Source organism: Streptomyces beigongshangae (assembly GCF_019710745.1).
GTDB classification, from domain to species: Bacteria; Actinomycetota; Actinomycetes; order Streptomycetales; family Streptomycetaceae; genus Streptomyces; species Streptomyces beigongshangae.
In genome coordinates, this window is the sequence record NZ_JAHKJW010000025.1 from 57,672 (window position 1) to 115,342 (window position 57,671).

Annotated in this window: 46 protein-coding genes and 6 pseudogenes (1 of these 52 only partly in view); 32 read left to right on the forward strand and 20 right to left on the reverse strand. The window is 69.9% G+C overall.

Features of this window, described 5'->3' with window-relative positions; translation table 11 throughout:
* Positions 1 to 136: the 3' end of a hypothetical protein gene (locus KM933_RS40310; protein ID WP_221354320.1), read on the forward strand. It extends 725 nt beyond the left edge of the window; the window shows 136 of its 861 coding nt (coding positions 726–861); the start codon falls outside the window, past its left edge; it ends in the stop codon at positions 134 to 136.
* 235 nt (positions 137 to 371) lie between these two features.
* The gene (locus KM933_RS20735; protein WP_221354321.1) at positions 372 to 1,004 is read left to right on the forward strand and encodes a DUF6368 family protein; all 633 of its coding nucleotides are present in this window, start codon (positions 372 to 374) and stop codon (positions 1,002 to 1,004) included.
* Positions 1,005 to 1,064: 60 nt separating this feature from the next.
* Here KM933_RS20735 and KM933_RS20740 read toward each other — a convergent pair.
* A pseudogene (locus tag KM933_RS20740) lies at positions 1,065 to 1,451 on the reverse strand (transposase); the annotation flags it as partial.
* 211 nt (positions 1,452 to 1,662) lie between these two features.
* Here KM933_RS20740 and uppS point away from each other — a divergent pair.
* Entirely contained in the window at positions 1,663 to 2,526 is an 864-nt protein-coding gene (gene uppS / locus KM933_RS20745; RefSeq protein WP_221354323.1) for a polyprenyl diphosphate synthase, read from the forward strand.
* Positions 2,523 to 3,986 carry an oxygenase MpaB family protein gene (locus KM933_RS20750; protein WP_221354325.1) on the forward strand — a complete coding sequence of 488 codons (1,464 nt, stop codon included), beginning with the start codon at positions 2,523 to 2,525 and terminating at the stop codon, positions 3,984 to 3,986. Before uppS ends, KM933_RS20750 begins: the two co-directional genes overlap by 4 nt.
* A gap of 50 nt (positions 3,987 to 4,036) precedes the next feature.
* Here KM933_RS20750 and KM933_RS20755 read toward each other — a convergent pair whose 3' ends face one another.
* From KM933_RS20755 to KM933_RS20770, 4 genes are all read right to left on the reverse strand, one after another.
* The gene (locus KM933_RS20755) at positions 4,037 to 4,192 is read right to left on the reverse strand and encodes a hypothetical protein (RefSeq protein WP_221354327.1); all 156 of its coding nucleotides are present in this window, start codon (positions 4,190 to 4,192) and stop codon (positions 4,037 to 4,039) included.
* Positions 4,193 to 4,424: 232 nt separating this feature from the next.
* On the reverse strand, positions 4,425 to 5,480 hold the full coding sequence (locus KM933_RS20760; protein ID WP_308013479.1) for a TetR/AcrR family transcriptional regulator: 1,056 nt from the start codon (positions 5,478 to 5,480) through the stop codon (positions 4,425 to 4,427).
* Positions 5,481 to 5,672: 192 nt separating this feature from the next.
* Positions 5,673 to 7,535 (reverse strand): FAD-binding protein, encoded by a 1,863-nt coding sequence (locus tag KM933_RS20765; protein ID WP_221354329.1) that lies wholly within the window; start codon positions 7,533 to 7,535, stop codon positions 5,673 to 5,675.
* A 152-nt stretch (positions 7,536 to 7,687) separates the two neighbouring features.
* On the reverse strand, positions 7,688 to 9,598 hold the full coding sequence (locus KM933_RS20770) for an AfsR/SARP family transcriptional regulator (protein WP_260333896.1): 1,911 nt from the start codon (positions 9,596 to 9,598) through the stop codon (positions 7,688 to 7,690).
* 225 nt (positions 9,599 to 9,823) lie between these two features.
* Here KM933_RS20770 and KM933_RS20775 point away from each other — a divergent pair.
* A protein-coding gene (locus KM933_RS20775) for an IS5 family transposase (protein ID WP_430727345.1) occupies positions 9,824 to 10,677 on the forward strand; the annotation gives its coding sequence in 2 pieces (ribosomal slippage) (positions 9,824 to 9,929 and positions 9,929 to 10,677; 855 coding nt in all).
* Between the two features lie 148 nt (positions 10,678 to 10,825).
* On the opposite strand, the gene KM933_RS20780 is transcribed toward KM933_RS20775, so the two are convergent.
* Positions 10,826 to 11,566 carry a class I SAM-dependent DNA methyltransferase gene (locus KM933_RS20780; protein WP_221354334.1) on the reverse strand — a complete coding sequence of 247 codons (741 nt, stop codon included), beginning with the start codon at positions 11,564 to 11,566 and terminating at the stop codon, positions 10,826 to 10,828.
* Positions 11,567 to 11,795: 229 nt separating this feature from the next.
* Between KM933_RS20780 and KM933_RS20785 the strand changes: the two genes are divergently transcribed.
* Together KM933_RS20785 and KM933_RS20790 are read left to right on the forward strand one after the other, a co-directional pair.
* On the forward strand, positions 11,796 to 11,999 hold the full coding sequence (locus tag KM933_RS20785) for a NucA/NucB deoxyribonuclease domain-containing protein (RefSeq protein WP_221354336.1): 204 nt from the start codon (positions 11,796 to 11,798) through the stop codon (positions 11,997 to 11,999).
* A 130-nt stretch (positions 12,000 to 12,129) separates the two neighbouring features.
* Positions 12,130 to 12,633 carry a hypothetical protein gene (locus KM933_RS20790; protein WP_221354427.1) on the forward strand — a complete coding sequence of 168 codons (504 nt, stop codon included), beginning with the start codon at positions 12,130 to 12,132 and terminating at the stop codon, positions 12,631 to 12,633.
* Between the two features lie 467 nt (positions 12,634 to 13,100).
* On the opposite strand, the gene KM933_RS20795 is transcribed toward KM933_RS20790, so the two are convergent.
* The gene (locus KM933_RS20795; protein ID WP_221354338.1) at positions 13,101 to 14,249 is read right to left on the reverse strand and encodes a PP2C family protein-serine/threonine phosphatase; all 1,149 of its coding nucleotides are present in this window, start codon (positions 14,247 to 14,249) and stop codon (positions 13,101 to 13,103) included.
* A 527-nt stretch (positions 14,250 to 14,776) separates the two neighbouring features.
* Entirely contained in the window at positions 14,777 to 15,211 is a 435-nt protein-coding gene (locus KM933_RS39495) for an MFS transporter (RefSeq protein WP_260333877.1), read from the reverse strand.
* On the opposite strand from KM933_RS39495, the pseudogene KM933_RS39500 reads away from it, so the two are divergent.
* Positions 15,195 to 15,506, forward strand: a pseudogene (locus KM933_RS39500) (substrate-binding domain-containing protein); the annotation flags it as partial. The gene KM933_RS39495 and the pseudogene KM933_RS39500 overlap by 17 nt on opposite strands.
* A 12-nt stretch (positions 15,507 to 15,518) precedes the next feature.
* Here KM933_RS39500 and KM933_RS20805 read toward each other — a convergent pair.
* The gene (locus KM933_RS20805; RefSeq protein WP_221354340.1) at positions 15,519 to 16,433 is read right to left on the reverse strand and encodes a LysR family transcriptional regulator; all 915 of its coding nucleotides are present in this window, start codon (positions 16,431 to 16,433) and stop codon (positions 15,519 to 15,521) included.
* 134 nt (positions 16,434 to 16,567) lie between these two features.
* On the opposite strand from KM933_RS20805, the gene KM933_RS20810 reads away from it, so the two are divergent.
* The 7 genes and pseudogenes from KM933_RS20810 (at position 16,568) to KM933_RS20840 (ending at position 24,427) form a co-directional block, all read left to right on the forward strand.
* Positions 16,568 to 17,563: a fumarylacetoacetate hydrolase family protein gene (locus tag KM933_RS20810; RefSeq protein ID WP_221354342.1), complete on the forward strand. Its 996-nt coding sequence runs from the start codon at positions 16,568 to 16,570 to the stop codon at positions 17,561 to 17,563.
* A complete protein-coding gene (locus KM933_RS20815) occupies positions 17,560 to 18,522 on the forward strand; it encodes a cyclase family protein (protein ID WP_221354344.1) in 963 nt (320 codons plus the stop codon). The genes KM933_RS20810 and KM933_RS20815 overlap by 4 nt, the downstream gene beginning before the upstream one ends.
* A gap of 24 nt (positions 18,523 to 18,546) precedes the next feature.
* Positions 18,547 to 19,677 carry an FAD-dependent oxidoreductase gene (locus KM933_RS20820; RefSeq protein ID WP_221354346.1) on the forward strand — a complete coding sequence of 377 codons (1,131 nt, stop codon included), beginning with the start codon at positions 18,547 to 18,549 and terminating at the stop codon, positions 19,675 to 19,677.
* Entirely contained in the window at positions 19,674 to 20,744 is a 1,071-nt protein-coding gene (locus tag KM933_RS20825; RefSeq protein ID WP_221354348.1) for an amidohydrolase family protein, read from the forward strand. Before KM933_RS20820 ends, KM933_RS20825 begins: the two co-directional genes overlap by 4 nt.
* Complete coding sequence (locus tag KM933_RS20830; RefSeq protein WP_221354350.1) at positions 20,741 to 21,679, forward strand: VOC family protein; 939 nt, start codon at positions 20,741 to 20,743, stop codon at positions 21,677 to 21,679. Before KM933_RS20825 ends, KM933_RS20830 begins: the two co-directional genes overlap by 4 nt.
* 1,028 nt (positions 21,680 to 22,707) lie before the next feature.
* Positions 22,708 to 23,679 carry a fumarylacetoacetate hydrolase family protein gene (locus KM933_RS20835; RefSeq protein WP_221354352.1) on the forward strand — a complete coding sequence of 324 codons (972 nt, stop codon included), beginning with the start codon at positions 22,708 to 22,710 and terminating at the stop codon, positions 23,677 to 23,679.
* Positions 23,676 to 24,427: pseudogene (locus KM933_RS20840) on the forward strand (SDR family NAD(P)-dependent oxidoreductase). Before KM933_RS20835 ends, KM933_RS20840 begins: the two are co-directional and overlap by 4 nt.
* Before the next feature lie 1,009 nt (positions 24,428 to 25,436).
* On the opposite strand, the gene KM933_RS20845 reads toward KM933_RS20840, so the two are convergent.
* Positions 25,437 to 26,690: a poly(ethylene terephthalate) hydrolase family protein gene (locus KM933_RS20845; RefSeq protein ID WP_221354354.1), complete on the reverse strand. Its 1,254-nt coding sequence runs from the start codon at positions 26,688 to 26,690 to the stop codon at positions 25,437 to 25,439.
* Positions 26,691 to 27,073: 383 nt separating this feature from the next.
* Between KM933_RS20845 and KM933_RS20850 the strand changes: the two are divergent.
* A pseudogene (locus tag KM933_RS20850) lies at positions 27,074 to 27,724 on the forward strand (IS630 family transposase); the annotation flags it as partial.
* Between the two features lie 175 nt (positions 27,725 to 27,899).
* On the opposite strand, the gene KM933_RS20855 reads toward KM933_RS20850, so the two are convergent.
* Entirely contained in the window at positions 27,900 to 28,220 is a 321-nt protein-coding gene (locus tag KM933_RS20855) for a hypothetical protein (RefSeq protein WP_221354358.1), read from the reverse strand.
* A 93-nt stretch (positions 28,221 to 28,313) separates the two neighbouring features.
* On the opposite strand from KM933_RS20855, the gene KM933_RS20860 reads away from it, so the two are divergent.
* Positions 28,314 to 28,499, forward strand: a complete 186-nt coding sequence (locus KM933_RS20860; protein WP_308013481.1) for an ester cyclase — start codon at positions 28,314 to 28,316, stop codon at positions 28,497 to 28,499.
* Positions 28,500 to 28,905: 406 nt separating this feature from the next.
* A complete protein-coding gene (locus KM933_RS20865) occupies positions 28,906 to 29,181 on the forward strand; it encodes a hypothetical protein (protein WP_221354360.1) in 276 nt (91 codons plus the stop codon).
* A 50-nt stretch (positions 29,182 to 29,231) separates the two neighbouring features.
* Here KM933_RS20865 and KM933_RS20870 read toward each other — a convergent pair whose 3' ends face one another.
* Together KM933_RS20870 and KM933_RS20875 are read right to left on the reverse strand one after the other, a co-directional pair.
* A complete protein-coding gene (locus KM933_RS20870; protein ID WP_221354362.1) occupies positions 29,232 to 29,852 on the reverse strand; it encodes an NAD(P)H-dependent oxidoreductase in 621 nt (206 codons plus the stop codon).
* Positions 29,853 to 29,970: 118 nt separating this feature from the next.
* The gene (locus tag KM933_RS20875) at positions 29,971 to 30,810 is read right to left on the reverse strand and encodes an NmrA family NAD(P)-binding protein (RefSeq protein ID WP_221354364.1); all 840 of its coding nucleotides are present in this window, start codon (positions 30,808 to 30,810) and stop codon (positions 29,971 to 29,973) included.
* An 81-nt stretch (positions 30,811 to 30,891) separates the two neighbouring features.
* Between KM933_RS20875 and KM933_RS20880 the strand changes: the two genes are divergently transcribed.
* The 4 genes and pseudogenes from KM933_RS20880 to KM933_RS20895 form a co-directional block, all read left to right on the forward strand.
* Positions 30,892 to 31,836 (forward strand): AraC family transcriptional regulator, encoded by a 945-nt coding sequence (locus KM933_RS20880; RefSeq protein ID WP_221354366.1) that lies wholly within the window; start codon positions 30,892 to 30,894, stop codon positions 31,834 to 31,836.
* A gap of 747 nt (positions 31,837 to 32,583) precedes the next feature.
* Positions 32,584 to 34,023 carry a family 43 glycosylhydrolase gene (locus KM933_RS20885; protein ID WP_221354368.1) on the forward strand — a complete coding sequence of 480 codons (1,440 nt, stop codon included), beginning with the start codon at positions 32,584 to 32,586 and terminating at the stop codon, positions 34,021 to 34,023.
* Between the two features lie 242 nt (positions 34,024 to 34,265).
* The gene (locus tag KM933_RS20890) at positions 34,266 to 34,661 is read left to right on the forward strand and encodes a hypothetical protein (RefSeq protein ID WP_221354370.1); all 396 of its coding nucleotides are present in this window, start codon (positions 34,266 to 34,268) and stop codon (positions 34,659 to 34,661) included.
* Between the two features lie 173 nt (positions 34,662 to 34,834).
* Positions 34,835 to 35,260, forward strand: a pseudogene (locus KM933_RS20895) (ricin-type beta-trefoil lectin domain protein); the annotation flags it as partial.
* Here KM933_RS20895 and KM933_RS39505 read toward each other — a convergent pair.
* The 4 genes and pseudogenes from KM933_RS39505 to KM933_RS20910 all read right to left on the reverse strand — a co-directional run.
* Positions 35,257 to 35,448: pseudogene (locus KM933_RS39505) on the reverse strand (IS630 family transposase); the annotation flags it as partial. The pseudogenes KM933_RS20895 and KM933_RS39505 sit on opposite strands and share 4 nt — an antisense overlap.
* Before the next feature lie 245 nt (positions 35,449 to 35,693).
* Positions 35,694 to 36,440: an SDR family oxidoreductase gene (locus KM933_RS20900; protein ID WP_221354419.1), complete on the reverse strand. Its 747-nt coding sequence runs from the start codon at positions 36,438 to 36,440 to the stop codon at positions 35,694 to 35,696.
* A gap of 78 nt (positions 36,441 to 36,518) precedes the next feature.
* A complete protein-coding gene (locus KM933_RS20905) occupies positions 36,519 to 37,589 on the reverse strand; it encodes an aldo/keto reductase (RefSeq protein ID WP_221354372.1) in 1,071 nt (356 codons plus the stop codon).
* Positions 37,590 to 37,658: 69 nt separating this feature from the next.
* On the reverse strand, positions 37,659 to 38,384 hold the full coding sequence (locus KM933_RS20910) for an SDR family oxidoreductase (protein ID WP_221354374.1): 726 nt from the start codon (positions 38,382 to 38,384) through the stop codon (positions 37,659 to 37,661).
* A 138-nt stretch (positions 38,385 to 38,522) separates the two neighbouring features.
* Between KM933_RS20910 and KM933_RS20915 the strand changes: the two genes are divergently transcribed.
* Positions 38,523 to 39,110 (forward strand): TetR/AcrR family transcriptional regulator, encoded by a 588-nt coding sequence (locus KM933_RS20915; protein ID WP_221354376.1) that lies wholly within the window; start codon positions 38,523 to 38,525, stop codon positions 39,108 to 39,110.
* Positions 39,111 to 39,172: 62 nt separating this feature from the next.
* On the opposite strand, the gene KM933_RS20920 is transcribed toward KM933_RS20915, so the two are convergent.
* The gene (locus tag KM933_RS20920) at positions 39,173 to 39,661 is read right to left on the reverse strand and encodes a type I-E CRISPR-associated protein Cse1/CasA (RefSeq protein ID WP_308013482.1); all 489 of its coding nucleotides are present in this window, start codon (positions 39,659 to 39,661) and stop codon (positions 39,173 to 39,175) included.
* Between the two features lie 324 nt (positions 39,662 to 39,985).
* On the opposite strand from KM933_RS20920, the gene KM933_RS20925 reads away from it, so the two are divergent.
* Together KM933_RS20925 and KM933_RS20930 are read left to right on the forward strand one after the other, a co-directional pair.
* Entirely contained in the window at positions 39,986 to 42,154 is a 2,169-nt protein-coding gene (locus KM933_RS20925; RefSeq protein WP_221354378.1) for a hypothetical protein, read from the forward strand.
* A gap of 5 nt (positions 42,155 to 42,159) precedes the next feature.
* On the forward strand, positions 42,160 to 43,782 hold the full coding sequence (locus KM933_RS20930) for a type 1 periplasmic-binding domain-containing protein (RefSeq protein ID WP_221354380.1): 1,623 nt from the start codon (positions 42,160 to 42,162) through the stop codon (positions 43,780 to 43,782).
* Between the two features lie 474 nt (positions 43,783 to 44,256).
* Here the strand turns inward: KM933_RS20930 and KM933_RS20935 are convergent, their stop codons facing one another.
* Positions 44,257 to 47,190, reverse strand: a complete 2,934-nt coding sequence (locus tag KM933_RS20935) for a GH32 C-terminal domain-containing protein (protein ID WP_221354382.1) — start codon at positions 47,188 to 47,190, stop codon at positions 44,257 to 44,259.
* Between the two features lie 269 nt (positions 47,191 to 47,459).
* On the opposite strand from KM933_RS20935, the gene KM933_RS20940 reads away from it, so the two are divergent.
* From KM933_RS20940 to asnB, 6 genes are all read left to right on the forward strand, one after another.
* The gene (locus KM933_RS20940; protein WP_260333881.1) at positions 47,460 to 48,494 is read left to right on the forward strand and encodes a LacI family DNA-binding transcriptional regulator; all 1,035 of its coding nucleotides are present in this window, start codon (positions 47,460 to 47,462) and stop codon (positions 48,492 to 48,494) included.
* Between the two features lie 146 nt (positions 48,495 to 48,640).
* Positions 48,641 to 49,945 carry an extracellular solute-binding protein gene (locus KM933_RS20945; RefSeq protein WP_221354384.1) on the forward strand — a complete coding sequence of 435 codons (1,305 nt, stop codon included), beginning with the start codon at positions 48,641 to 48,643 and terminating at the stop codon, positions 49,943 to 49,945.
* Between the two features lie 65 nt (positions 49,946 to 50,010).
* A complete protein-coding gene (locus KM933_RS20950) occupies positions 50,011 to 50,946 on the forward strand; it encodes a carbohydrate ABC transporter permease (protein WP_221354386.1) in 936 nt (311 codons plus the stop codon).
* A gap of 1 nt (position 50,947) precedes the next feature.
* Positions 50,948 to 51,820 carry a carbohydrate ABC transporter permease gene (locus KM933_RS20955; RefSeq protein ID WP_221354388.1) on the forward strand — a complete coding sequence of 291 codons (873 nt, stop codon included), beginning with the start codon at positions 50,948 to 50,950 and terminating at the stop codon, positions 51,818 to 51,820.
* A 76-nt stretch (positions 51,821 to 51,896) separates the two neighbouring features.
* A complete protein-coding gene (locus KM933_RS20960; protein WP_221354390.1) occupies positions 51,897 to 53,363 on the forward strand; it encodes a glycoside hydrolase family 32 protein in 1,467 nt (488 codons plus the stop codon).
* A gap of 402 nt (positions 53,364 to 53,765) precedes the next feature.
* Complete coding sequence (asnB, locus tag KM933_RS20965) at positions 53,766 to 55,604, forward strand: asparagine synthase (glutamine-hydrolyzing) (RefSeq protein WP_221354392.1); 1,839 nt, start codon at positions 53,766 to 53,768, stop codon at positions 55,602 to 55,604.
* 31 nt (positions 55,605 to 55,635) lie between these two features.
* Here asnB and KM933_RS20970 read toward each other — a convergent pair whose 3' ends face one another.
* Positions 55,636 to 56,343: a methyltransferase gene (locus tag KM933_RS20970; RefSeq protein WP_308013484.1), complete on the reverse strand. Its 708-nt coding sequence runs from the start codon at positions 56,341 to 56,343 to the stop codon at positions 55,636 to 55,638.
* 465 nt (positions 56,344 to 56,808) lie between these two features.
* Between KM933_RS20970 and KM933_RS20975 the strand changes: the two genes are divergently transcribed.
* Positions 56,809 to 57,519, forward strand: coding sequence for a tectonin domain-containing protein (locus KM933_RS20975; RefSeq protein ID WP_221354394.1), 711 nt, complete (start codon positions 56,809 to 56,811; stop codon positions 57,517 to 57,519).
* Positions 57,520 to 57,671: the final 152 nt, after the last annotated feature.

A 57,671-nucleotide genomic window follows, 5' to 3' on the forward strand; every position in this document is an offset into this window, starting at 1 on the left:
GCGTACGGCGCCGGAGCCTCACGACGATGACGACCGCCAGGAGAACCGTCACGTTGACCGACAGAACCACGAGCCCTCTCCTTCGCACGCACCCCCCTGCCTTGAACCCAGGAGTGGCGAGCGGGGGCAGCAGTGACAGCCCAGATGCGCGGGGATGGCGACAAAGAGCATGTAAACGACCTGAACGGCCAGCTTGCGCCTCTGCGCGTTCCGGGCTGGCGCAGGGGTGACGGCCATTGTTTGGTCACGGTGAGCACCAGTGCTCCGACCGCATGGGTTCGCCGGGTTGGCGGCGTCGGTGCTCGGACCGGCCGGACTCGGTGTGGGAACAATGCGAGCGGTCGCGGAGCCGGTCAAACTAGGCTCCCAGCATGTCTGGTCCGACGTTGGTGATCGAGTTGGCGGAGCCGCTCTCCCCGGCTGCGCTGCGGGGGTTCCGCGCCTTGATGGTGGGGCTCTCCTCCCACTTCGATGAGAGGCGGCCCGGGTTCTTCGACGTCAACGTGCCCGCAGAGCGACTGGGCGTCGAGGACAGGCGAGAGAAGGGCTGGCGAAAGCCGTTCCCGCTGCCGCTCCTCGGCAACACCTCCGCGGACGAGGAGCTCACAGCCCTGGTGGGATTCAATCCGCAGCGCGAGGACTGGCGTCGGCCCTTCCTGGTCTACTTGATGGGGCCGGGCGTCGGCGACGAGAGCACCTTCGAGGCTGAGCACGCGGACGAGCCCGAGGTGGAGGCCATCCTCGGCTTCAGACCGACCCATGCCGTCAATGTCAGCGCCGGCTGCAATCGCGAGACCGACCACGTGACCACAGCCCTGCTGACCGCCGCTGTCATGGACGTCATCGGGGGCGTGGCCAATGTCGAGCTGCTGGACGGACAGGCGTCGGTCGTCGCTGGCCTTCCGGGGGTGTTGGGGATCGCGGGCGACGACTGGATGGCACTGGGATCGGCGGAGTTCCTGCGAGCCTGGGTTGGGCACCCCACCTTCCGGCTGGCCAAGTAGCCCAGACAGATTCGCTGCGGAGGTGGTGCTGTGACCTGGAACGTTCGCCAGGTCACCTGATCATGCGGCGAGAGCGGGTCGGCCGCCCCAGCGGATGTCTTTCTCGCTGCGGATGCGGGCGTGTTCCTTGCGTTCGGCGACCAGGACGTGATGGTGGCGGGCGTTGGCGTTGCGCCGGCGCAGGTCGGCGTGCAGGGCCCGGGTCTGCACGGTGTGGTTGGGGTGGTTCGAGTTGGCGGTGGTGAACTGTGGCAGCGGTCCGAAGTGCGCTTCGATCGGGTTCGCCCACGAGGCGTAGGTCGGGGTGAAACACAGCTCGACCTTGTGCTTCTTCGCCCAGCGGCGGATGTCGGTGCCCTTGTGGACGGACAGGTTGTCCATGATCACGTAGATCGGTGCGCCGTCCGGGCGTGCGGCGCGGATCGACTTCAGCGCGGCCAGCGTGTTATGCGATCACAGCACCAGGTGTTCGATCGCGGCTACCGCAGGAACGCCACCAGATGCCGGCTCGAGGAAATAGGACACACGAACCAAGGGTGGTGGCCACCCGCTTGGCCGGTCAGGACCCATTCACCCTGTCAAACTCCCGTGGGAGAAGGCTCCGTTGGGACGTGGGCGAGGGAGGCAGCGAGACAGGGTGAGTGTAACCGAGCACGGTATGGCTGATCGTGCCGCTGCGGACGGGACGGGTCCGGGTGCGGCGGACCATGGCGTCCCGCGCGTCCGCGTGGTGGCGGAGGACCGGCCGGGCGGGCGACAGTACGGCGACAGCCCCGGCGACCGACGGCAGCGCGACGGGGCGGCGCGTGTGGTGCCGCGGCACGTGGCTTGCGTGATGGACGGCAACGGCCGTTGGGCGCAGCGGCGTTCGCTTCCTCGTACGGCGGGTCATCGGGCTGCTGAGAGCACCGTCATCGACGTCATCGAGGCGGCCCGGGCCGCCGGTGTTGGGTGGCTGAGCCTGTACGCGTTCTCCACCGAGAACTGGAACCGTCCTGGCGTCGAGGTCGACTATCTGATGCGGCTGGTGCGCCGGGTCGTGCGCAAGCACGCGCCGCTGCTGCTGGCCCGTGGCATCCGCTGCCGTTTCCTGGGGGTCGCCGACCCGCGTATCCCCCGTGTGCTGGCCCAGGATTTCGAGGATCTGGCGACGCTGACCGCCGACAACCGGGGGATGACGCTGACCGTTGCCTTCGACCACGGGGGGCGCCGGGACATCGTGGAGGCCGCAAGGTCGCTGATCCGCAACGGGACACCCGCGGACGAGGTGACCGAACGGCTCTTCGCGGACCACCTGCCGTTCCCCGACACCCCCGACGTGGACTTGGTCATCCGCACCTCCGGCGAGCAGCGCATCTCCAATTTCATGCTCTGGCAGGTCGCCTACGCCGAGTGGGTCTTCCCCGAGGTGCTCTGGCCGGACTTCCGGGCGCCCGACTTCCTCGCCTGCCTGCACAGTTACCGGCGCCGCGACCGCCGCTTCGGCGGCGTGCCGCCCCTGACCGACGGAGACCCATCATGACCACCGGAACCACGGGAACGGCCGACGAAGCGCCCCTGTTCGGGCCACAGTCGCAGTTCAACAGCTTCTTCGACGACCCGCGCTGGGCGCTTGCCATAATCCGCGCCACCGTGCTGGAGGCCGCGCACCCGCAGATCGGCGGCGCCCTCGTCGACAACTCCACCTTCGTCGCTCACCCCTGGCGCCGGCTGCGCAACACGTTCCTGAGCATGCGGCGCATGTTCGGCAACGACCCGGTGGTACGCGAGAGGGAGGCCGCCCGGCTCAACCGGCTGCACGCCCGCATGAGCGGCACCGACTCCCGCGGCCGCGCCTACGACGCCATGGACCGCGCGACCCGCGCCTGGGTGGTCGCCACCCTCTTCGAGAGCGCCGTCACCATGTGCCGGCTCAGCGGCCAGCCCCTCGACCAGGACACCATGGAGCGGATGTACGCCGAGTACCGCACCTTCCTCGCCGCACTCGACGGCGACGCCACAGAACTTCCCGAAGACCTGAATGACTTCTGGCCGTACTTCGACCGGGTCGTCGAGAACGAGCTGGAGAACACCGAGGCAGCCCGCGTCATCCTCTACCGGCTCTTCGACCACCTGCCCGCCCCCGCCCTGCTGGACGGCGCACCGACGCTGTGGGCGGCCGGCCGCGCCGTCGCCGGCCCGCTCCTGGGCACGATCACCGTCGCCTCGCTCCCCGAACCGTACCGGCGCCGGGCCGGCCTGCCCGAGATGCCCGGCGCCGCGACCCTGATGCAGGGCGCCTACCTCGCCGCCGGACTCGCCCGCTTCCTTCCCCAGGGCTGGATCAACGCCGAAAGCATCATCGAAGCCCTCTCACTCTCGCCCGACAGCGACCACCCCCGCGCCCGGACCGTCGCCGCCCTGACCGCCCGTATGAAGCGGGCATCGGCCTTGCTCCGCCTCCTCACACCGCTGGGCGGCGACGCTGATCCTGACCCGGCGGCTTCAACAGGCACGGGAGAGGGCCGGCGCTCGGCGGAGGAGTTCTTCCGCAAAGTGCTGGACCAGACCGGCGACGGGTACCTCGACTGGCCCGACCTCGCCGCCATGGCCCGCGAACTCTCCACCCGCCTCGACCTTGACGAACCCGAGGAGAGCCGGCTCTACGACGCCTTCGCCGCCTGGTGGCGCGAGCTCCAGGCCGCCCTCGACACCGACGGCGACGGCCGCGTCAGCGCCGAGGAGTACGCCGCCGCCGTCCCCTCCCTCGCCGGACCCGCGCTCATCCGCGTCGCAGAGGTCCTCTTCGACGCCACCGACAAGGACAACAGCGGGAGCATCGAGGCCGACGAACACCGGGCCCTCTTCCGCACCGCCTTCCACCGCGACCTCACCACCACCGACGGCACCTACGGCCGGAGCGCCTTCGTAGGCGACTTCCTCTCCTTCATGTCCGGCCGCCGCACGAGCACGCAGTACGACCCGCTCCTGGCCGACGCTTAGACCGTCTTGGGAGGCAGAAGCTGACTGCGTCGAGGAGGTCAAGAACACCATCAGAGAACACCGTGAGGATGTGACGGATCGGCGCCGGCGACAGCGGGGGCCGCTTCGTCCAGGACTGCCGGAGGGAAGAAGAGGTCCTCGAGCGCGTCCGCAGCGAGGAGGAAAGCCGTCATCACGACCGGTAGAAGCAGGGCGAGCAGGATCACAGAACCTCCCGGCAGGTCGGTCTGTGGGCTTCGCGGCCCGGCGTTCAGGAGGACCTGAATGGCGCAATGCGCACGGCGGCAGACGACGGCGTCCACCACGCCATGCTCGGCATCGCCCGCCCGCACAACCTCACCCTCACCTTCACCCTCACCGGATAACAGGCAAACAAGCAGGTCAGTCCGCATGGCACCGCCCATTTAGGGGGCACCGTCTAGACACCGCTGGCGGCCCTCAGGTCACCTCGTGTGGAGCTGTGGTCTCTTGGGTGAGTCGGGAGACCAGTTCGAGCCAGCCGCTTTCCAGCCGCTGCAGCGGTAGGTCGCAATGGTCGCTCAGATGTCGGAGAAGAGCGGGCTCCAGATAGCCCAGCAGCGCGTGGCTGAACAGTTCCGCGTCTGCTTCCGGTGCAGCCAGGCTGAGCAGGACGCTGACCCGCTCGTGGTACGAGCGGCGGGGTGCGCGCCGGTAGCGCTGGTCGGGGGAGGGCTCGGCGGCTATCTGGAGTTCCATCTCCTGGGCATAGCGCCGTATGGCGGCCACCCCGAACGCGCGAAGCTGCTCGATGGCCCTGTCACGGCCGTCTGCTTGGTCCAAGCCGCTGAGGTGAGCGGCCTGGAAGGTATCCTCGGAGTGCTGCAGCAGGGCTTGCAACAGACCTGTGCGGTCACCGAACCGCCGAAAGACGGTGCCTTTGCCGACACCTGCCGCGGTGGCCACCGCTTCCATGGTGAGGTGCTTCAGCCCGTGCTCCCGCGCTATCCGTGCCGCGGCGTTGAGCAGGCGGGTGTGATTGCGTGCCGCGTCCACGCGCAGCCGTCTGCTGTCCTCGCGAAGATGCGGCGGCCGGGGCGCGGGCGGTGTTTCACTCTGGTGGTTGCCTGCCGGGCTCGGACAGGGGCATGCTCTCGGCGGAGGAGCAGCTTGTCGGTGCGGTGCCGCCTGTGCGACCGTCTCGACGAGGTCCAGCGCCAGGCCGGCAGTGTGCAGCGCGGCGGCGTCGGGCTTCTCGACCAGCGGCAGCAGGTCGGCCAGAAGGGTGATGAAGCGTCCGCCGTTTTCGTGGACGGCCGTCATCGAGCCCTCCCGTATCACGGCCCGGATGCTGACCGCGCTGAGCGACCCGGTCCCGGCGGCCGACTGCGCGAGAAGCTCGGCCAGGCGATGCTCGAGGCCGGTCGGCTGCCACACACCGTGGCGGAAGTCCCGCATGAGGGCCTTGAGTCGTTCCTGGACGCTGTTGGGGTGTGAGTGCTGAGGAGAGTGTGGCTCGTCGGGGGTGGTGGACACTCGGAACGCTCCCAGATGGATCGTGGAGTGCGGGCGTTGAGGGCTTGGGTGCAGCCGGCCCGCCAGTGGCGGTTTCGTGAGTCAGGTGGGTGCGGCCCGCGTCTGCGGCGGTGTCGGTGGGGCCCGGCAGCACCGGGGTGGCGCCCTGCGGATGGAGGACGTCACCCCGGTGGGACCCGTCTCGCCCTGAGATCAGCCGCCGGGAAGCAGGACGGTCTCGTCGCCCTCGAACCAGGCGTTGTCGATCGTCAGCCGGCTGATGCGCCATGCGCTTCCGTCGCGCGTCAGGTCCGCGTCGTAGCGGTTCATCATCAGCGCGTGCCGGGTCCGGTCCGGCTTGGGGCCTTCCTGTGGCAGGTAGTGCTGAGCCATCGCATAGCAGTACACGTGGGCGGTGTCACCGTCGACGGTGGCGCGGATGTTGCTGATCACGTGGCTGGTGTCGAGCGGGCCGACCGCCGGGATGAGCGCTCCCACGACCGTGTCGCGCGGCTTGAGCGCGGGGAAGTCGAGACCGATCCTGCTCGTGGCCGGTGTCAGGTCGACCATGGCGTCCTCGGTCAGTGACGAAGCGAGCAGATCGGCGTCGCCGTGGTCGAGCCCGGCCGTGTAGCGGTGCAGCGCATCGGCGATCGCGGCCTGGTCGATCAAGAGCTGCAGCTTGTCGTCGGACATCAGGTCTTCCTCAGGGGGAATGTTGTGGTTCAGCCGGAAGAGGTTGTCCGGGTCGAAACGCCTCTTGATGCTGCGGAGCCGGTGGTAGTCGGCTTCGTCGTAAGCCGCGCTCACGTCGCAGACGCCGGTGTCCTGGGCGGCCATGAAGTTCAGGTAGCGCCCGCCGGTGGACCAGGGGCGCATCCGCTGCAGAAGCTCGTCGGCGTAGGCGTTCATCGCGGTGAAGGCATCGGGTGCCCCGACACCCACGATCCAGAGGGCGAACCGGGCGTCCCGGTGTCCGACGGCGTTGTCCGCGGTCCGGGTCAGGGCGCCGCCGAGGTGACGCAGCTCGACGAAGTGCACCGGGCAGTCGGCCGTCGGGCCCGCAGCGGTCAGGATCTCCTCGACGGCTTCGGCGGTCAGTGAGCGCAGCATCACGGTACGTTCCATGAACGGCGCCGGATCTGCCGGATCGTTGTGGATCTGGGCGAAGGACGCGTAGGGCATCGGGCCCAGAGTGTCCGCGAGGACAGGTGCGGCCGCCCGCAGCGGTGCAACCAGCCCGATGGCCTCGGCTGCCGGGCCGAGGTAGGAAATGCGGACATGCACGGCGAAGCGGTCGGCGAGGAAGGCGGGCACGCCGGGCAGGGCCGGCAGGCGCAGCAGGGCGATCGATGAGCTCAACTCGTCCGGGGCCTCGGCCGTGACCTGGGCATAGGCGTGCAGGACGGCTGCTGCGTCGGCACCGTCGAAGAAGAGGCCGCCCGCCCACAACTGTTTCACCGGGAAGAGCGCGAACTCCATGGCGGTGACGACACCGAAGTTGCTCTTGCCGCCGCGCAGCGCCCAGAACAAGCCGGGTTCCGACGCGGCGTCGACATGGCGCAACTCGCCGTCGGCTGTCACCACCTCCAGAGAGGTGACGTGGTCGGCTGCCCATCCGTGAGCGCGGCCCATGGTGGGGCTCAAACCTCCGCCGAGGGTATAGCCGATGACTCCGACGAGCGGTGAGGAGCCGTTGAGCGGGGCGAGCCCGAACGGGGTCGCCGCGTCGATCACTTGCTGCCAGCGGGCTCCCGCCGTCACGCGGGCTGTGCGGGCTGCGGGGTCGATGCTCACCTGCGCCATGCGGTGAGTGGTGATGAGGACCGCGTCGTCGGCCGGGATCGTCGCCTGGTGGCCGGTGGCCATGACGGCGACCGGCAGACGCCGCTGCGCAGCGAAGCGAACGGCGGCTTGCACGTCGGTGCTGTTCGCGGCTCCGACAACGACGCAAGGGTGGTGGGTCACGGCAAGGTTGAAGGGCGCGCACTCATCGGCGAACCCTTCGTCGTCCGGTCCGAGTACGGGCCCGGTGATCTGCGCTGCCAAACCGGCGCGCGTGAGTGAATCGAGCATGTGTGCATTGCATCGAGCGCTTGTCGACGTGGCGTCGATGGCGCGTCGACGAGGCGTTTCGCCCGCGGGACGCAGGTGGTCTTCCGCACGTTCTCACCGCGGGTGACGCGGGGACTGTGCGGGTGTGTCGTCTCGCGCGGCCGCTGCAGGGGTCAGGGCAGCGAGAGCGACACCATTTCCGCAAGAGCGTCCGGAGGATCAGTGATCTGGGCCAGTACCGCGCGCAGGTCCTTTTCGCCGACCGTGTTCTTGCCGGTCAGGAAGTGGCGCAGCAGCCGGTGCAGCGCTTGCTGGCAGTGCTCGTGTCCCAGTCCATTGAGCGCCTGGCGCCGCGCGAACGCCTTGACGAGCCCGAGAAAGTAGTAGTCGCCGTTCTCGCCGATCTCCACCACATGAGCGTCGACGAGGGCTTCCATGACGGCAGTGGCTTCGTTGACGGGCAGGTCGAGCACTGCCGCGGCCATGGCGGCGTCCAGTCGACCGCAGTCGGGAACGGCGGCGAGGTGGAAGGCGTTGCGGTGGAGGGTGTCCATGCGCGCCTGGGCTTCACGGAACGGTCTGTCGACGATCTTGCAGTCTTCATGCATGACGACCGGCTGGCGCAGATCGTCTTCGAGCTGGGCCAGGATCTGGTCGATCGTCCACGACGGCCGGGCATCCAACCGGGCGGCCGCCACATGCACCGAGAGCGGCTGGTAGGAGCACGCCTGCACCAGTCGGCTGGCCGCTTCCCGCTCCGCGAACACCCGCCGGGCCCCGGAGATGGCGGCGAGCAATTGCAACGCGTCCTGGGACTGCAGGACGCCGAGACGCAGCCAGGGGATGCCGGGCAGGTCGATGATGCGGCGCGGACTGGTCATGATGACGGCGCAGCCCGGGGAGGCCGGCAGCAGGGGACGCACCTGCTCACCGCTGGTTGCCGCGTCCAGGACGATCAGTAGGCGGCGGCCGGACACCGTCGTACGCCACAACGCGGCACGTTCGTCCAGCGATGCCGGCAGCCGGGACACCCCGACCGCACGCAAGAACTGGCCGAGCACCTCCAGCGGGCCGACCGGATCCTTGAAGTTGCCGAGGTCGGCGAAGAGTTGCCCGTCGGGAAACAGATGGCGCTGGGTGTGTGCGACGTGGACGGCGAGCGTCGTCTTGCCCATCCCGCCCAGGCCGGTGATGCCGACGACCGGAGCGTGCGCAGCATCACGCAGTGGCAAGGACAGCTCCGCGATCTCTGCGCGGCGCCCGGTGAACACTGCCAGGTCCGCCGGGAGCTGAGCCGGAACCGGCGCGGGCGCGAGGGGCGAGTACAGATCACGGCCCGCAGGGGCGGGCGGATCCTCGACCTCGCGCAGGATACGGCTGTGGAGAGAGCGAAGTGCGGGCCCGGGGTCCACACCCAGCTCTTCACGCAGAAGCTGCCGTGTGCGCTGGAAGGCGGCCAGAGCCTCGGCTCTGCGGCCGGCGCGGAACAACGACAGCATGAGCTGTTCGTGCAGCCGCTCCCGCAGCGGGTGCTCCATCACCGCTGCCCGAATCTCGGACGTCAGATCAGACTGCCCGCCGACCTCCAACTCAAGATCGAAAACCTCCTCCAGGGCAGCCAGCCTCAGCTCCTCCAGCCGATCACGCTCAAGCTCGAAAAATGGGCCCCGGACACCCGACAGGGCCGGTCCCTGCCATGTGTCGAGGGCCTGACGCAGGAGATCGGCAGCACTCGCCGCGGCGCCGGCGCGGCGTGCCTGGTGAGCCTGCGCGGCTAGCTCCCGAAATCTCCTCAGGTCAAGGGTCCCGTCACGAACCGTGAGACGGTAGCCACTGCCGGTCGATTCGATGACCGCCATGTCGCCGAGAATCGGGCGCAGACGATAGACGTAAGTGCGAACGGTGCCCCGAGCGCCGCGGGGCCCGTGCTCACCCCACAATGCCTCCAGAATCGCCTCGGTCTCCACCGGGCGCCCCTCGTGCAGAAGCAGCAGCGCGAGCAGTCCACGCTGCTGTGGAGATCCGAGGTCGATCTCCTCGTCCCGCCGCCATGCACGGACAGGACCAAGAACCGCAAGACGCATCACGCGACCGCACCCTATCCTTCTCGTGCTCACCCCGTGCCGACCCGCCCGGCGAGGCTGCCACGCGGAGCCGGAACGGCGAGCCCTGCGTCCAGGGTCACCGCCGACCGGGCCCGCCCACACCGACGCGCCCGACCACACATGACGGCCGAGCGCTTAGAACTCCTAACGAAATGATCTTCAAGGTGGTTGGATCACTCCGGGACTGATGGTCCGGGGGGTGGGGTGGCTCGGCCGAAGCCGTGGGAAGTCGACGAAGAGCTGTGGACGGTGATCGAGCGGCTGCTACCGAACGTGGGGCGTCGGCCCCTGCATCCCGGGTGTGGGGGGATCCGGACCGGCTGGTGTTCCAGGGCATTCTGTCTGTCCTGCACACCGGGATCGCCTGGGAACATCTGCCGCAGGACCTCGGCTTCGGCTCGGGCATGGCCTGCCGGCGCCGCCTGTCCGAGTGGACCGAGGCGGGAGTCCGGCCCCGGCTGCACGAGGTCCTCCTGGCCGAGCTTCGCAGCGCGAACGCCCTGGACTTCTCCCGGGCGGCCGTCGACGGCTCCCACATACAGGCGTTGAAAGGGGGATCCAGGACGGGACGAAGCCCCGGTGACCGGTACAGGACGGGCAGCAAGCATCACCTGATTACCGACGCCACCGGTATCCCGCTCGCCGCCACCTTGACCGGTGGCAACCGCAACGACGTCACCCGGCTGATTCCGTTGCTCCAGGCGGTGCCGCCGGTGCGGGGCAAGCGCGGCCGGCCCTGGCGCCGGCCGGACGTGGTGCTGGGCGACCGCGGCTACGACCACGACAAGTACCGCCGCCCGGTCCGCAGCCTCGGAGTGAAGCCACTGATCGATCGACGCGGCACCGAGCACGGCTCCGGACTGGGCACCCAGCGCCGGGGCGTGGAGCGAGTATCCGCCCACCTGCACTGGTTCCGCCGCCTGCGGATCCGTTGGGAGATACGCGACGACATCCACGAAGCCCAATTCGTTCTCAGCGGCCCACACAGAGCGGTTGTCGCTCCAGCGGGTTGTTCGAGTACGGGGGCTGCGACGCGCCCGGCGAACCGGGTTCATTGAGACCTCCGCATAGAGCGGCGTGCAGTCCCCGTACTCGTGGTGGTGGTCGCGTGGGCATCGGATGCGCACTGATCCGCTGGCGACGCCTGAACTCCTGGCGGAGGTTTCAGGACAGGCACGGCTTGCATCGACAGCCCGGTGGCCGACCTCAGGTCGGCTTGCGCCACACGGAGATGTGCTTCGCGGAGTCCTGGGCGAACGGCGCCCCGTCCCAGTCCGCGACGCGACGTTCCAGTTCGAGCCCAGCGATCCGTGCCATCAGGTCGAGCTCTGCCGGCCAGGCGTACCGGTGCCGGGAGTTGCCGCGGCGGTAGCGGCCGTCGTCGCCGTCGCGGGTGAAGTGGTGCGAGACGAGGACCTGCTCGACCAGGTCGAAGGTGTCGAAGCCGAGATGCTGATCGGAGACGTCGAACGGCACCGCGACCTGGCCGGGCGGCAGGAACCGCAGTGGCGGCACGCCCAGCTCGATAACGAATCGGCCGCCGGGCCCCAGATGACGTGCGGCGTTGCAAAAGCACTCGACCTGCTCGTCCTGCGTGAGCAGGTTCGTGATGGTGTTGTAGACGAGATAGACCAGGGTGAACTCGCCCGGGACGACGGTGGTAGCCATGTCCCCGATGGTTACCGGGAGCGTGCTCTCGTCGATCTTGCGTCGTAGCACCGCTGCCATGTGCTCGGACAGTTCGATGCCCACTACCGGCACGCCGCGTTCCCGGAGCGGGACACCCACTCGTCCGGTTCCGATGGCGAACTCCAGTGCCGGGCCGTCTCCGGCAAGCTCGGCGAGGAAGGCGAGAGTCGGTCCGAGAACGGCAGCCGAGGACGCCTCGGCCTCCTCGGCGTCGTAGCGGTCGGCGGTCGCACGGGTCCACAGTTCACTGCTCGTCACGGACGGCCACTTTGCCGGGTGGCGAGGGGCGCCGTCGACGTATTTACGTTCTCCTCGGCGAAGCCTGCACCGCCCACAGCCCGTCGCCGCCTTCCCACGGCTTCGGCCTAGCCACCCCGACCCCCGGACCATCAGTCCCGGAGTGGTCCGACCACCTTGAAGATCATTTCGTTAGGGGTTCCATGCCAAGAACGGCGAGTATCCCGAGCTCGCCCAGCCCATCGAGTACGTGCAGGACACCAAGAACCTGCCGGGCAAGCACGGCACCAAACGGTACCTGACCCGGCTGACGGACAAGGCCAAGATCCGGCAGAACCGGAACACGGCCTGCCCGTCCAGCCTGGAACGGCCGGCGGGCAAGCAGTGTGACGAGTACCCCTTCGCGTCGACCTGGCAGGGTGCCGATCATGCGGCGACTTCAGCCGCCGCATGATCGACGCGACGCAGAACGAGGAGGGCGGCAAGGCGCTGGGCCGTTTCCACCTGCACAATCGGATCATCGAGAAGGACAAGTTCCTGGTGTGAGTCAAGCAGGAAGCCACCATCCGGCGGAGAACGGCGACATGAGCGACGAAGTCGAACGAGGCAACGGGCTCGTCCCCGTGCAGTACCACCAGTTCGACATCAGCGACGAGGACGGACCGGCCGGCCCCGGCCTGGGCCGGGGACACAACGGCCTCGCGCAGGTCGCCGACGGCACCATCACCGTCATGACGGGCATCCACACCGGCGACGTCGATGTCACCGTCACCCTCCACCACGCCCAGCCACCACCCGGCAGCGACCCCTGGCAGGAGATCGTCGAAATCTCCGCGCACTCAGCATCCGGTGACCTCATGGTCCGCGGCATCATGGACGACCTGGACGAAGACCTACCCGTTCTGTCGTTCAACGGGCCCGGCGACTACCGTCTGCGCATCCACGCCCGCGGCCGGGACAGCGCCGTCGACCTGACCCCCGGCAGGGTCACCGAGTGGTACCTCATCCAAGCCTGGCCGGCCCCCACCCGCGAAACAACGGTACTCCGCCAGACCGACACCTACGGGGCTACAGTCCGCACCCGCTGACATCCGGCGCGCACCCGTTCCCCCGCGCAGGTACGCGTCGTGAGGGCCCGACCTCTTCGTCATGGGGTCGGGCCCTCCACCACACGTGGCAACCGCGGCATTCTCCCGCTCTTCCTCTTCAGGGCAGAGAGACGGACGGCTGTGGCGTTCAGGTGACCGCCTGCGCAAGGTGGTGCACCGAACCGTGCAGGTGCCCCAGGCCGGCGGAGGAGGATTCCCTCTGTGCGGGGAATTGCTTCTGTCCGGCGACGCGGCGGCCGTGCCCTATCGGAAGGCCAGCGGGCGCCACGTCATTGAAAGATCAACGAGGCCGCCGGCATCGCGCAGCGAACCGGCTGCCGCGTGCTGACTGCCGTCAGGCAGCAAGGTCCGCGAAATCGGCCAGGGCCTCAAGCGTCGCCTTCCACGGACCGTGCCCGCAGCGCAGCCGCACCGGCTGCGGGTCTCGTCCCGTTCCGGGCGAACGGTCAGTGCGACCGCACCCGGTCGGAGGCGTCGGTGAGGTCGGCGCCGGTGTCGGCGTTGCGCCGGGAGTGGCCGGTGCCGTGCCAGTCCAGGCACATGACGGTCGCGTCGTCCTGCAGACGGCCGCAACTGGCTTCGACGATCGTCGCGATGAGCGCGCGGGTGGCCTCACGGGGATGCAGCGCGCGGGTGCGCACGACGAGGCCGGGCAGATCCAGGCCGGCGGCGTTGCCTTCGAGCATGCCGTCGGTCAGCATCACCAGCCGGTCACCGGGCCGCAGGTCCAGCGACTGGACCCGGTAGGCATACGGGGCGTGCAGGCCGAAGGGCATGTCGGCTTCCGGGGTGGTCTCGTGTACCCGTCCGTCGCGCAGGCGCAGGGGCCGGGGGTGTCCGGCGTTGACGAATTCGGTGGTGCCGTCGGTCAGGCTGATGCGCAGGAGCTGGCCGGTGACGTAGCCCTGGCCCCCGTGTTCGCGCACGGCGGCGTCTGCCTGGCGGGCCTGCTCGGCCAGGCCCGCGCCGGCGCGCCGGGCCCGGCGCAGCGCGCTCACCGCGAGGGTGGCCAGCAGCGCGGCGGAGACGTCGTGGCCCATGGCGTCGGTGACGGACAGCTGGACGCTGTCGCGGTCGATGACGTAGTCGAAGGTGTCGCCCCCGACGTGGCCGGCCGGCTCCAGGGCCCCGGCCACCGCGAACTGCGCCGCCTCGCAGACCAGTGAGGCCGGCAGCAGGCGGTGCTGGATCTCCGCGGCCAGGCTCAGCGGGACGGTACGGCGCCCCCACTGGTAGACGTCGGTGTAGGAGCGGTTGGCGATGACGATGTACGCCAGCGCGTGCGCACTCTCGCCGATCTCCCGCATCACCCGCGCGTTGGGCGCGGTGGGCAGGAACAGCTCCAGGAGCCCGATGGCGTCCCCCCGGTTGGTCACCGGGGCCAGTACGCGTACCAGGGTGCCTTCGCCCTCGTCCTGCACGCTCGGCCGCTGGGTACGGATCACATCGTCATACCCGGTGCCCTGCAACGGGATGCGCCGGGCACGTTCACCGGTGTCCACGCTGCCCGCCGCTCCCAGCCGTACCACCGAACCACCGGTGAAGTCGGTGATCAGGAACGACACCGCCGCGGCCCCCAGACGCTCCCTGAGCATGCGCGCCACCACATCCAGGGACTCCACCGGCGCAGCCGACTCCGCCGCCGCCAACGTCACCGCCTCACCCCCGCCTCCCGCGGTACGAGCGATCGGCCCACCGTCCCCGCCGTTCCCGTCCGGCCCGCCTACGATCACGGCAACTCCTCGCTGCTCACTGCTCACTGGTGCCCCACCAATGGCGCACGATCATTTCCTGGCCCGTACCGGGACATTTGGTACGAGTTCTCGATGTCCTATGTGTGTTCTCCAGGAAAAGGGGCGCCCGGGGGCGCGCGAGCAGAGCGGGCAGAAGGACTCCTACTGAAACCAGTGGTGCCCGCGTGCCCCGGCTTGGCAGGAGGGCGCGAACCGCACGGAGTTACAGATGGTGTTCGCCGCACTCCCCTGACGGCGGGCAGCCGCACCGTCGGCGGCCCCAGCACGCCGGCTTCGCCCGGCGCGTAACACCGGCAAGCGCGCGATCCCTGGGGTGCCGTGGTGCCGGACCGCTTCCGCCCGGCGCTGACACACTCGGCGCGTTGTGATCACCGCGTATCGACGGAGGGCATGTTGCCCTGGTCGTCGCCCACGCCGTCGGCGCCGGTCATTCGGCGGCCGTCGAGCCACGTCAGCAGGATGAGCAGCAGCACGGTTGCTGCGGTGGCCGAGGGTGTGAGTACCGGCGACAGGGCGGGGAGAGCGGCCGTAGCCGCGGACCCGACTGAGCTGCCCAGTGTGCGGAAAAGCGTTGTGACGGCGTCGGCGGTGCCGAGGGCGCCTTGCTCGACGGAGCCGTACACCAGGGCGGACACCGAAGCGGGCAGGAATCCGAGGCCGAGACCGAGCAGGGTCGAGGTGACCGCGAGACCGGCGATGGCGGCTCCGGTCGAGGCGGTCGTCCCGAAGGCGGCGATCGACAGCGTCGCGGCGATGAGTACGGTCCGGTGCGGGCCGAGCGATTTGATCAGACGGGCGGCCACTGGTGTCTTCTGCGCCAACGACCTGCTCGCCCTTGGCGTGCTGCAGGCGCTGTACGAAGCCGGACTCAGAGTGCCCGAGGACATCGCCGTGGTCGGGTACGACGACATCGAGTTCGCCGCTTCCGCCGTCGTACCGCTCACTTCGGTACGCCGGCCGGCCGTCGCCATGGGCCGGCAGGCCGGCCGCCTCCTCATCGAGGACACGACCAGTGGCTTTCCCCACGAACACGCCCACGTCGTCCTTCAGCCGGAACTTGTCGTACGCCGGTCGACCACGGCGGTACCGGGCAGGTGATGTCCGCCGGGCTCACGCCGGGGAGTCGGCCATGCGGCTGCCGACGCGGGCCGCCGTCTCCCGCAGCCAGATGTGTGCCGCGTCATGGGTGTGCACCGGGTGCCACCACAGCGCCTCCCGCAGGGGAACCGCCGCATAGGGCGGCTCGATCACGCGTACGGCGGCCAGCGGCGCGAGGAGCCGGGCGAGACGAGCCTGGATCAGGGCGACGCGTCGGGTGCCGGCGACCAGCAGCGGCATGGCCTGGAAGCTGTCGACGGAGACCTCGACGCGCGGTTCGATGCCCTGCATGCCGAGCTGGCGGACGGCCGGGGCGTCGTAGGTGCGCTGGTAGGTGACCCAGGGCAGGCGGACCAGGTCCTGCCGGGTCAGCCGGTCGCCGACGTCCGGGTGGTCCTCGGCGACGAGGAAGACCCATCGGTCCTGGTAGAGGTCGGTGGCGGGGAAGTCACTGATCACGCCGTGCGGCATGAGCAGGCCGTCGGTGGTGCTCAGCAGGGTGTCCGTGGCGTCCACCACGGTGGTCGGCGTCTGGGCGAAACGCAGCCGGATGCCAGGGGCCTCCGTGTGCACGGCCCGGGCGAGTTCGGTACCGAAGACGGCGACCGCGTAGTCGGACGCCACCAGCTTGAACTCACGGCTCTCCTTCGCCGGATCGAAGTCCGCCTGGCTGGCGAAGAGACGCTCCAGCAGGTCGTACGCGGTGGAGGCGCGGTCGAGGAGGACCTGGCCGAGGGCGGTGAGCTCGTAGTGGCCACCGACACGGGCCAGCAGGTCGTCGTCGAAGTGCCGGCGCAGCCGCGACAGCGCCGCGCTCATCGCCGGCTGGCTGAGGCCGACGCGCTGCCCGGCACGGGTCACGTTGCGCTCCTCCAGCAGGGCACGCAGCGCGACGACGAGATTGAGATCCAGGCGACTGAGATTCACGAGCGGCTTTCCCTCACTTCACGACAACGACCTGGGGGAATTTGCTCTGTGGATGGCAGTCATCCATGGAATCTATTTCCCTGATCACGATGACGGGTCCAGATTAGTGCCATCGCAATCAGGAGGACACGTCCGTGAAACCTGCACCCTCGTCCGCGCTGTTCGCGGGCTCCTTCGCCCTCAGCACGCTGTCGGCCCCGGACGGGCCGGCCTTCCCCGCCCTTGTCACTCCCGACGCCCAGGTGATCGATCTGCGCGCCGCCTTCGGCGACGACCGGCTGACCGCCCGGAATCTCCTGGAGAGCTGGGAGTCGGTGCTGCCGCGGCTGCGTACGCTGGCGGGTGACGGCGGACCGGCCCGGAAGCCGCTGGCCGACTTCCGGGCGCACGCTCCCGTCGAGCCGCGCCAGGTGTTCCAGTCGGGGGCCAACTACCGGCAGCACGTGATCGACCTGCACGTCGCCCACCGGGCCCCGGACGAGGACCGTTCCGAGGAGGAACGGCGCGCGGAAGCAGCGGAGATCATGGACCGGCGAGCGGCCGATGACCTGCCGTACGTCTTCATCGGCCTGCCGAGCGCGATCACGGGCCCCTACGACGACGTCGTGCTGCCCGCCTGGGCCGAGAAGCCGGACTGGGAGCTGGAGCTGACGGCCGTGATCGGCCGGCCCGCCCACCAGGTGCCGGTGGAGGAGGCACTGGAGTACGTCGCCGGGTACACGATCGCCAACGATCTGACCGACCGCGCGACCGTCTTCCGCCGGGACATGCCGCAGATCGGCACGGACTGGCTGCGCAGCAAGAACGCACCCGGCTTCACGCCGCTCGGTCCGTGGATCGTCCCCGCCGAGTCGATCGCGGACCCCGGTGACCTGCGAGTGACGCTGAAGCTGAACGGCGAGACCATGCAGGACGACTCCACCAAGGACATGATCTTCGACGTGGCGCGCATGGTCGCCCACGTCTCGCAGACCGCCCGCCTCCTCCCCGGTGACCTGGTGCTGACCGGCTCACCGGCCGGCAACGGCATGCACTGGGGACGGCTGCTGCGCGACGGAGACGTGATGGAGGGTTCGGTCACCGGCCTCGGCGTCCAGCGCACCCGCTGTGTGGCGCAGGCGGCGTCGTGACCCTGGACCGCCACGACCCCGAGGGCGCGATCGCCGAGGCCGCCAAGGCGTTCTCCAACTGGGGGCGCTGGGGTGAGGACGACCGGATCGGCACACTCAACTTCCTGGACGAGGGCAAGCGACGTGAGGGCGCCGCGCTGATCCGGCGAGGCGTCAGCTTCTCCCTTTCCCAGCGCTTCGACATGGACGGCCCGCAGAAGGGCTGGCGGCGGCGCACCAACCCGGTGCACACCATGCTGGACACCGGCACCGACGCCGCGCTCGGCCGTCAGGGGTTCCCGCACGGGCTGGGCGGCGCCGACGACGTGATCACGATGCCGCTGCAGTGCTCCACCCAGTGGGACGGGCTCGGGCACATCTTCGACCACGGCAGGGCCTGGAACGGCCGCCCGGCCGAGCAGGTCGTCACCTCCGACGGCGACCTGGTCACCGGCATCGAGCACATGGCGCCGCACGTCGCGGGGCGCGCCGTGCTGCTCGACGTGGGCCGCGTCGTGGGTGAGGACGGTGAGTTGCGGGACGGGTTCGCGATCACCGAGGAGCACCTGACGGCGACGGCCGAGGCGCACCGGGTGACCGTCGGCCGAGGCGACATCGTGCTGGTCCGCACCGGGCAGCTGGCACGTGCGCGCCGCGAGGGCTGGGGCGAGTACGCCGGTGGCCCCGCCCCCGGGCTGTCGTTCACCGCGGCCGGCTGGCTGTACCGCACCGAGATCGCCGCGATCGCCACCGACACCTGGGGCTTCGAAGTCCGTCCGAACGAGTTCGAGTACGCCTTCCAGCCGCTGCACCAGGTCGCCATCCCGAACATCGGGCTGCTGATCGGCGAGATGTGGGACCTGGAGGCGCTCGCCGAGGACTGCGCCGACGACGGCGCGTACGCGTTCTGGCTCACCGCCGCCCCCCTGCCCGTCACCGGGGCGGTCGGCTCCCCCGTCAACCCGGTCGCCGTCAAGTGATACACGGAACAAGGGAGTTCCCCCATGAGCACAGCCCGTACGGTCCTGGTGATCGGCGGCGGCGCGGCCGGCAACGCCGTGACGATCCTGCTGCGCCGCGCCGGAGTCGTCGTCGACCTGGTCGAGGCCAGGGACGACTGGAACGCCACCGCCGGCTCCGGCATCACCCTCCAGGGCAACGCCCTGCGCGTGCTGCGCGAACTCGGTGTCTGGGAGCAGGTGAAGGCATCCGGCTTCGGCTTCGGCTCGGTCGGCATCACCGCCCCTGACGGCACCGTCCTGCACGTCCAGGACGACCTGCGCACCGGCGGCGACGACCTTCCCGCCACCGTCGGTATGCAGCGCCCGCAGCTCCAGCAGATCCTCATCGAGGCCGTGCGGGCCAGTGACGCGTCGGTCCGGCTGGGCACCACCGCCGAGATCCTGGGCCAGGACGACGACGGCGTCTCCGTGCGGTTCAGCGACGGCGGCGAAGGCCGCTACGACCTGGTCATCGCCGCCGACGGCCTGGGCTCCGACACGCGGGCGGCGATCGGCATCACGGCGGAGCCCGAGCCCACCGGCATGGCCATCTGGCGCGTCGCCGCACCCCGGCCCGCCGGTGTGACCCGTACCGACCTCGCCTACGGCGGACCGGCTTACATCTGCGGCTACTGCCCCACCAGCCCCACCACTCTCTACGCCTATGTGGTCGAGGCCAACCGCGACCGCGCCTCCATACCCCCGCAGTCGTACGCCGACGAGATGCGCCGCCTGGCCTCCGCCTACGGGGGCTTCTGGCCGCAGATCACCGAGCACATCACCGACCCGGCGCAGGTCAACTACACCTGGTTCGACCGGCTGCTGATCGAGGGCTCCTGGCACCGCGGCCGGGTCGTGCTCATCGGTGACGCCGCGCACTGCTGCCCGCCCACCCTCGCCCAGGGTGCCGCGATGTCGATGGAGGACGCCTGGGTTCTGGCGCAGACGCTGACCGCCGCGGACACCTGGGACGACGCACTGCTCCAGGCGTACTACGAGCGGCGGATCACCCGCGTGCGGCCGGTGGTGGAGGCGTCGGTACAGATCGGGCAGTGGCAGCTCGACGGAGTACGCGACGCCGACGTGCCCGGACTGATGGCCCGCACCATGACCATGCTCCGGGAGCTGCCGTGACCGCCCTCCCGTCGCCCGGCCACCGACCCCCGTCCGGCGCTGACGCGCGCCCCTGCCCTACCGTCGACGTGCACGCCCACATCCTGCTCCCCGAGATCGAGGCGCTCGTGGCCGGCCTGCCGGGCCACGACGCAGCCAGGGAGCTGGATGTTCGGCGCAACGGCCCCGAAGCCCTCGCCGTCAGCGGTCCCATGGTCCGCAAGCGCATTCCGGAACTGACCGACGTCGCCGCACGCCTGGAGTCGATGGACGTCCGCGGCGTGGACGTCCAGCTGGTCAGTCCCTCCCCCTCCCACTACCACTACTGGGCCGGCGCGGAGACGGCCGAGAAGGTGTACCGGCTCGCGGGCGAGGCGACGGCCGCGCACTGCGCGAAGGCACCCGACCGGCTGCACGGGCTCGGCCTCGTACCGCTCCAGCACCCGGATCTGGCGGTCCGCGCCCTCGATCACGCCCTGGAGCAGGGACTGGCCGGGGTGGAGATCTCCAGCCACGCCCCCGGCCGGGAGCTCTCGGACCCGGCGTACGAGCCCTTCTGGTCCCGCGCCGAGGAGGCCGGCGCGGTCGTCTTCCTGCATCCCTTCGGCTGCACGCTCGACGAGCGCCTGGACCGGTGGTACCTGTCCAACACCGTCGGCCAGCCCACCGAGAACGCCGTCGCCCTCTCCCACCTCATCTTCTCCGGCGTGCTCGACCGCCATCCGGGCCTGAAGGTGCTCGCGGCCCACGGCGGTGGCTACCTGCCCACCCACATCGGCCGCTCCGACCACGCCTGGGCCACCCGCTCCGACGCGGGAGCCGGCTGCGCGCACCCGCCCAGCAGCTACCTGAAGCGCCTGTACTTCGACTCCCTCGTCCACGACCCGCACGTCCTGCGGGAGCTGGTCCGCGTCGCCGGCGCCGACCGCGTCCTGCTCGGCTCGGACTTCCCCTTCGACATGGGCACCGAGGACCCGGTCGGCGCCCTGCGCGCCGCCGGTCTGGCCGACACCGACTTCGACGCCGTACGCGGCGCGAACGCCGCCGCCCTGCTCAACCTCGCCCCCGCCTCCAGGAGGACCTCATGAGCGCACGCCTGCTCACCCACCTGCGCCACGTCGACCTCGCCGTGCCCGACTACGACAAGCAGCTCGACTTCTACGCCGGCGTCTGGGGCCTGACCAAGGTCGCCGAGGACTCCGGTGTCTCCTTCCTGGCCGCCGAGGGCTCCCCGGAGCAGTACGTCGTACGGCTGCGCGAGGCCGAGGAGAAGCGCCTCGACCTCGTCTCCTACGGCGCCGCGTCCGCCGCCGACGTCGACACCCTCGCCGAACGGCTGCTCGCCGGCGGAGTCCAGCTGATCTCGCAGCCGGGCAAGGTCGACACCCCCGGCGGCGGCTACGGCTTCCGCTTCTTCGACGTCGACGGCCGCACCATCGAGGTCTCCGCCGACGTCGCGGCCAGGCAGCACCGCAAGATCGAGGAGAAGGAAGCCATCCCGGTCAAGCTCTCCCACGTCGTGCTCAACTCCCCCGACCTGAACCGCACCCGCGAGTGGTACGAGCGCCACCTCGGCTTCGCGCTCTCGGACACGCTCAGCTCGCCGCACATGGGCGAGGTCATGCACTTCATGCGGATCAGCAGCCGGCACCACTCGATGGCGCTGGCCAAGGGCCCGCACACCGCGCTGCACCACATCTCCTTCGAGATGCGCGGCATCGACGAGTACATGCGCGGCTCCGGCCGGGTGATGCGCGCCGGATTCAAGAAGGTCTGGGGCCCGGGCCGCCACATGGCGGGCGACAACACCTTCACCTACTTCCTGGACCCGCACGGCAACACCGTCGAGTACACCACCGAGCTGGAGAACCTGGACGAGGACACCTGGCACCCGCACGTCTACGACTTCTCGCAGCCCGAGGTCACCGACCAGTGGGGCACCGCCAACCCCATGAACGAACTCATCGCGAAGGAATCGTTCAACGACCCCGACCGCGGCGTGTTCATCGCCCCGCCGGTCTGATCCGTCCTTCTCGCACCGGGGAGGCGGCAGTGGTGTCCACGCCCTGACTCGTGCCGCCGCGTCCCCGGCCCCTCCCACCCCTGCCCCCCACGCGGCTCCGCATCAACGACGATCGAAGGAACCCCCGGTGCCCCCTCGCACGGCCCCGCCGTCCCGCCGCCGGTCTGCAGACCGGCGGCGCGGCCGCCACCGTCCTGGCGATCACCCCGCCGGCCGCAGTGGCACCCCGCGCCGCGTCACGGAAGGAATCCCGCACGAAGAACCGCACGGTGGTGCATCTGCTGGACACGGCGGGCGGCACCCCGCCATGCGGCGAGCGCACGGGCCCTGCCTCCACCGTGACCGTCGGCGGCGACACCTGCCTGGTGGACTGCGGTCGGGGCGCGGTGCCCCAGTACCTGCGGGCGGGGCTGTCCGTACCGCCGCAGCCCGGCCTCGGCGGCACGGTGCGCGGAATGCGCCGAGCGGGCTCACCGGTGTCGACACTCCCCGCCTCCCCCGGGGTCCGGGGCCGAGCGACACGGTTGTTGCGGGTCCCGTCACCCGGACCGGCGCGGTGGTGACCGTCCTGGAGACCGGCACCGTGAAGATGACGGCGACCAGGATTCCGCGCGGCACCATGTCCCCTTCCCCCGTACCGGTTCGACACCGCGGACGGCTCCGTCGTCCTCCGCGCGACACCGGACGCAGCAACCGGCTCATCGCCCTGGCCCCCGACTGCGACCTGCTGGTCCACGAGGCCGTCGACGCCGCGCGGTTCGAGAAGCAGGGTCGGCCCACCGCCCTCGCCGAGCACATGCGCGAGATCCACACCGGCGTCGCCGAGGTGGGCCGGGGCGCCGCGGGGGCGCGCCAGGTGGCCCTCAGGCACCCCACACCGGCCGACCCGACCCAGTCCCCCGACGGCAAGTGGGCCACAGCGGCCCGCGTCTCCGCCCGGGCGGCCCACTACCAGGGGTCGCGTCACCGTAGGCCACGGCCTCATGCTCATCCCCCTCGACGGATCACCCTCCACCAGGAGCTTCACCATGCGTTTCGCCGCTTACGAACACCGGCACAGCCCCCGGGTGGCCGTCGTGCAGGACGACGTCATTCTCTTCCCGCTGCCAGGCGTCACCTCGCTCACCGCGCTCCTCGCCGAGGTTGACGGCCTGCCCGGGCTGCTCACCGCCGGCCGGGCGGCACTCGACCTCCCGCCCGGTCCGCACGTCTCCGAGGTACGGCTGCTGCCTCCGATCCGGCCCGCGTCGATACGGGACTTCGTCACCTTCGAGGAGCACGTCGAAGGAGTGCGCCGCGCCGTGGAGGGGACCGCCGGCGTTCCCGAGCAGTGGTACACGGCGCCGACCTTCTACTTCACCAATCCGCACGCGCTCTACGGCCACCGGGACGGCATCCCGGTGCCGCCCGGTTCGGACGTACTGGACTTCGAGCTGGAGGTGGGCGCGGTGATCGGCAGGGAGGGCCGGGACCTCACTCCCCAACAAGCCCGCGACCACATCGTCGGCTACACCGTGTTCAACGACTGGTCCGCGCGCGACCTGCAGGGTGCGGAAATGAAGGTCGGCCTCGGCCCCTGCAAGGGCAAGGACACCGCCACCACCCTCGGCCCCTGCCTGGTCACCGCGGACGAACTGGAGCACTACCGGGACGCCGACGGTTTCCTGCGCCTGGCCCTGAGCGCCGAGGTCAACGCCGAGAAGGTCGGCGAGGACCTGCTGTCCAACATGAGCTGGACCTTCGAGGAGATGACCGCCTACGCCTCCCGTGGTACCCGCGTCGTACCGGGCGACGTCCTGGGCTCGGGCACCTGCGGCAACGGCGGCTGCCTGGCCGAACTGTGGGGCAGGCGCGGCGAGCAGAACCCGCCACCGCTCAGGCCCGGCGACACCGTCACCCTCACGGTGGAGGGCATCGGCACCCTGACGAACACCGTCGTCCCCGGTCCGGAGCCCGTCCCCCTGCCTGCCGGCCGGCGCCGCAGCCGGGAGCGGCCGTGAGTGACCTGCCCCCCAAGAGGCTGCTCGGCAAGGTCGTCGTCACCGGCGCCGCCCGCGGGCAGGGCGCCGCCGAGGCCGAGGCCCTGGCCCGCGAGGGCGCCCGGGTCATTGCCACCGACGTGACCCCCGCGGGTTGCCGCCGCCCGGACGTCAGCAGCGACGAGCAACGGGCGGAGTTGGCTGCCGAGTTGCGGGAGACGTACGGGCAGGTCCACGGCCTGGTGAACAACGCGGGCGTCACCTGGCGCGCCCGGGTCGGTGACGTCCGGGCCGAGGACTTCGAGCGGGTGCACTCGGTCAACGTGACCGGTCCGCTGCTCGGCATCCAGCGCCTGAGCCCGCTGATGCCGCCGGGCTCCTCGATCGTCAACGTCGGCTCCTCGGCCGCGCTCACCGCCCATTACCCGGTCGCCCACACCGCGAGCAAGTGAGGGCTGCGCGGCCTGCCGAAGACCGCCGCGCTCGAACTCGGCCCCCGTGGCATCCGGGTGAACACCGTCCATCCCGGATACATCGAGACGCAGATGACGGCCTGCGCCGCGCCCGCCTCCCGTGCGGCCGACCTCCGGGAGACCCCGCTGGGCCGCACCGGCACCGTCGACGAGGTGGCGCCCTTGGTCGTCTTCATGCTCTCGGACGAGGCGTCGTTCTCACCGGTGCCGAGATTCCCGTGGACGGCGGTCTGACAGCGCACGGCGGGGTCAAGTCGGTGTCCGACGCCCTGCTCGCGGCCGAGGCCGGCCGATGAAGCGGCTCGACGCCCAGGTGGCCCTGATCTCCGGCCCCGCCCGCGGTCAGGGCCGGGCGGCGACCTTGCGCTCGCCGCCGAGGGCACGCCGGCCGTCGGCCGTCGGCGGGGGCCTGCTGCACGAGGAGGCTCTGGGACCCAGCACCTGGTCGCCCGCGAGGGCGGCACGATCATCACGCCCGGTCCCCCGGACGTCACCGGCGAGGACTCCGTGCGGTCGTGGACCGGGACGGCCGTGGACCGGGACGGCCGTGGACGTGTTCGGCGGCGCCGACATCGTCCACGCCGACGCCGGGGCCGTCCGCTTCGGCGCGATCGGTTCCCAGCCCTACGAGGACTTCGCGATCACCATGCGCGCCGAATTCGTCTCGCCGCGGCTGCGTACTGGCCGCCGGTCTGACCGGCTCGCTCACCGACCCGCGCACCGCGCACGCGGTGTCCAAGAACGCACTGATCGCGCCGAGCAGGCAGCCCGCCTCGGCGGGCACCCCGTACGGCGCATGCGCCAACTGCGTCAGCCCCGCGACGACCGACACCGATGGCTCGCGCGCCGACCCGCTCGCCGACGCCCACCGATGCGCGCCGCCGGCCGTCACATCCCGCTCGGCCGGGCCGGGCTTCCCGGCGACGTGGTCGACGCCGCCCTCTTCCCGGCCTCAGAGAAGGCCGCCTGCTCACCGGTGCCCACCTCGTCGTCGACTGCGGATGGCCTACCGCTCTGCCCGGCATCCCCACCTGAAAGGACACCCGCACGTGAACAAGGTCTGCGGCAGTGCCGCCGAGGCGCACAGCGCGATCGGCGACATCCCGCCCCACGAGCACGAGACCAACCACTACGTTCAACACCAGCCTCAACCGGCGGCTGGAGTCAACCCACAGGACCTCCACCGATCCCGGACCTGTTCCTTCTCCACGCGTCACGGGTCCGCCGGCCTCACGGGTCCGCCGACGGCTCGGAGATGACGGTGGAGGCACCGGCGGGGGACGCCGGTGCCTCCACCGTCCACGTTCACCAGTTCTTGTACCGCCTCTCGCCGAGGTCGCAGAAGGTGCAGTCGGAGCGCAGGAAGTCCTGCGTACCGCGGAACTCCTCGTCGGCCAGGTGCCACCGCAGCCAGGCGGTGATGACGTGCTGCCCGTTGCGGGTGGCGGCGATGTGGTCGGTGCCGTTCAGGACGGTGAACCACACCGGCACATCGGTGCCGGCGTAGTCACGCTCCACGTTGGGGGTCGCGAAGTCGGCGTCGCCGCCGATGTAGAGGGCGGGGTTGCGGAGGTTGTCCGGCCCGTTGCCGTCGAAGGAGCCGCCGGCCACGTGGATCGTGGTCTCCAGGCGCGGCTCGTCCGCCACGTCGAAGGTGCCGATCGAGCCGCGGGAGTGGCCGCCGAAGGCCACTTCGGAGATGTCGATGTCCTGGTACAGCGGACTGCCCGGGCTCGCGTTCCGGTCCTCGATCCAGTCCAGGGCGTCGACCATGTAGTCGCCGCTGCTGGAGGAGACCTCGCTGTAGACGACGAACCCGTGCGAGGCCCACTGGCGCAGCATGTCCTCGTAGGCGGCCGGGTCGGAGCCCGCGCCGGGGCCCCAGACGAGGACCGGGTGCTTCACGCCGTCCTGGCCGGCGTTCGCCGGATGCACCAGCCATCCGTCGTCGCCGGGCCCGGCGGTCGTGTCGATGGTCACCGCGTACGGGCCCGGCGCGGTCACGTCGGTGACCGGGGGCAGCGTCCCGCCCGGCGGATCGGTCGGTCCGCCGCCCTCCGCGCGGACGAGGACGTCATCCACGGTCAGCGTCTCCAGCGCGCTGCCGGCGTCCAGCGAGAAGCGGAGCCGCACGGTGCGGCCGTCGACCGACGGGGGCAGGGAGAACGACGCCGCGCCCGAGGCGGTGCGTGAGGACTCGAGCGTGGTGAACGCGCCGCCGTCGACCGAGTAGGCGACCGTGAACGCCTCACCGGGGTCGAGCCCGGACGCCGTCCGGGTGTACGACACCGAGATGCCGCTGTAGCCGGCCAGGGTGATGGGCGCGGAGGTGAGGGACGCGTCGGTGAGCAGCGAGCCGCTCAGCCGGGCCGCCCCCGTGGAGGTGCTGACCGAACCAGTGGGTACGAAGGTCCCGAGTCCGGCGGAGAAGTTCTCGGCGTAGACCTGGGTGACGGCGGAGGCGGGGCCGGGGAGTGCACCGGCGAGCCCCATGGCGACGAGGCCGGCGGTGGCCGCGCCGAGCAGGCGCGAACGCCGCAGACCGAAGCGGGATGACATGGATGATCCCTTCTGACCGCGCCAGCCGCCCATAGCGGTGGCGGTGCGTCGTCGTGCCGGGCGCACGGGCATGTCCGGTGCTTCCCGGCTCCGGAGATCGTGCGAGAGTCGGACCATGCCGATTCAAGCGGGGCCCGCGGCAACGGGAATCGGCGAAATCACCGGCGCCGACCCGGTCCCGACCGGACCGGCGCAACACAGCACAGCACGGCACGGTCGCAGCGGTGATCACGCCCGTCACGGCGACCGGAGCGGCCGTGCGGCCGGCACCCGACACCTGGCCACCGGCGCCTGGCCACCGGCGTCTGACTCCTGACGTAGGGCGCCTTCCGGAGGTGCCGGTGCTGCGCCGTGGGCGCGACGCCAGTGTCCTGCGCCAGTAGTTGCTCGTTAGTAGGTGTGTGACTACTGCTGCTGCTGGTGCGTCAGTTCCTCGTCGGGGTCCGAAGTTGGAGCCGTTGTTGTTGTCCGTGGAGGAGCGGGCGGAGTTGGAGCGGTGGTCGCGTCGGGTGACGTCGGCTCAGGCCCTGGCCTTGCGGGCGCGGATTGTCTTGGCGTGTGCGGGGCCTGAGGTGCCGCCGATCGTGGTGGTCGCCCGGGATCTGCGGGTGGCCGCGGACACGGTCCGCAAGTGGCGGCGGCGCTTCCTCGCCGAGCGGCTGGACGGGCTGGTCGATGAGCCAAGGCCGGGCCGGCCGCCCACCATCAGCGTCGACCAGGTGGAGGCAGTGGTGGTCACCACGCTGGAACAACTGCCGAAGAACGCCACCCACTGGTCCAGGAAATCGATGGCCCAGCACAGCGGCCTGTCGAAGTCGACCGTGGGCCGGATCTGGCGGCAGTTCCAGCTCAGGCCGCATCTGGCAGACACATTCAAGCTATCGACGGACCCGCTGTTCGTGGAGAAGGTCTACGACGTGGTGGGCCTGCATTTCAACCCGCCCGAGGGCGCGGTGGTGCTCTCGGTGGACGAGAAGTCCCAGATCCAAGCCCTGGACCCTTCGGCATCTGCTGACCTGCGGTTTCGACCCGGCGAAGCATGAGGGTTGTCACCAGGGCAGCACGCTGTCCGTCACCAGCAGCGCGCAAAGCAGGATCGGTCGCCCGCTCCGGCGCCCCGCCAGTCGCGTGAGGCACCGGGCAGCCCGGCGGACAGGAACTGGATCAGAACCTGTGCGGTCGGGCCATGACAGAAGCTGCTTCAACCGGTCACAGACCGGGGACGTCCCTGGCCCTCCTGAGCACCGAGTCGAATGCCTCCACCACGACGTTGTGCCGCCTCGCGTGCTCCGCCCGGTCCGTCGGCACCAGTCGCGCGGCGGTCTGCACGGCGTAGTCGTCCGGATCGCCGAAGGCGGTCTCCGGGTCCTCTCTCGTCTCCGCGCAGTGCGCTGTGACATCCTTGACCGCCTGGAGCACAACTGCTCGGTCCACGCCCGGCTGCGTGGCCAGTCGTACCTGGAAACGAGCCATCCACCTTTCGCGCTCCTTCTCCCCCGTCGCGTCCCTCGTCTTGTCCTTGTTCGCCACGTGCTCTCCCCGATGATCGGCGGCCGTTCGTCATAGAGCTGGACGTTGGCGCATCAAGATGGGTTCCCGAAGCGAGAATCCGATGGGTCTCAGGTGACTGCCGCGGGAGCCTCACCAGCTCTGTTCGGCGCGATCGCACCGAACGGGCAGCCGATGCGACTCGAACTGATCAATCACTTCCGCTTCGACGAGAACGGCCGGCTGGCCGAGGAATGGGTCCAGTACGACAACCTCGGCTTTCTCCGTCAGCTCGGCGTCGACCTCGCTGAAGGGCACTGACGGACACCCCGGCGGCCGTCTCGCCGGGAGTGTTCGGTCAACGGTGGATCTGATGATCAAGGAGGCGCCGGATGAGCGAGACCTGGACGGGCACCGAGGCCGTGGAGGAGCCGATCGTCGTATCGGCAGCGGAGGCGGCGACGGACGACCAGCCGACCGGGATGCTGGTCGAGCGGGCCCGGTCCGAAGGCCCGCGGCAGCCCACCGGCGCCGGTGGGCTGCCGCAACAGGTGACCGGTCCTCGGTGGACGCTCGACGGATTGCCCCTCATGGCACTCGACGCCCTTATCGCAGTGACGTATCCGGTCGTTTCCAAAGCGGTCGGCGCCTCCCTCGCGGTGGTCGTCCTGCTGACTCTGCCGTCGGCAGCGGCGACCGCTTGCACAGCCTCGTCAGCGCATCGCGTGTGCAGCGCGTGGACTACCAACGTGACCTGCGGGCGAATGAGAGCAACCAAACAGCGTGCAGCACCTACCCCTCGACCGCGAACCGCCCCGACGTCCGGCAGCAGGTGCAGCCACACCACCAGTTCCACGTCTACTGCCAGAAGCAGGGGCAGACCATCGGCGGTAACCCGTACTGGCTGCTGGTGAACGACTACACCGCGCCCGGTACCGGCTGGATCGCGAGCTATTACATCGGCTATCGCGCCAACCGGCTGCCGGACGTCCCCGGCTGCTGATTCCCTCCTCGCCGTGGGAAGGGAAGACCCTGCCGCGGGGAAGGGAGAGGTCACGCGGGCGGTGAACCGGCCCGTACGGCTTCGCCGACGGCGCGCACGGCGCGGGCGACACTCGCCGCCGTGGCGGTGGAGGGGGACTGTTCGGATTCGTGGATGAACACGGTGGCACCACGGCGGCTTCCGACGTAGTCGACGATGCCGTGCTCGATCTGAGTCCGCAGCGCCTCTTCATATCCGTGACGCTCGTATGCGCCGGCGTCGGCGCCCGCGATGAGCAGCAGATGTGTCGTGAGCCGCTGGAGCTTCGGGTGCAGACCCGACGCGGCCGAGTACTCGAAGGCCCAGCCGTTGACGAACACGCGGTCGATCCATCCCTTCAGCAGGGCCGGCATGGACCACCAGTACACCGGAAAGACCAGGACGAGGTCGGTGGCACGCTCGAGACGGCCGTGCTCGCGGGCGACATCGGCCGGGTAGTTGCCGCCCTTGTGGTAGGCGCGGCGGTCCTCCGTGGTGAACCTGGGGTCGAACCGCTCCCGGTGCAGGTCCGCCACCTCGACGGCCCGGGGGCGGAGCTCCGCGGCGAGTCGTTCCGCCACGTGGTGAGTCAGGGAATCGGGGTCCGGGTGTGCGGTGACCACCAGGGTCAGCGCATTGTCATCGGTGCTCACGTCAGTGCTTTCGTCTTCGGCAGGGTGCGGATCGGGGGTCGCTGTGCGAGGCGGCGTCGTCCGTCAGGGGCGCTCGGCGCGCGGGGCCGCGACGGGCGGCTACGACCGGGGTCGCGGTTCACCGCTCGTCCCAGGCGCCCGCCGCGGCCGCCCGGACGACGTACTCCTCGAAGGTCCGGGGCGCCCGCCCCAGCACGGAGGCCAGTTCGTCGGTCGTCCCGGAGAGCAGCCCGCTCTCCATCAGCGCGAACATCGCGGCGATGTCGTCGGCGTCGTGCCGGCTCAGGCCCTGCCCGGTGAGCGACGAGACGTATTCGTCGCGGGTGATCCGGCGGTAGCGGAGGGGCCGCCCGGATGCCCGGGAGATCAGTGCGACGGCTTCGGCGAAGGTGAGGGAGCGGGGACCGCTCAGCTCGTACACCCGCCCGGCGTGCCGGGTGCCTTCGGTCATCACCGCGACCGCGGCATCCGCGAGGTCCTCGACATCGACGAAGGGCTCGGGAACCTCGCCGGCCGGCAGCGCCAGCGTGCCCGCGACCAAGGGCGCGTGGAAGACGTCCTCGTCGAAGTTCTGGGCGAAGTTCGAGGCCCGCAGGACCGTCCACCCCAGTGACGAGCCGCGTACGGCTTCCTCGGCCGACCGCATGTGCCGGCCGAAGGCAGAGCCGCCCCAGCTGTCCGCACCGCGTCCGGAGAGCAGAACCAGCCGCTGTACCCCGGCGGCTGCGGCCCGCACCACGAACTCGTGCACCGGGCCCGGCACGGGCGGGGGTACCACATAGGCCACCTCGACGTCCCGCAGGACGGTGTTCCAGCCGTCGGGCTCGGACCAGTCGAACCGGAGCCGGCTCGACCGGGAGGCGGCGCGTACCGGTGTGCCGTGCAGCCGCAGCCGAGCGGTGATCCTGCGGCCCGTCCTGCCGGTCGCACCGAGGACGAGGTGATTTTCTCGCGTCATGGCCCCTACGGAACACCCACGCGGCGCACGATCACATGGGTGAGGGACCGCGATACCTTTGTGATCGTCTAGCCTGTCGGTGTGGACGTCATGAGTGACCTCTTTGGCGAGGTGCGGGCCCGCGGCTCCCTGTTCGGCAGCTCGACGCTCTCCCCGCCCTGGTCACTGCAGTTCGTGGACGGCGCGCCGCTGACCCTGTGCACCGTCCTCACCGGAGCGGGCTGGATCGTGCCGGAGGGCCATCCCCCCGAGCGCCTCGGTGCCCACGACACGATCGTGGTGCGCGGTCCCACGACCTTCACCTTCGTCGACGAGCCCGGCAGCATGGCCGAGCCGATCGTCTGCGGTGAGCAGTGCGCGACGCCCGAGCAGGGCGGCACCCGGCACCGTCTGGGCTGGCACGATCCCGGCGAAGAGGGCGCCGACGACAGCAGCGCGACGACCCTGGTGGTCGGCGCCTATCCGGTCCGCGGTGCCATCAGCCGACGGCTGACGGACACGCTGCCCGTCGTGCTGCGTGTCGACGCCGCAGACACCGGCGATCCGGTGCTGGACCACCTCGCCGCCGAGGTCGCCCGCGACGAACCCGGGCAGCAGGTCGTGCTCGACCGGCTTCTCGACTGGATGCTGGTCTGCACACTGCGGACCTGGCTGGACAAGCCCGGCGGCCGCCCTCCGGCCTGGTGGACCGCCCAGAAGGACCCGGTGGTCGGCCGAGCGCTGCGTCTCCTGCACGCCGAGCCCGCAGCGCCGTGGACGGTGGGCGAACTGGCCCGGCGTACGGGGGTGTCCCGCTCGACCCTGGCGAAGCGGTTCGCCGGTCTGCTCGGCGAGCCGCCGCTGACCTACCTCACTCGCTGGCGCATGACGCTGGCGGCAGATCTCCTGGTCGAACAGGGATCCTCGACCGTCGCCCACGTCGCCCGTTCCGTCGGCTACACCGATCCGTTCGCGTTCAGCGTGGCGTTCAAGAGGATCCGGGGCACCAACCCGAGCGAGTTCCGCCGCAAGGCCGGGACGTACTGAATGTGCCGTCCGTTCGCAGGGGAAGCGGACGGACGCCGGAGCGCAGCATGAGGTCCGTGCCTGTTCCCGAGGACCTGAGAACTGGGCGCGCCACCCCTTCCACCGCCCGGTGAGCACTACCCGTCAGGCCGGTCGTCCCGCGGTTCCGTCACCCGGTGACGGCCGGCGCACCCGGTCAGAGCGCGCGTAAGGAGGTTTTCTGATGCCTGGGCCCGGGGGTGAGAACGGCGCGCACGCAGCCGTTGTGCACCTCTGCACCCGGACGAGGAGAGCATCCTGGCTCGGACGGCCACAGGAAGTCGCTCTGTGTCCGACGGAGTGAACGTGATTCGAAGTGTCGGGCGAGGAGATGAGCGGTACGCGTGCGCGCGTCAGTCCATTACGCGTGCACGGTGGCGAAGCATCGGACGCGGCCGAGAGCCGGGGACGGGACACGCAACTCGAGCACGTTCTCGAATGCGGCGGCATCTCGTGCGTGCACGGGACCTGACGCGGGGGCGGTGTGGCTTGTAGCCTCCTTACCGCCGACCACCAGAACAAAGTTCGATATACCGAACCCTCGATCGGGGGCAAGTATGGCGCTCACGCTCTCCTGGCTGTGGTCGAAGGTCGTTACGCGCGGGCCGTGCGAATCCCGCGTCACAGCTCCTGCCCCCGACATCGTCTGAGGAGTATCCGGTGCTATTCGCTCATGGACAGAGACCGACGTGGCGGGCTCTGCTGCTCGTCATCGCCTTCGTCACGGCAATGAGTACGAACCTGATCACCCACCACGAAGCCGCGGCCGCACCCGGTCCCTCCTTCACCAACCACGAAGCCGCAGCCGCACCCGGTCCCTCCTTCACCAACCCCGTGGTCGGCGTGCCGAACAGCGCCGATCCGACCCTGGTCCACCACAACGGCTCCTACTACTACGTCGCGACCACCTGGTCCTCTGACGTCGTCATGCGGCGATCGACGACCATCGCCGGCCTGCGCAGCGCCCCTGAGCGGGTGGTCTTCCGCAGCAACGGAACACAGATGTGGGCGCCCCATCTCGAAATGGTCGGCGACCGCTGGTACCTGTACTTCTCGGTGGAGGAGTGCTGCGCGCCCCGCCGGACGCACGTCCTGGAAAGTTCCGGGACCGATCCGCTCGGCCCGTACACCCACCGCGGCATCCTCGACCTCATGCCTGACGACGGATGGGCGATCGACGCGAGCCTGCTGCGTCTCAACGGCGCCCTGTACATGACGTTCTCCGCGTTCTCCCCCCAGGACAACCTGCAGTCCCTCTTCATCGCACCCATGTCCGACCCGTGGGCGGCGAGTGCCCACGGCAGCCGCATCTCGGCTCCGACCCTGCCGTGGGAGCGGCAGGACGGAGCCGTCAACGAAGGGTCCTTCCCCCTGCAGCGCGGTGGTCGTACGTTTCTGACCTACTCGGCCAGCCACTGCAACGGGCCCAACTACAAACTGGGCATGCTGGAATATCAGGGCGGCAACCCGCTGGCCGCCGGCTCCTGGCGGAAGTTCGCCGAACCGATCTTCCAACGCGACGACGCCGCCGGTGTGTTCGGACCGGGGCACCACTCGTTCTTCACCTCCCCGGACGGCTCCGAGACCTGGATCGCCTACCACGCCAACTCCTCGGCGAGCCAGGGCTGCGGCACCACCCGCACCACGCGGGTCCAGAAGATCACCTGGAACGCGGACGGGACGCCGAACCTCGGCGTCCCGGTCTCCACCTCGACCGTTCTGCCGGGCCCCTCGGGAGAGAACGGCGGCCCGTCGGCACCGGTGGCGATCCGCAACCGGCACAGCGGACTGTGCCTGGACGACACGGACTGGGCGACCGTACCCGGAGCGCCGGCACAGCAGTGGACGTGCAACGGCCTGGCGGTCCAGCAGTGGCGCCTGGAACCGCTGGGGGCGGGCTACTACCAGATCAGTAACAGCCACAACGGCCTCTGTCTGGACGACCGGGACTGGGCCACCGCCCCCGGGTCCCCGGTCCAGCAGTGGACCTGCAACGGCCTGGCGGTCCAGCAGTGGCGGCTGAACCCGGTCGAAGGCGGCTATTCCACACTCGTCAACCGGCACAGCGGACTGTGCCTGGACAACTACAACTTCGGCACCGCTCCCGGCGCGGAAGTGCGGCAGTGGACCTGCAACGGCAACAACGCCCAACAGTGGCGCGTCGCCTGACACTTCAACCGAGCTTCTGCGACAGGGCGCCGCCCGGACTCCGTCGGGGCGGCGTTCGTCGAACAGGTGGGAACTGCGCCGAGGTGGACGCCCGGCGCCTGCTGACGTCCTGCTGCAGCGGCGACGGACGGTTGCGTCCTCCGCTCGGGACAACGATGGGCAGCGACGAATCCGATGAACACCGCCACCAGGGCGATGACAGCGGACCAGATGTCCAGCCGTAGCCCGAGGAGGTGGTTCACATGATCGGTGCGGAGTACTTCAATCCACAAACGACCGGAGCAGTAGAGCTCGAAGACGGCGCCGCCCGCGGCCCCGGCGGTCATGTACGGGCTGCCGTTGCCGACCGAGCGGATCCTGCAGTGGCCGTCGGCGCCGGGGACGAGGGTCCACTTCTTGTCCGAAGCCCTGTCGTCCACCCACCGGGCCAGCCGCCGCCCGGACGTCGTCGTACCGGTCCAGACGACGGATTCCGCGCCACGTACGTGTCGGACGGGCTCGGCTGGTACGCCGACGCATTCGGCGCGAAGGCCGTCGACAGCGCCAGCCCAAGACCTGCGGTGGTCACGGTGGCGAAAGTCTTCCGTACCGCCTTCTGCAGCAACCACGGCTCCTCCAGCAACGTGTGCACCGGATGACGGCCGTCCCACCGGTCCCGGACGCACTGGCTGGAATGCCCTGCGAGACAGAGCGAGATGGGTTCCCGCGGTCGCGCACGAGTGCGAGTGCGCTCGTATGGCGTGAGCTGGTTGCTGGAAAGTGTCGGGACGTGACGGTGATGCGTCATCGGCTGGTCAGCGAAAGTGTTTCGCGAGTCGACATCGCCCACACCAACAACACCTCCGCCGCCCGTACCGCGACCCTCAAGGTCAACGGCCAGAACCCGACGGCGGTCTCCTTCCCGCCCACCGGCTCCTCCCAGGGCACGGTCTCCGTCCAGGTCGGCCTCTCCAAGGGTTCCTCGAACACCCTGACTTTCACGAACGCGCCTACCTTGGCGGACATCACGGTCCGCCCGCTGCCAGGCACGAACAGCACCTTGCTCGTCGGGACGGGGTCCGGCCGCTGTCTCGAGGTGTACGACAACACGATCACCAACGGCACCCAGGCCGGGCTGTGGGACTGCAACGGCGGACAGAACCAGCAGTGGACGTACACCTCGCGCAAGGAACTCGTCGTGTACGGCAACAAGTGCCTGGACGCCTACGAGCTCGGCACGACCAACGGAGCGGCGATCCAGGCGCGGATGTCTTTCCCCAGCGCGTGGACGCTCTTGTGGACGCCTTGCCGTATCTGTTTGTCGGTCAGTTCGGCGAACCAGCACTCGACCAGGTCGGGCCAGGACGAGCGGGCGGGTGTGAAGTGCAGGTGGAAGCGGGGACGGGCCAGCAGCCAGGTCTTGATCGCCGGAGTACTGTGGGTCGCGTAGCACTTCACGGGGAAAGGTTCAGTCGGCTGTCTGCGTGGGCCGCGACAATTTCCTGGTGCGAGCATCCTGACGCCGTCGCCGGCGAACTCGATGGCCTCCCACGCAGAACGCTCGGCTGGGAAGCCCCAGCCGAGCGCTTGCATGAGCTGCTCGCGGCCTGATCGACACGACCACGGGTTGCAGCGCCCCCTGAACCGCCGTGGTGGCGGGCCTTATGCCCGTGGCGGGACGGCAGACGAGCTCAGAGCTGGGTTTCGCCGCCGTCCACAGCCAGCTCGATGCCGGTGGTGTACGTGGCATCGAAAGCGAGGAATGTGGCCGCCTCGGCGAACTCTTCGACGGTGCCGTAGCGCTTCATGGGGTTGCTCGCGGTCCGTTCCGCCCTGAACTGGTCGGCGGCCTCTTTGGACAAGTTCATCGTTTCCAGGATCCCCGAGTCGATGGGCCCCGGGCTGACCGCATTGACACGGATTCCCCGCGGAAGCAGCTCGCGGGAGAAGGTGCGGGCCATCGAGCGCAGCGCCGCCTTGCCTGCCGCATAGACGCTGGTGTCCACCATGCCGATGACGTTCGCGATCGAGGTGGTGAGGACGATGCCGGCGTTCGCGCTCAGCAGCGGAGCGAGCTTCTGCACAGTGAAGAAGGCGCCCTTGACGTTGATCGCGAACAGCTCGTCGTACACGTCCTCGGTCGTCGACCCGAGGGGCGTGAGGGGTGAGATGCCCGCGTTGACGAACAAAGCCTCGATCGAGCCGAGCTCGCTCTTTGTACGGCCGGCGAGCATATCCAGGTCGGACAGTGAGGCCACATCCGCCCGGACGGCCATGGCATTCCCGCCGAGCCGCTCGCGTGCCGTGTCGAGCTTGGCCTGAGAACGGCCGGTGATCACCACGCGGGCTCCGCCTTGCACCAGCAGCTCCGCCAGCGCGAGCCCCATGCCGCTGCTGCCACCCGTGATCACCACGTTCTTGTCGCTGTACTTACCCATAACGAGGTTGTTCCGTTCCATCATCAAAAACATGTCGATATATCTGGATGTCGTCGTTCATGAAGCGAACCAGGCGAATCAGCCGAGGGCTTCGATCCTCATGTCGCCTGTGGTGACCGTGCGGATGTGATCGCTGGCGAGCAGGTCGTGCGGATTGCCGAGAGCGACGGCGCTGACCTCGTCGAGGCGGGCCAGCTGGGAAGAAGTGAGGTCGACCTGCAGGGCACCCAGGTTGTCCTCCAGCTGCGCGACGGTGCGGGCGCCGACGACGGGTGCCGTCACGCCCGGGGCGTTCAGGGTCCAGGCCAGTGCGACCTGGGCGGGTGTGCGGCCCAGCTCCGAGGCCACCTCCTTCACCACGTCGGCAATGGCAAGGTTGCGGTCGGTGACCCATCCCAGGGCGACGTTGAGGCTCTTGCGGTTGCTGGCGGTTTCGCCGGCGACGGAGCCCGCCTGGCTCTGGTCCTCCCGGCTGTACTTGCCGGTGAGCACCCCGCCGCCCAGCGGGGAGAAGGGGACCACGCCGAGTCCCATCTCGCGTGCCATCGGCATCAGGTCACGCTCCGCGGTGCGCTCGATCAGGCTGTACTCGGTCTCCAGTGCGACCAGCGGCGACCAGCCGCGCAGGTCGGCGATCGCCTGCATGCGCGACACCTGCCAGGCCGGGGCGCTGGAGATCGCCACGTACAGCACCTTGCCCTGCCTCACCAGGTCGTCCAGGCCCCGCAGGATCTCCTCCACCGGCGTCCTGAAGTCCCATACGTTCACGTAGAGCAGATCGATGCAGTCGGTGTTCAGCTGCCGCAGACTGGCTTCCACCGACGCCAGCATGCTCTTGCGGTGGGTGCCCCCGGAATTCGGGTCACCGGGCTGACGCAGCGTCGAGTACTTCGTCGCCAGCACCATCTTGTCGCGGTCGGTGCGGGCGAATTCGCCGAGCAGCCGCTCGGAGCTGCCGTTGGTGTAGGTGCTGGCGGTGTCGAAGAAGTTGCCGCCGAGCTCGGTGTAGCGGTCGAAGAGCTTGCGCGCCTCGTCGCGCTCGGCGCCCCAGCCCCACTCGGTGCCGAAGGTCGCCGTGCCCAGCGCCAGCGGTGAGACCCGGAGTCCGGAACGGCCCAGCAGCCGATAAGTGTCGAGAGTGAGTGCCATCGTGTTCTCCTGTGAGGTGCGGTTCGTGGCGTTCGAAAGGTGCGGACGGGCGGTCGACTCGCCCGGGTTTCAGGCGCCGAGCCCGTAGCCGCCGGCCACGGTGATGTCCTGGCCGGTGATGTAGCCGGCGGCGTCCGAGGCGAGGAAGGCGACTGCTTCCGCGACCTCCTGGCCGGATCCGAAGCGCTCGAAGGGAATCTTCGAGCGCATGGCGTCCCGGCCGCTCTCGGACACCCCCAGCTTGTTGAGCAGCGGGGTGTCGGTGGCCCCGGGGCTCACGGCGTTGACGCGAATCCTGCGGGGGGCCAGTTCCAGCGCGAGCGAGGGCAGCATGGCCAGCAGCGCGCCGCGTGACGCCGCCCCCACCGTGGCGCCAGGGGTGCCGCGACGGGACCCGATGCCGACGGTCAGCACGATCGAGCCGCCGTCGTTCATGAAAGGAAGGGCCTTTTGGAGGGTGAAGTACTGGCCCTTGAAGTTGAGGTCGGCGTGCTCGTCGAACGATTCCTCCGTCACCTCGGCAACCGGTGCCGGACGGAAGATCCCGGCGTTGAGGAAGAGCAGGTCCAGCGATCCGAACCGCGCCGACACCGCCGACATCAGGGCGTCGGTGTCGGAGAGCACGCGCCCGTCGGATCGGACGACGAGCACGTCGCCGGGGAGCTCGGACTGCGCCCGCGCTAGGGATTCGGGATTCTGTCCGGTGACCGCGACCTGGTAGCCGCGGGCGTGCAGCAGCTCGGCCGTCGCTCTGCCGATCCCGGTCGTCCCCCCGGTGACGAGAGCTGCAGGCATGGCAAACCTTTCGTTGCTGAAGGAACGGGTGAGACCACCCACAATCGGGGAACTCCCCGTTTTCCTCACCGTACACTGAACCGGGGACATCCCCGAATCGTTCCCGAGCCTCATCCGACACTCACGATCGCGAAGGTCATGACACCTCCACGCAGCACCCTGCGCGCCGACGCGCAGCGCAACCGCGAGCAGCTGATCGCCACGGCCGCCGAAGCCTTCGCGTCCGGACGCGCGATCTCGCTGGACGCGATCGCCAAACGCGCGGGAGTGGGGAACGCCACCCTGTACCGGCACTTCCCCACCCGAGAGGATCTGGTCGAAGAGGTCTACCGGGACCAGATCCGCCCCTTGCGCGAAGACGCACGCACCCTGCTGGCCACCAAGCCGCCCGCGCAGGCCCTCCACGCGTGGATGCTCCGATTCGCCGACTGGGCCGGTGAACGGCGCGGCATCTGCGAGGCCCTGGTCGCCATGAGCGCTTCCGGCCGCTTCGGCACCGGACCGGTCTGCGACGAGGTCCAGCAGGTCCTGGCGATGGTGCTCGAGGCCGGCGCCACAGCAGGAGAACTGCGCAGCGACATCGACCCGGTCGAGGTAGGCGGCATCCTCGCCGGTTTGCTCTCCGTGGCCGGCGCACCCGAGCAGCGCCCCCAGCTGAACCGAATGCTGGACGTCGTCGTGGACGGACTCAGGCCCCGCCAAGGGCCCGCCGGAGAAAAGATGTAGACGGGTAGCGCGTTGACCTGCGGCATCAGGCCCAAAACCAACACTTTATCCTCCGGCGGGCCCTAGCGAGCCGGTGCGTGGTAGCGGGTGAGGCGTCGCGCCTGGCCGGTGGCGTGGTCCGGTTCGGGCAGGTCGGCGAGGAGGGTCTCGTACAGGGTGCGGCCCGGTGGGTGGGATGAGAGTGTGGAGCGCAGCGGTCCGGTTCTGGCGCCGCCTTCGCGCTGGCCGTCGACGGCGCGCACGGAGCATTGGCCGGCGGCCCCGTAGCAGTGGTGGTGGATGAGCATGTGCCACAGGGCCTGCTCGCCGGGCACCGGCTGGGGGTCGGTGTCGGTGTGCGGGCTCAGCCAGGCCAGGTTGTCGCCTTCCGGACGGCCGAAGACCAGCTTGTCGACCCCGGCACGCTTCTCGCACCGGGCAGGCAGCCGCGGGTCCTGCAGGAAGGGACGGACAGGGTCGAACAGGTCCCATACGTAGGCGCCGAAGTACCGGTGGACTGTGTCGGCGGGCGCCTGGCGCCGTTCTGCTCCAGCGCGTGCGCGGCCAGGCACGCCGGCCGGCACCCGCGGGGCGCTCCGAATCTGCCGCCGAGGATGAACTCCCGTTCCGGCTGGGCGACGACGCCTTCCGTCGCAGCCACCGCTCGGCTCTGGTCCGCAAGGACCCCACGGTCTACGCGGACGTCTTCCCGGCGGCCCGGACGATCTGCCGCACGTGCGGCCGGCGCCGGACCGGCCCGCGTGGGAACTGCAACCAACTTCCTTTCATGCAGCCCCCGTTGTCCGATCAGACCCTTCCGTGTTCCACTGGATCTTTCCGGCACATCGGTCACGGGTCACCCGCTCCCGGGTGGGCAGGCGCTGCATGGGGGAACCGTGTGTGAAGAACTGGGGTTCGAGAGACTCCTCGACGAGGAGGGCTTCTTCGCCCGGCTGTTCGGGCGGGCCCCGTCGGGGGCGAGCCGGGATCCGCTGTACGGCCCCGACCTGCCCGTCGTGCTGCTCACCGGCGGCCCGGGCATGGGCAAAGGGCGGCTGCTGCGAGCCGTGAGGGACCGTTTCGCCGCCAAGGTGCCGCTGGTCCACCTGGACTGTGCCTCCCCGGTGTACGCGGACCGCGCGGACCCGGAGCCCGGTGCCCGCTCGGGCGCCACCGAGGCCCTGGTCGAGGTCGCCCGTCGACTGCGTACCTGGCAGGGCACGGGCGGCTCGTTCTCCTTCCCGCGGCTCTTCGCCGGTCTCGCCATGACCGCCACCGGCGCCGGGGACGGTACGCCCCAGGACGTGGCGACGGAGGCCGAGCGGTACGAGGACCTCGCCCAGCGGTCACGCCTGCGCGGCCTGGGCGCCGGCGACTTCTGGCGGGGGGTGCTGCACGGCAGCATCCGCAACCTGCTGACCACCCTCTCCGGGCAGGCGTTCGACCCGTACTCGGCGGCCGTCAGCAACGCCCTGCTGGACGCCCTCTTCGAGCGCGCGGCGCCGCGGGGCAAGGCGGAACTCCAGCGGCTCTACGGCGCCTATCCCGGCGCGGCCGGCCAGCCCAGGATCGGACTGCGCATCCTCGCCGCCGACTTCCAGGCCGGCGGCGAGGCACGCGAGGTCGCGGAAGGCTTCCTCTTCCGGGCCCTGCGCGAGGATCTCGAGGCGGCGTACGCCTCCCCCGCCGGCTGGCTGCGCCGGGTCGGCCGCCCGGGCCTGCTGCTGGACCACGCGGAGTCGTCCCTGGGCGAGCAACTGCTGCGCGCCGTCCTCACCGACCGCCGGGGCGGGCAGCACGACCGCGTCGTCATCGTCGGCACGGCACGCCGCGCGGACGGCGGCGCCTTCCTGCACGGCGGCCTGCCGCCCGAGGAGGCGATGTCCCCGGCGGAGTACCGCCCCGCCGACGGCTCTCCGCCGGCCTGGTCCCGTCGTACGGGCGAAGGCGCCGACCGGGCACCGCTCGCCGACGGCGTGCTCCTGCTGCGGATGCCGCTGCTCACCGGCGACCAGCTCCGCCGGGAGACCGTGCGAAGACAGCAGCGCGCCGAGCCTGAGGGCGGCGCCAACCGCCGCCGGATCGACGCCGCCGTGGCCCGGCTGAGCGGGGGCCGGCCCCACACGGTGATCCGCCTCGCAGCAGCAGCCGCCACCTTCCGCATGCCGGCCGACGCCAACGACCGGGACATCCTGGAAGCCCCCTTACGGCTCCCCGGCGACAACGCCCCCGAACGTCCCGTCACGGACGTACTGTTACGGGAACTGATCCTCGGCCAGCTCCCCGTGCGCCTGCCGACCGAGCACCACACGCACTGGCTCGACCTCCTCACCCATCTGTCGGTGGCACACGACACGGAGTGCGCGGACGTGCTGCTCCGCCACCACCAGTCGGGCCACCTCCACCGCCTGACCGCCCACCACGTGGCCCGGCTCCTCACCGACACCGGCTGGCCCACCTGCGAACGCCACTTCATCGGCGATTTCGGCCTCCGCCAGCTCCTCGTGCACCGGCTCTACGGCCTCCGCCCCGAGGGCGCCGCCTGGTACGCCGACCACCACCTGCTCCGCGACCACTACGCGCGGCGCGCGGCAGCGGGAGAGGCCCCCTCGGGCGACGCCTTCCGCACCCTGACCGCGCACCAGATGAACCACCACCTGGTGTCCGGCGGCGCCGACGACGTCGTCACCCACCTCGCCGCCGCCCTCCCCGGCCGCCCCCTCGAGTGGTGCGCCGAGCTGCTGGAGATCGCGCAGGCGCCGTATCCCGGCGGGGCGGACGCCCGGCGGGAGCGTGCCCAGGGTCTGGTGGCGACGGAGGGCACACCGTTGCGCCGCACCGTCGACCAGCTCCTGCACGCGGTGTGGCTGTGCGAGGAGCGGACCAGACCGACCGGCAAGGAGACGGCCCGCACGCTGGCCAAGCTGCTCGACCTGCTCTCGATCATGGATTTCGACGGCGCGAACCGGCTCAGCAGGACGGCGACGGACTGGAGCGCCCTGGCGGAGAACGAACAACCCCTGTTGCGCTGCACCTGCACCGAACAGCTCCGGCGAAGGAGATAACGGGCATGCCGAGATGGAAGAAGATCCTCTACTCGCTGCTGGTCGTGGTGGTGCTCGTCGCGGGCGTCGCACTCACCACCTCCCTCATCCGCAAGCCCGACACCTGCGCCGACGGCGTCGAGCGGATCGACGGCGAGTGCGTCGGCGTCAACGGCGAGGGCTACGACTTCGGCACCCCGGAGATCGCCGACGTGGCCCGGGCCGTCGCCCGGGAGAACCAGAGGATCGAGAAGCAGCCGCACGTCACGGTGGCGATGATGCTGCCGCTCCAGTCGGACCGCGAGGCCCTGCGCCGCCAGATGCGCAGCGACCTGCAGGGCGCGTACCTGGGGCAGCGCCAGGCCAACGCGGGCGAGGGCGAACCCCCCAAGATCCGGCTCGTCCTGGCCAACCCCGGGCACAACTACGGCCGCCAGTCGAAGGTCGTGGACACCTTGCTGCGGATGGCCGCCTCCCCCGAGGACCGGCTGCGCGCGGTCACCGGCTTCAACCTGAGTCTCGCCGACACGGAAGCGGCCGTCCGGCGCCTCACGGAGAACAGGATCCCGGTGCTGGCCGCCCGCATCAGCGGGGACAGGATCGCGAACGAGGACCGGGCGGACGGCATGGCCAAGCTGCGCTTCCCGGGGCTCGCCCGCATCCTCCCCACCAACAACGACGCGGCCCAGGCCCTGGCGGACTACAACGGCGACCGGGGCCGGCAGAACCTCAAGACGGTCCTCGTCTACGACAAACGCCCCGACGGCTACAACGAGTCGCTCGCGAAGGCGTTCAGCCGGATCGAGGAGAAGGGGCCGGCCGGGCCCGCCGCGATGTCCTTCGAGTCCCCGTCCATCGATGAGGCCGGCTCCACCGGCAACCAGTTCACGCAGACCGCCAACAACATCTGCGACTCCGAGGCCGACACGGTGTACTTCGCCGGCCGCACGCTCCATCTGCGTATCTTCGCCCTCAAGCTCGCCCAGGTCGGCTGCAAGGACCGCCACTACACCATCATCAGCGGCTCCGACGCGGCCTCTCTGCGCCAGGACATGAGAGAGAAGGACTGGGAGCGGCTCCGCGGCGACGGCGGCCGGGCGAAGGTGACGGTCCAGTACGCGGCCCCCGCCCACCCCGACGCCTGGACCACGCAACTGACGGCCTGGACGAAGACGTGGACGGCCACTCACCACGGCGCGCCGAAGGCCCGGGACCTCCCGCAGTACCTCACCGAACCGAAGGCGGCCCTGGACACCCTGCGCGGCCAGATCGCGCAGACCCGGCGCGAGGGCATCGAACTCGGCTCCGCCCCGAACCTCGACGACTCCCGCACGATGCTCGTCTACGACGGCCTCATCACCATCGGCAAGGCCCTCCACCAGGCCCAGAAGGGCGGCCCCGAGACGGCGGTCCCCGCCCGCGAGGACGTGGGCCGCCAGTGGTCCCTCCTCCACTCCCGCCATCGCGTCCAGGGCACCAGCGGCCTCATCTGCCTCACGACGGGCGGCAACGCCTACGACAAGCCGGCCGCGATCGTGGAACTCGACCCGGGCCGCCAGGGTGAGGGCAGGCTGAAGTTCGTGGGCCTGGGCTGGCCGACGGGCAGGGAACAGCCGAAGAACTGTGTGATCCCCAGCGACACACCCTGAGGGATGCCGGTGACGCCCACACCGCCTACGGCCTCGGCGACGACGCGATCGCTGCCCTGCGCGCCCGGGCCGTTCATGCGTGCTTGCGGTGCGACGCACGGGTGGCGGAGCCCGTCGGCGGAATGGTCGAAGCAGCAGCCCCGGCCCCAGCCCGGGTCGTCGGTGACGGACCCGGTGAAGGCGGTTCCGGTGGTGGTCCGGCCGCTGAGGTCGCCGGACTCGAAGTCGGGGTCCGGCAGGCTGGTTTCGGCCGCGTCGGCGGTCTTCGTCATCGGGGGTGCTGCCAGGCCCCGGCATATCGCGGGTGCGGGCGGCGGACGCACCAGGCTGTGTCTGGTCGCGGCTCTCGACGGTGCACGGATTCGCATGGCGACCTCCGTCGGTTTGGGGTCGGGGTGAGCGGGCGGAGCAGGACGTCAGCCCTTGGTGCGGCGCGGTCCGGGGCCGACGCGTATGCGGGGCGGGGCCGGAGGCTCAGGAGCGCCGGACGGGAACGTTGACGTCGGCGACGTTGATGTGGCCCCAGCCCCCGTCGGCCCGGTCGACGACCTCGATGTGGATCCGGTCGCCGATGTGGGCGGAAAGGTCGAGGACGACGCGTCGGTACTGCTCGGTGCCACGGCCGGTGGCCTTGGCCAGTACCTTGCCGTCGTCGGCGCGGACGGCGGCTGCGTAGAGCCGGTCGGGGTCGTTGCCGCCGGACACGAGCAGGTCGATCACACCGTCTCCGCCGAGGACCACGGTGGTGGAGCGCAGGACGCCGGTGGCGCCGTCGCCGCCTGCGGAGGGGTTGAAGCCCCACAGGTGGTGGCCGGCCGGGTCGTCCTCGGTCTCCGCCTGGTAAAAGGGGCCGCCCCAGCCCCAGTCGGTGCGGGTGGTGACGTTGGCGTCGCTGAAGGTCGTGCCCGAGACGACGGTCCATCCGGTGAGGTCGCCGGTGGCGAAGTCGTGGTTGGGCAGCGCGCCGACGTCCGCCGGGCGCGGCGGGTCGTACGCGGCGGGCACGACCGGCGTGTCGTAGGCGCCGTTCATCCGCCAGACGTCCAGGGACACGACGCGGGCCGATCCGCCCTCGCTGGTCAGGCGCAGGCCGGTGGCGTCCTCGCGGGTGGGGTAGACGCGGCTGGTGATGCTGTTGGTGCCGTTGACGTACGCCTCCAGCATCGAGCGGTCGAGCAGGACCCTGAGCGCGAGGCGCCCGTCGTCGAGGTCCACGCTGCCGCCGTGGACGCCCTTGCGGACGTCCGGGTCGAGGCTGGAGCGGCCTCGGTCGATCAGGAAGCGGCGCTCGGCCGTGTCGTAGGTCAGCAGGGTCTCCTCGGCGCCGTCGGCGCAGGCCCGGACCGCCAGAGTGATCGTCCGCGCGCCGCGCGGCTCGATGAGGGCGCTGATGTCCAGCAGGTCGCCGGAGACCCCGGCGAGCCGCCGGTTCGCTTCCGCCACCGAGGTCTGCCGGATGCGGGCGAGTCGCCGGCCCCGCAGACCGGCAGCCTCGGCGATCGGTTCGACCCCGAGGGTGCCGTCCTCGCGCAGGGAGACGGACACGGGCATGCCGGCGTTGTGTGCCCAGCCGGACTGGGCGTGCTGCTGCTCGGTACGGCGGTCCTGGGTGATGCTGAACACCACCGACCGGCCGTCGGGGGTGACGAAGCCGGACGGGCCGGTGAAGTGCTCACCGAAGTCGAACTCGCGGGGCTTGTCGTGGTCCGGCACGAAGCGGTGCTCGCGCTTGTCGAAGGTGCCCGTCCAGTAGTACGTGTGCTTGACAGCGTTCGGGTCGAACCCCTCCCACCACGGACAGATCAGCAGGATGTGCTTGCCGGTGCGCCGGCCGCGGGAATCAGGGAGCGGGAGGAGCACCGGCAGCTCCCACACCTCGCCGGGCTCGGGCAGCGTGGTGAGGTCGTTCCGGTGCAGCGGCCCCCGGTACGTCCAGGGCCCCTCGGGCCTGCGGGCGGTGTGGAGGAGAGCGGTTCCGCCGTGCTTGCGGGTGACCCGCGTACCGTCGTAGTCGACGATGCCGCTGCCGACGAGCTGGTACCAGACGCCGTCCTCCTGCCAGACGAACGGATCGCGGAAGTTCTCCGCCCACGCCGTTCCCGGGCCGGCCGGCAGATTCGCCGGGGCTTCGGTGACCGGTTCGGAGCGCATCGTCCAGGTGGGCAGGTCGGTGTCGCCGTCGGCCCGGTAGGTGGACACGGCAAGGCCGGTGCGTTGGCGGTAGGGCAGGCGGTCGTCGCCGCCGGTGAAGAAGAGGACCGGCCCGCGGTCGCCGTCGACGCAGGCGGATCCCGACCAGATGCCGTCCGGGCCGGCCGAGTCCGCGGCGGGGGCGAGGGCGATGGGGAGGTCGCGCCAGTGCACCATGTCGGTGCTGACGGCGTGGCCCCAGTGAATCTGGCCCCAGAAGGGTCCGAGCGGGTCGTGCTGGTAGAAGATGTGGTATTTGCCCTTGAAGTACACGGGCGCGTGCGGCTCGTTCATCCAGTGCCAGGGCGGCAGCATGTGGAACTGGGGGCGGTGCCGGTCGCCGTCGAAACGGGTCCGGTGGGGGGCCAGGTCGGGGCGGGGCACGCGGTGGCCGGGCAGCGCGGCGACCTTCTCGACGTGCTCGCGGCGTGCCGTCGAGTCGTCCAGGGCGCCCGGGCGGATCACGACACTGTCCATGAGTCCCATGTACATGTTGGCGTGGAACTCGCCGTTGAGCAGGGTCGGGCGGTTGTGCTTCCCGATGAGGAGGGGCTCGCCGGGCGCCGGTCCGGGGGCCTTAGCCGGGGTGGCGGCGGTTCCGATCAGGCGGCCGTCGCGGTAGAGGCGCAGCTGGTGGGCGGCCGGGTCGTAGGTGGCCGCGATGTGACTCCACCTGCCTTTGGCGGCCGGCTGGTCCGGAGCGCCCCGGACCTCGATCAGGTCGGTGCCGAAGCCCAGCTGGAAGACGATCTGCCCGAAGCGGCGCAGTCCGAGCAGGAAGCCGGTCCTGGTACCGGGGTCGTGCTGGTTGACCAGGGCCTGGGGCTTGCCGTCGATGCCGTGCTCGTAGGCGTAGGGGGCGATCCACACGTCGACGGTCATGCCGCCGGCGGGGTCGAGCCCGCCGGGCCCCTCAGCGGTGACGCAGGTGGAGCAGCCGTCGAAGTACAGGGCTCGGCCGCTCACGCCACGGCGGCGTACCGGGTCGCTGTCGGGCTTGTACCGGGCGTCGTTGAAGACGTGGTCCACCGGGGTGGCCGATCCGGAGACCGCCTCGCGGGCGACCGCGCCGGACCGTTCGTCGAAGTCCCAGCGGGCAGTGGGCTTCCGAGGGCCGGACCGACCGCCGGCGGCAGCGGAAGCGGGCGCGAACGGGAGTGGCACGGCGGCGCCGCCGACTGCGGCGGATACGACCCTCAGGGCTGTTCTTCTCCTCATGCTGCCTCCTGGGCTGCGTGACAGACCGCGACCTGACGACCTGCCAATTCGATTTAGGTGATGGTTCGGCATGGTTCGCGTGCCGTCGCCGCTAAAGCAAGAGCTAACGCATACGGATTTCAACTTCACGTTGTCCAGAAGGGTGTAAAACCCTGCATAGAGTCGTCGTTACGTAGGCGAGATGTCCGGGGTGTTGACAGCGCATGACGAGTGAAGCACTCTCGTCGCATCTTGCTAATCCGATTTAGCCGAGCGGAGCTGATCCACCGATGTCCGAACGCCGCGTGACCATGGCCGACGTCGCCCGCGAGGCGGGCGTGTCGCCGACGACGGCGTCGTTCGCCCTGTCCGGCCGCACCGACATGCGCATCTCCGACGCCTCCCGGGAGCGGGTCCTGGAAGCGGCCAGGCGACTGGGCTACCGCCCGAACGTCACCGCGCGCAGCCTCCGCACGAAGTCCACGCAGACCATCGGACTCGTCTCGGACCGGATCACTACCACGCCGTTCGCCGGCGACGTGATCCGCGGCGCCATGGAGGCCGCCCGCGAGCATGACCACCTGCTGTTCATCACGGAGGCCGGCGGCGACCGTGCCGCCGAGTCGTCCCTGGTCCACGCGCTGCTGGATCGCCAGGTCGACGCGGTGATCTACGCGACCATGTTCACCCGGTACGTCACTCCGCCCAAGGAGCTGTTCGGGCGCCGCGTGGTGCTGCTGAACTGCCTGGCCCCGGGTTTCGACGCCCCGTCCGTCGTCCCGGACGAGTTGGAGGCCGGCCGGGGCGCGGCCCGCGCCCTGCTCGCGGCCGGTCACACCGAGGGCATCTGGGCGATCGGCGGCCACCAGGCGGTCCCGGCCACGCCCGAGGGGATCATCGCCGGCAACGAGCGCATGCGCGGCCTGGAGGAAGTGCTGCGCGAGGGCGGCGCACATCTGCACGGCGTCATCGAGTGCGACTGGGACACGCTGGACGGCTACCGGGAGGTGTCCGCCCTGCTGGCGGCGGGGATCCGTCCCCGGGCGCTGGTGTGCCTGGCCGACAGGGTGTCGTTCGGCGCCTACCAGGCGCTCGGTGAGGCGGGGCTGTCGGTGCCGGGCGACGTGTCGGTGATCTCGTTCGACGACCAGGACATCGCATCCGTGCTGCGGCCGGCGCTCACCACGCTGAAACTGCCGCACCACCGGCTCGGACGCCTCGCCGTGGAGCTGATCCTCCGCGGCGGGCCGCTCGAAGCGGCCGTACACCGCGTACCCATGCCGCTGATGGAGCGTGCCTCCCTGGGCGCACCCGCCGGGGCGTGACACCGGCACCCGAAGACAGCCGTCCCGCCCCCCGCTGCGATGACCCTGCAGCGGGGGGCGGGACGGCCACCGAGAACAGCGACCGAGGCAACCGGTCGCCAAGGGCAGGTCCTGCAAGACCTGCCTCCGTGAGATGGAGGAACCCCGTGGTGTTCAGAAGAAGGCGCCTCGCGCTTGCGAGTGTAGCCGCCGCGGCGGCGACCGCGCTCGTCGCCGGGTGCGCGTCCGGCCCTGGCGGGAGCTCGTCCGGCGCCGGCGGCGACACGCTGACCCTGTGGACGCACAACGCCGGCAACTCGGCCGAGCTCGATGTCGTCAAGAAGATCATCAAGGACTTCAACGACTCCCAGGACAAGTACACGGTCGAGCTCCAGTCGTTCCCGCAGACCGACTACAACAACTCCGTCGTGGCCGCCGCCTCGGCCCGCAAGCTGCCCTGCCTGCTCGATGTGGACGGCCCCAACGTGGCGAACTGGGCCTGGGGCGGCTATCTGGCCCCCATTGACGTCTCCGGCAGCGAGGTGCCGGTGAAGGACCAGCTGGCGAGCACGGTCGGCACGTACAAGGACCAGCTGTACTCCTTCGGTTTCTACGACGTCTCCCTGGCCCTGTTCGCCCGTGGGTCCGTTCTGAACGAGCACGGCATCCGCATCCCCACCCCGGGCAAGCCATGGACCAAAGGCGAGTTCGACGCCGCGCTGGCCGAGTTGAGGAAGAGCGGCAAGTTCGCCTACCCGCTGGAGATGGGCACCGGCGGCAGTGGCGAGTGGTGGCCGTACGCCTACTCCCCTCAGCTGCAGAGCTTCGGCGGGGATCTGATCGACCGCAACGGCCACAAGTCCGCCTCGGGCACGCTCGACGGCAAGGAGTCCGTGGAGTGGGGCAACTGGTTCCGCTCGCTGGTGACCAAGGGGTACATGGCGAAGAAGTCCGGAGCCGACCCGAACAAGGACTTCCTGGCCGGCAAGAGCGCCATCCAGTGGGACGGCAGCTGGAACGCGGCCAAGAACGCCCAGAAGCTCGGCGACGACCTGGTGATCCTCCCGCCGGTCGACTTCGGCGAGGGGCCCAAGATCGGCGGCGCCTCCTGGCAGTGGGCGATGAGCTCCACCTGCTCCGACAAGGACGGCGCGCAGGAGTGGCTGAGGTTCTCCCGCCGGACCAAGTACTTCGTCGACTACGCCGAGGCCACCAGCACCATCCCCGCCACGGACGCCGCCGCGCGGCAGATCGCGGACTACCGGCCGGGCGGCAAGTTCGAGGTGCTCGTCCAGTTCGCGCGCGAGTACGCCACGGTGCGTCCGGTCACTCCGGCCTACCCGTACATCTCCACCGAGTTCCAGAAGGCGGCCCAGGACATCCTGGCCGGTGCCGACCCCGAGAGCGCTCTCGGTCAGGCCGCGAAGAACATCGACAACAACCTGAAGACGAACAACAACTACGCAGGCTGACATGCCCCGGTCCGGTTCGGTCCCCGCCCGTGCCGCCCGAACCGGACCGGCTCCCTGGAGATACCGTGACCACCAAGATCGCAGCCCTCGAGCGGCTGTGTCCGGTCCGGCGAACCCGAACGACCAACGCCCGTCGCCGTCAGAGCCTCACCGCCCTCGGCATGGCCACCCCGGCCGTCGTGCTGCTGATCGTCTTTCTCGTCGTACCGGTCGTCCTCGCCTTCGCCCTGGCCTTCACCGACGCGAGGCTCATCTCGCCCACCCCGGCCCGCTTCGTGGGCCTTCGCAACTTCACCCAGCTCTTCGAAGACCCCGTCTTCTACAAGTCCCTGCGCAACACGGCGTACTTCGCCGCCGTCGTCGTCCCGCTCCAGGCCGGACTCGCCCTGGCCCTGGCCCTGCTGGTCAACGCGAAGGTGCGGGGCGTCAACTTCTTCCGCACCGTCTACTTCCTGCCGGTCGTCACCTCGATGGTCGTGGTGTCCCTCCTGTGGACCTTCCTCTACCGCAAGGACGGCCTGGTCAACCACGTCATCTCGACGCTCACCCTCGGCCACGTCCAGGGCCCGGACTGGCTGGGCGACCCGGCCACCGCGATGCCCGCCATCATCCTGATGTCGGTGTGGCAGGGCGTCGGCTTCCACATGGTCATCTGGCTGGCCGGCCTGCAGACCATCCCCGTCGAGCTGTACGAGGCCGCCGAACTCGACGGCGCCACCACCTGGCACCGTTTCCGCCACGTCACCTGGCCGGGGCTGCGTGCCACCCGTACCTTCGTGCTCGTCACCATCACGATCGCGGCGTTCAGCCTCTTCACCCAGATCAGGGTGATGACACAAGGCGGCCCGCTCGACTCCACCACCACCGTCGTCTACCAGGCGGTGCGCACCGGCTACGACCAGCAGCAGACCGCCTACGCGGCAACCGTCTCGCTGGTCTTCTTCGTACTCGTCCTGACCGTGTCGCTCGTCCAGCGCTTCCTGACCCGGGAGAAGGACTGACATGACCTCCCTCCTCAAGCGGCTCGGCGGTCACGCCGGTCGCATCGTCCTGGCCCTGGTCTTCGCGCTCCCGCTCGTCTTCATGCTGGTCTCGTCGTTCAAGACGGACGACCAGATCTTCGGCGACCTGGGTTCGCCGAGCGCCTTCCTGCCGGTCGGAGCCCTGTCGCTGGACAACTACACCGGCATGTTCGAACGGGTTCCCGCGGCACAGTTCCTGCTGAACTCCGTGCTGATCTCGTCGATCACCGTGGTGCTCGGCATCATCGTCAACAGCCTGGCCGCCTTCGCGCTCTCACGAATGCGGTGGCCCGGCCGCAAGCTCGTCCTGACCGTGATCATCGCCACCCTCATCGTGCCGTTCGAGACCTTCGCGCTGCCGCTCGTGTGGTGGGTCAACCAACTGCCGCTGCTCCGCGTGAACGGCTTCCACCTGGAGTGGACCACCGGCTGGATGGACACCTACCAGGTGCAGATCCTGCCGTTCGTCGCCAACGCCTTCTCGATCTTCTTCTTCCACCAGTTCTTCCAGAGCATCCCCAAGGAACTCGACGAAGCGGCGATCATGGACGGCGCCGGCTGGTTCACCATCTACCGCCGCATCGTGGTGCCGCTGTCCGGTCCGGCCGTCGCCACGGTCGCCATCCTCACCTTTCTGCCCGCCTGGAACTCCTACCTGTGGCCGCTGATGGTCGTACAGAGCGAGGAACTGCGACCGGTGATGGTCGGCATCTCCTACTTCTTCCAGCTGAACGTGGGCTGGGGCCAGATCATGGCCTATGCCTCCATGATCACCGTGCCGGTCCTCGCCCTGTTCGTGGCGTTCCAGCGGTCGTTCGTCAACAGCATCGCCTCCACCGGCGTCAAGGGCTGACCCCCGCACCGCGCCGGCGGTTCCGCCGCGTCCTCATGACTTCCGTGCGCCTCGCACGCGCCGAGAAAGGCCCCGTGTGTCCACGTCGCCTGCCGACCCCCACCTGCCCGCCGTCCATCTGCGACCGCCCCGCAACTGGATCAACGACCCCAACGGCCTGGTCTTCCACGACGGCCACTACCACGTGTTCTTCCAGTACAACCCGCACGGCCCCCAGCACGCGAACGTGCACTGGGGCCACTATCGCAGTCCCGACCTGATCAACTGGGAACCCTTCCCCGTCGCCCTCACCCCTACCCCGGGCGGCCACGACGCCGACGGCTGCTACTCGGGCAACGCCGTCTCCGACGGCGACCGCATGGTGGCCTTCTACTCCGCCCACCGCAATGACCGCTGGTGGCAGCCGATCACGACCGCCGAGTCGTCGGACAACGGCCGCACCTGGACCAAACGCCCCCACCTGCTCATCCCCGAACCGCCCGCCGGCACCACCATGTACCGGGACCCCTACGTGTGGCGGCAGGACGAGCGCTGGCGGATGCTGGTCGGCTCCGCCCTCGACGACGGCCGCGCCGCGGCACAGCTGTACGAGTCCGGCGACCTGGAGCACTGGACCTACCGCGGCCCCTTCCACACCAGCGACACCGCCGCCGGCACGGGTCCGATCGGCTGGGAGTGCCCCCAGTACGCCACCTTCGGCGACCGAAGCGTCCTGGTCCTCAGCGACTGGACCCCGCAGGGCGGCCCCAGCCACACGACCGTCGTCACCGGCCGGGAGAAGGACGGACGCTTCACGGCGGTCACGGGCCCCGTGCCGCTGGACCACGGCCCCGACTTCTACGCCCCCGCCCTGCTGAAGGCGCCCGGAGAAGACCGCTGGCTGATGTGGGGCTGGGCCTGGGAAGCCCGGGACGATGCCTGGGCGCACGAAGCGGGTTGGGCAGGCGTCCTCACGCTTCCCCGGGAGGTCAGCCTCGCCGCCGACGGCACGGTCGCCCAGCGCCCCGCCCGCGAACTGCTGGCCCTGCGCGGTCCGCTCGTCCTGCACGGAACCGGACACGTCACGCGGACCGGGCCGGCCGAACTCGGCCAGGTCTGCCACACCTTCGACCTCACCGCCGTCCTCGTCCCGGACACCACCGGTACCAGCGGACTGCGCCTGATCACCTCAACCGACGGATCCGAGTACCTCGACATCAGCCTCGACCCCACGGCAGGCCACCTCATCGTCGACCGCGCTCACGCTTCACAGGACGCACGAGCACGGGGAGGGGCGTACACCGCGCCGTGCCCGGCCGCGACACGTCCCGACGCCCCCGTCGAGCTCCGCGTGATCGTCGACCGCTCGATAGCCGAGGTCTACCTGGCCGACGAGCAGGTTCTCACCCTGCGGTTCTACCCGTCCACCGACGGTCCGTGGCAGTTGCAGGTCCGCACGACAGGGGCAGGGCGCAGCGAATTCGCCGTCGCGGCCTGGGACCTGACCGCGAAAGACCGCCTCCGGGAAGCCCAACTGGCGGGCCGGGGAGTACAGGGCGCCTGACTTCCAGTGGGATCAGCGGCTCCGCGCTGTTCCGGTCTCCTGTGCGCCCGTACGGGGAGGTCAACCTGAACACGGCTGCCCGTCTCAGCCTCACCACGGCCACCGTGCCGGGCCTGCGGATCGCAGATCGCAGATCGCAGATCGCGATCGACCAGCCGGGCCGGACCGTCACTAGGACTGTGACGGCGGCCGCCGCCGAACACCCTGGGCCAAGGGCACGGGAGGAGAAACGGCACTCGGGGTGACGGAGAAGGTACTCGGGAGGGTGAGTGTGCCCGCGCTTTGCGTCTGCCGGCTGCGGCCGTGTGGTGTTCTGGCCGGGCGGGTTAGCGATGGCAGGGTCGTTGGTCAGCCGCCGGGTCCGGCACCGGCCCCGCGGGATGACGCAGAGGAGTCACGGGCATGTGCGGAATCAGCGGATGGATCTCCTACGACCGGGACCTTTCCGCGGAGGGCATGACGCTCGAGGCGATGACGGAGCCGATGGCCTGCCGCGGTCCCGACGCGGCCGGGTTGTGGCTCGACGGACACGCCGCCTTCGGCCACCGCCGCCTGGCCGTCATCGACGTCGCGGGCGGTACGCAGCCCATGACGGTCGAGCGAAACGGCCGCACTGTACTGGTGACCACCTACAGCGGCGAGGTCTACAACCACCGGCAACTGCGCGCCGAGCTGGAAGGTCTGGGGCACGTCCTCCGCACGAGCAGTGACACCGAGGTGGTGCTCCACGCCTACCTCCAGTGGGGCGAGGACTTCGCGGGCCGCCTCAACGGCATGTACGCGTTCGCCCTGTGGGATCCCCGTGACCAGGAACTCCTCCTGGTGCGCGACCGGATGGGCGTCAAGCCCCTGTACTACTACCCGACCAGTGACGGGGTGCTCTTCGCCTCGGAGCCGAAGGCCGTCCTGGCCCATCCCGCGGCGCACGCCCGCGTCGACGCCGAGGGCCTGGCGGAACTGATCGCGTTCACCAGGACACCCGGGCACGCCGTCTACAAAGGCATGCACGAGCTGAGGCCCGGCCACACCGCACGGGTCAGCCGGCGTGGTCTGGCGGTCAGGCGCTACTGGGCCCTGGAGGCCCGCGAGCACACCGACGACCTCGACACCACCGTCGCCCGCGTACGCGAACTCCTGGAAGACATCGTGGCCCGCCAGCTCATCTCGGACGTGCCGCTGTGCTCCCTGCTCTCCGGCGGCCTGGACTCCTCGGTCATCACCGCCCTCGCCGCCCAGCGCAGCAGCGGACCGGTTCGCACCTTTGCGGTCGACTTCAGCGGCCATGCCGAGAACTTCAGCGCCGACGGTCTGCGCTCCACCCCCGACACCCCCTACGCCCATGCCCTGGCCTCGCACGTGCGCTCCGACCACACCGACATCATCTTGGACACGGCCGACCTGGCCGACCCCGGACACCGCGGGGCCGTCCTGACCGCTCACGACCTCCCCACCCGGTTCGGCGACGGCGACACCTCTCTCTACCTCCTGTTCAAAGCGGTCCGCGAACACTCCACGGTCGCGCTCTCAGGCGAGTCCGCGGACGAAGTCTTCGGTGGCTACCGCTGGTTCCACGATCCCAAGAGCGTGAATGCCGACACCTTCCCGTGGATCGCTGCCGGCGTCGCCGGCGGATTCTCCGGCAGCACAGGCACCCGCGAGGCCCTGCTGGACTCAGACCTGCGCACGAAACTCGACCTGGACGGCTACACGGACCGGCGCTACCGCGAAGCTCTGGCCGAAGTCCCCTGTCTGGCCGGCGACACGGGCCTGCAGCACCGGATGCGGGAGATCGGCTACCTCCACCTGACCCGCTTCGTGCAGATCCTGCTGGACCGCAAGGACCGGGCCAGCATGGCGACAGGCCTGGAGGTCCGCGTCCCCTTCTGCGACCACCGACTGGTCGAATACGTCTTCAACACCCCCTGGACCATGAAGACCTTCGACGGCCGGGAGAAGTCCCTGCTACGCGCCGCCACCCGCGACCTGCTGCCCCCGGCCATCGCGCAGCGGATCAAGAGCCCTTATCCCAGCACGCAGGATCCCCGGTACACGCAAGCCCTGCGCACCGGGCTACGGGCAGTCCTTCGTGACGGCGATGCGCCGGTGCAGCCCCTGCTGGACGCTGCCGTCGTGGCCCGGGCATCCGCGGTCGACGCGAGCCAGGACATCCGGCCGGGGGCCGAACTCGTCCTGGGTCTGAACGACTGGCTGCGCCGCTACAACGTGGCACTGGAGATCTGACCCCGCGGCAGAGCCGTCGGGGAAGTCCCTGTCATGCCGTTGCGTCCACGCAAGGAGCCAGTTCCAGAAGCTGGAACTCCACTTCGAACGAGCCGGCCTGCCGCTTCGCGCTCACCAACGGCTGGATGCACAGGCCCAGGCCCTCGACGATGCCGTGAAGGGCCTGGAGATTCCCCAGGCTGTTGAACCCGAGGAGAAGGCGACCACCGTCCGCGAGCCGTTCGAAGCCTTGTCGCAGGAACCGTTCGTGGGTGACGTAGCCGCTATCGAAGATCGCCAACTCGATCTCCCTCGCGCACGCGAAATCGCGGGGAGCTTCCACGACATTGGAGTTCCAGAAGATGAGGTCGAACCGATCGCCGGGCTCCAGAGCGTCGAAGAGGTCGCTACGGAGGGTGCGGACCCGCTCCGTGACGCCGTGCCGGGCGGCGTTCATCCGGGTGTTGCACACGGCGGCCTCGGTGATGTCCACCGCGGTCACCTGTGCGCATCCGCACAGCGCAGCGGTCACCGCGGTCACACCGGTACCGCTGCCGACCTCAAGAAAACGACCTCCCACCGGGTACGGAACCCACCTGGTGAACAACTCGGTGGAAGCGGTGTGCAGGGGCGAGAAGACTCCTGGCAGTAGATCCCAGCGCATGTCGAGGAGATCGAACCCTCCAGGGCGCCCTTCCACCGCTCCGTGGCGGTCAGCAAGCCTCAGGCCCACGGCGTACTTCTCCAGTCCGTCCCGCACGACGCAACTCCCTCATTGGGTGAATCCGGCACTCCCAAGAACGACTGCTGGAGCGCGCAGCGCCGGGTTGCATGGATTCTGACCCAGAAGTTACAGAAAGAATCGATCTTGCACATCAGTCAACTGTCTGCGAAAGACATATCTGTTCGGACCCGCCGCTGCCGCCTCACAACCTCTTGCACCGGTCCGTCCACCCCGGTCGACACCGGTCCGTCCACCCCGGCCGGCGAGAACGCCCCGACGGGAAGCACGAACCCGGTAAGCCCTCCCGTAAGAGTGACAACACTTCCAGTCGAAACGCTCATGGCTGCTTCTCTCGCGCGCCCCGGCCTGCAAGGCGATACGCCATGAAACATCGATTTACAGTCTCATTCAGCATTAAGACAGGCATTCGCGCATTCTGTCAGCTCGTCTTTTCACCGAGGATGGCCGGGTCAGCAAAAGCTCGGGGAAAGGTGTTTTGTCATGGCGGATTGGGTGAAGGTCGCAGGTGCTCTCACTGCCATCTCGGCCGGGTCCAGGACGACGGTGCGGGGTGTGAACGCAGCCGGCGCCGTCTACCGGTACACCAACTACGACGCCAACCCGTGGATCAACATCCCGGGGGGCCTCAGCGACATCGGCGCGGCCGCCGACGGCACCGTGTGGGGCGTCAACGCCGGCAACCAGATCTACCGGTACACCGGGGACCAGGACGGCGGCCCGTGGAAGGGCATCTCCGGCAGCCTGGTCCGCATCGACGCGGGTTCACGGACGAACGTGTGGGGCGTGGACTCCGCGGGCGCCATCTACCGGTACACGAACCACGACACCAACCCATGGATCAAGATCCCCGGGGCGCTGAGCGACATCGGTGCGGGCGCCGACGGCACCGTGTGGGGCGTCAACGCCGGCAACCAGATCTACCGGTACACCGGGGACCAGGACGCCGCGAACCCGTGGAAGAGCGTCAACGGCAGCCTCAAGCGCATCGCGGTGGGCTCACGGACGAACGTGTGGGGCGTCGACCCCGCCGGCAGTATCTACCGTTACACCAACAACGACGCCAGCGGCGGCAATCCGTGGATCAAGATCCCCGGCACGGCCATCGACATCGCCGCCGGCGCCGACGGCACCGTGTGGCACATCAACAGCGGCGCCGAGATCTACCGGTACACCGGCGACCAGCCGAGCTGATCCCTGCCCCACCATCCATGCGGCCCCGGTCGGCTGCGTCGTGCGGGACGCCGCCGGGCTGCAACGGCACACCGCGGCATCTGGTCGACCGTCCCGTGCAGGCCCTCGACGAACGCTGGACCGCCTCACGGAAGCTCTCCGTCCTGTCGCGG

Coding starts and splice junctions, on each gene's coding strand:
- KM933_RS20735 (WP_221354321.1), top strand. CDS start 372: ATGTCTGGTCCGACGTTGGTGATCGAGTTGGCGGAGCCGCTCTCCCCG.
- uppS (WP_221354323.1), top strand. CDS start 1,663: ATGGCTGATCGTGCCGCTGCGGACGGGACGGGTCCGGGTGCGGCGGAC.
- KM933_RS20750 (WP_221354325.1), top strand. CDS start 2,523: ATGACCACCGGAACCACGGGAACGGCCGACGAAGCGCCCCTGTTCGGG.
- KM933_RS20765 (WP_221354329.1), bottom strand. CDS start 7,535: ATGCTCGATTCACTCACGCGCGCCGGTTTGGCAGCGCAGATCACCGGG.
- KM933_RS20770 (WP_260333896.1), bottom strand. CDS start 9,598: ATGCGTCTTGCGGTTCTTGGTCCTGTCCGTGCATGGCGGCGGGACGAG.
- KM933_RS20790 (WP_221354427.1), top strand. CDS start 12,130: ATGAGCGACGAAGTCGAACGAGGCAACGGGCTCGTCCCCGTGCAGTAC.
- KM933_RS20795 (WP_221354338.1), bottom strand. CDS start 14,249: ATGCTCAGGGAGCGTCTGGGGGCCGCGGCGGTGTCGTTCCTGATCACC.
- KM933_RS20820 (WP_221354346.1), top strand. CDS start 18,547: ATGAGCACAGCCCGTACGGTCCTGGTGATCGGCGGCGGCGCGGCCGGC.
- KM933_RS20830 (WP_221354350.1), top strand. CDS start 20,741: ATGAGCGCACGCCTGCTCACCCACCTGCGCCACGTCGACCTCGCCGTG.
- KM933_RS20835 (WP_221354352.1), top strand. CDS start 22,708: ATGCGTTTCGCCGCTTACGAACACCGGCACAGCCCCCGGGTGGCCGTC.
- KM933_RS20845 (WP_221354354.1), bottom strand. CDS start 26,690: ATGTCATCCCGCTTCGGTCTGCGGCGTTCGCGCCTGCTCGGCGCGGCC.
- KM933_RS20875 (WP_221354364.1), bottom strand. CDS start 30,810: ATGACGCGAGAAAATCACCTCGTCCTCGGTGCGACCGGCAGGACGGGC.
- KM933_RS20885 (WP_221354368.1), top strand. CDS start 32,584: ATGAGTACGAACCTGATCACCCACCACGAAGCCGCGGCCGCACCCGGT.
- KM933_RS20890 (WP_221354370.1), top strand. CDS start 34,266: ATGATCGGTGCGGAGTACTTCAATCCACAAACGACCGGAGCAGTAGAG.
- KM933_RS20900 (WP_221354419.1), bottom strand. CDS start 36,440: ATGGGTAAGTACAGCGACAAGAACGTGGTGATCACGGGTGGCAGCAGC.
- KM933_RS20905 (WP_221354372.1), bottom strand. CDS start 37,589: ATGGCACTCACTCTCGACACTTATCGGCTGCTGGGCCGTTCCGGACTC.
- KM933_RS20910 (WP_221354374.1), bottom strand. CDS start 38,384: ATGCCTGCAGCTCTCGTCACCGGGGGGACGACCGGGATCGGCAGAGCG.
- KM933_RS20915 (WP_221354376.1), top strand. CDS start 38,523: ATGACACCTCCACGCAGCACCCTGCGCGCCGACGCGCAGCGCAACCGC.
- KM933_RS20930 (WP_221354380.1), top strand. CDS start 42,160: ATGCCGAGATGGAAGAAGATCCTCTACTCGCTGCTGGTCGTGGTGGTG.
- KM933_RS20935 (WP_221354382.1), bottom strand. CDS start 47,190: ATGAGGAGAAGAACAGCCCTGAGGGTCGTATCCGCCGCAGTCGGCGGC.
- KM933_RS20940 (WP_260333881.1), top strand. CDS start 47,460: ATGTCCGAACGCCGCGTGACCATGGCCGACGTCGCCCGCGAGGCGGGC.
- KM933_RS20955 (WP_221354388.1), top strand. CDS start 50,948: ATGACCTCCCTCCTCAAGCGGCTCGGCGGTCACGCCGGTCGCATCGTC.
- asnB (WP_221354392.1), top strand. CDS start 53,766: ATGTGCGGAATCAGCGGATGGATCTCCTACGACCGGGACCTTTCCGCG.
- KM933_RS20975 (WP_221354394.1), top strand. CDS start 56,809: ATGGCGGATTGGGTGAAGGTCGCAGGTGCTCTCACTGCCATCTCGGCC.